General features: G+C 45.6%; 53 protein-coding genes, 6 tRNA genes, 1 pseudogene and 1 riboswitch (1 of these 61 running past the window's edge). Of the genes and pseudogenes, 15 read left to right on the top strand and 45 right to left on the bottom strand.

What is annotated here, in order from left to right; translation table 11 throughout:
- The 6 genes from BLS03_RS15440 to BLS03_RS15415 all read right to left on the bottom strand — a co-directional run.
- On the bottom strand, positions 1 to 105 hold the 5' end (the start) of the coding sequence (locus BLS03_RS15440; RefSeq protein ID WP_093275827.1) for an ABC transporter ATP-binding protein. It extends 1,611 nt beyond the left edge of the window; the window shows 105 of its 1,716 coding nt (coding positions 1-105); the start codon lies at positions 103 to 105; its stop codon lies beyond the left edge, outside the window.
- 1,317 nt (positions 106 to 1,422) lie between these two features.
- A tRNA-Pro gene (locus tag BLS03_RS15435) sits at positions 1,423 to 1,499 on the bottom strand.
- 51 nt (positions 1,500 to 1,550) lie between these two features.
- Positions 1,551 to 1,626, bottom strand: a tRNA-His gene (locus tag BLS03_RS15430).
- 61 nt (positions 1,627 to 1,687) lie between these two features.
- Positions 1,688 to 1,764 (bottom strand) — tRNA-Pro (locus BLS03_RS15425).
- A gap of 149 nt (positions 1,765 to 1,913) precedes the next feature.
- Positions 1,914 to 1,989 (bottom strand) — tRNA-His (locus tag BLS03_RS15420).
- Positions 1,990 to 2,025: 36 nt separating this feature from the next.
- Positions 2,026 to 2,102, bottom strand: a tRNA-Arg gene (locus tag BLS03_RS15415).
- Between the two features lie 299 nt (positions 2,103 to 2,401).
- On the opposite strand from BLS03_RS15415, the gene BLS03_RS15410 reads away from it, so the two are divergent.
- Positions 2,402 to 2,812, top strand: a complete 411-nt coding sequence (locus BLS03_RS15410; protein ID WP_093275825.1) for a c-type cytochrome — start codon at positions 2,402 to 2,404, stop codon at positions 2,810 to 2,812.
- 76 nt (positions 2,813 to 2,888) lie between these two features.
- Here BLS03_RS15410 and rep read toward each other — a convergent pair whose 3' ends face one another.
- Entirely contained in the window at positions 2,889 to 4,907 is a 2,019-nt protein-coding gene (gene rep, locus BLS03_RS15405; protein WP_093275822.1) for a DNA helicase Rep, read from the bottom strand.
- A gap of 159 nt (positions 4,908 to 5,066) precedes the next feature.
- On the opposite strand from rep, the gene BLS03_RS15400 reads away from it, so the two are divergent.
- The 4 genes from BLS03_RS15400 (at position 5,067) to ubiK (ending at position 10,307) form a co-directional block, all read left to right on the top strand.
- A complete protein-coding gene (locus tag BLS03_RS15400) occupies positions 5,067 to 5,645 on the top strand; it encodes a TetR/AcrR family transcriptional regulator (protein ID WP_093275931.1) in 579 nt (192 codons plus the stop codon).
- Between the two features lie 20 nt (positions 5,646 to 5,665).
- Positions 5,666 to 6,772: an efflux RND transporter periplasmic adaptor subunit gene (locus BLS03_RS15395; RefSeq protein WP_093275819.1), complete on the top strand. Its 1,107-nt coding sequence runs from the start codon at positions 5,666 to 5,668 to the stop codon at positions 6,770 to 6,772.
- A gap of 11 nt (positions 6,773 to 6,783) precedes the next feature.
- The gene (locus tag BLS03_RS15390; RefSeq protein WP_093275815.1) at positions 6,784 to 9,903 is read left to right on the top strand and encodes a multidrug efflux RND transporter permease subunit; all 3,120 of its coding nucleotides are present in this window, start codon (positions 6,784 to 6,786) and stop codon (positions 9,901 to 9,903) included.
- A 143-nt stretch (positions 9,904 to 10,046) separates the two neighbouring features.
- Positions 10,047 to 10,307 (top strand): ubiquinone biosynthesis accessory factor UbiK, encoded by a 261-nt coding sequence (gene ubiK, locus BLS03_RS15385; RefSeq protein WP_093275813.1) that lies wholly within the window; start codon positions 10,047 to 10,049, stop codon positions 10,305 to 10,307.
- A 162-nt stretch (positions 10,308 to 10,469) separates the two neighbouring features.
- Here the strand turns inward: ubiK and ilvC are convergent, their stop codons facing one another.
- On the bottom strand, positions 10,470 to 11,954 hold the full coding sequence (gene ilvC / locus BLS03_RS15380) for a ketol-acid reductoisomerase (RefSeq protein WP_093275807.1): 1,485 nt from the start codon (positions 11,952 to 11,954) through the stop codon (positions 10,470 to 10,472).
- Positions 11,955 to 12,092: 138 nt separating this feature from the next.
- On the opposite strand from ilvC, the gene ilvY reads away from it, so the two are divergent.
- Positions 12,093 to 12,986 (top strand): HTH-type transcriptional activator IlvY, encoded by an 894-nt coding sequence (gene ilvY / locus BLS03_RS15375; protein WP_093275802.1) that lies wholly within the window; start codon positions 12,093 to 12,095, stop codon positions 12,984 to 12,986.
- Between the two features lie 61 nt (positions 12,987 to 13,047).
- Here the strand turns inward: ilvY and hemN are convergent, their stop codons facing one another.
- From hemN to BLS03_RS15350, 5 genes are all read right to left on the bottom strand, one after another.
- The gene (gene hemN / locus BLS03_RS15370) at positions 13,048 to 14,436 is read right to left on the bottom strand and encodes an oxygen-independent coproporphyrinogen III oxidase (RefSeq protein WP_093275798.1); all 1,389 of its coding nucleotides are present in this window, start codon (positions 14,434 to 14,436) and stop codon (positions 13,048 to 13,050) included.
- 154 nt (positions 14,437 to 14,590) lie between these two features.
- On the bottom strand, positions 14,591 to 15,079 hold the full coding sequence (locus BLS03_RS15365) for a DUF2489 domain-containing protein (RefSeq protein ID WP_093275792.1): 489 nt from the start codon (positions 15,077 to 15,079) through the stop codon (positions 14,591 to 14,593).
- A 9-nt stretch (positions 15,080 to 15,088) separates the two neighbouring features.
- Positions 15,089 to 15,661 carry a Der GTPase-activating protein YihI gene (yihI, locus tag BLS03_RS15360; protein ID WP_093275787.1) on the bottom strand — a complete coding sequence of 191 codons (573 nt, stop codon included), beginning with the start codon at positions 15,659 to 15,661 and terminating at the stop codon, positions 15,089 to 15,091.
- Complete coding sequence (locus BLS03_RS15355) at positions 15,661 to 16,299, bottom strand: class I SAM-dependent methyltransferase (protein ID WP_093275783.1); 639 nt, start codon at positions 16,297 to 16,299, stop codon at positions 15,661 to 15,663. Before BLS03_RS15355 ends, yihI begins: the two co-directional genes overlap by 1 nt.
- Positions 16,300 to 17,031: 732 nt before the next feature.
- Complete coding sequence (locus BLS03_RS15350) at positions 17,032 to 17,649, bottom strand: c-type cytochrome (RefSeq protein ID WP_093275778.1); 618 nt, start codon at positions 17,647 to 17,649, stop codon at positions 17,032 to 17,034.
- A 151-nt stretch (positions 17,650 to 17,800) separates the two neighbouring features.
- On the opposite strand from BLS03_RS15350, the gene yihA reads away from it, so the two are divergent.
- Positions 17,801 to 18,475, top strand: a complete 675-nt coding sequence (gene yihA / locus BLS03_RS15345) for a ribosome biogenesis GTP-binding protein YihA/YsxC (RefSeq protein ID WP_093275774.1) — start codon at positions 17,801 to 17,803, stop codon at positions 18,473 to 18,475.
- A gap of 539 nt (positions 18,476 to 19,014) precedes the next feature.
- On the opposite strand, the gene spfP is transcribed toward yihA, so the two are convergent.
- The 4 genes from spfP to hemB form a co-directional block, all read right to left on the bottom strand.
- Positions 19,015 to 19,062, bottom strand: coding sequence for a small protein SpfP (gene spfP, locus BLS03_RS26275; protein ID WP_438356636.1), 48 nt, complete (start codon positions 19,060 to 19,062; stop codon positions 19,015 to 19,017).
- Between the two features lie 192 nt (positions 19,063 to 19,254).
- Positions 19,255 to 22,032 (bottom strand): DNA polymerase I, encoded by a 2,778-nt coding sequence (gene polA, locus BLS03_RS15340; protein WP_093275772.1) that lies wholly within the window; start codon positions 22,030 to 22,032, stop codon positions 19,255 to 19,257.
- Between the two features lie 625 nt (positions 22,033 to 22,657).
- On the bottom strand, positions 22,658 to 23,092 hold the full coding sequence (locus BLS03_RS15335) for a GNAT family N-acetyltransferase (RefSeq protein ID WP_176765610.1): 435 nt from the start codon (positions 23,090 to 23,092) through the stop codon (positions 22,658 to 22,660).
- 66 nt (positions 23,093 to 23,158) lie between these two features.
- Positions 23,159 to 24,211, bottom strand: coding sequence for a porphobilinogen synthase (gene hemB / locus BLS03_RS15330; RefSeq protein WP_093275765.1), 1,053 nt, complete (start codon positions 24,209 to 24,211; stop codon positions 23,159 to 23,161).
- A 172-nt stretch (positions 24,212 to 24,383) separates the two neighbouring features.
- Between hemB and BLS03_RS15325 the strand changes: the two genes are divergently transcribed.
- Positions 24,384 to 25,145, top strand: coding sequence for a TatD family hydrolase (locus BLS03_RS15325; protein WP_093275761.1), 762 nt, complete (start codon positions 24,384 to 24,386; stop codon positions 25,143 to 25,145).
- 88 nt (positions 25,146 to 25,233) lie between these two features.
- On the opposite strand, the gene tatC is transcribed toward BLS03_RS15325, so the two are convergent.
- The 7 genes from tatC to rmuC all read right to left on the bottom strand — a co-directional run bounded on the left by tatC (position 25,234) and on the right by rmuC (position 31,353).
- Complete coding sequence (gene tatC, locus BLS03_RS15320; RefSeq protein ID WP_093275757.1) at positions 25,234 to 25,989, bottom strand: twin-arginine translocase subunit TatC; 756 nt, start codon at positions 25,987 to 25,989, stop codon at positions 25,234 to 25,236.
- A gap of 62 nt (positions 25,990 to 26,051) precedes the next feature.
- Positions 26,052 to 26,438, bottom strand: coding sequence for a Sec-independent protein translocase protein TatB (gene tatB, locus BLS03_RS15315; RefSeq protein ID WP_093275754.1), 387 nt, complete (start codon positions 26,436 to 26,438; stop codon positions 26,052 to 26,054).
- A gap of 2 nt (positions 26,439 to 26,440) precedes the next feature.
- Positions 26,441 to 26,683 carry a Sec-independent protein translocase subunit TatA gene (gene tatA, locus BLS03_RS15310; RefSeq protein WP_093275751.1) on the bottom strand — a complete coding sequence of 81 codons (243 nt, stop codon included), beginning with the start codon at positions 26,681 to 26,683 and terminating at the stop codon, positions 26,441 to 26,443.
- Between the two features lie 45 nt (positions 26,684 to 26,728).
- Positions 26,729 to 28,366 (bottom strand): ubiquinone biosynthesis regulatory protein kinase UbiB, encoded by a 1,638-nt coding sequence (gene ubiB, locus BLS03_RS15305; RefSeq protein WP_093275748.1) that lies wholly within the window; start codon positions 28,364 to 28,366, stop codon positions 26,729 to 26,731.
- Entirely contained in the window at positions 28,363 to 28,968 is a 606-nt protein-coding gene (locus BLS03_RS15300) for a ubiquinone biosynthesis accessory factor UbiJ (protein ID WP_093275745.1), read from the bottom strand. Before BLS03_RS15300 ends, ubiB begins: the two co-directional genes overlap by 4 nt.
- 8 nt (positions 28,969 to 28,976) lie before the next feature.
- On the bottom strand, positions 28,977 to 29,759 hold the full coding sequence (gene ubiE / locus BLS03_RS15295; protein ID WP_093275742.1) for a bifunctional demethylmenaquinone methyltransferase/2-methoxy-6-polyprenyl-1,4-benzoquinol methylase UbiE: 783 nt from the start codon (positions 29,757 to 29,759) through the stop codon (positions 28,977 to 28,979).
- 61 nt (positions 29,760 to 29,820) lie between these two features.
- Positions 29,821 to 31,353: a DNA recombination protein RmuC gene (gene rmuC / locus BLS03_RS15290; RefSeq protein WP_093275740.1), complete on the bottom strand. Its 1,533-nt coding sequence runs from the start codon at positions 31,351 to 31,353 to the stop codon at positions 29,821 to 29,823.
- A 154-nt stretch (positions 31,354 to 31,507) separates the two neighbouring features.
- On the opposite strand from rmuC, the gene BLS03_RS15285 reads away from it, so the two are divergent.
- Positions 31,508 to 32,413, top strand: a complete 906-nt coding sequence (locus BLS03_RS15285) for a DMT family transporter (protein ID WP_093275737.1) — start codon at positions 31,508 to 31,510, stop codon at positions 32,411 to 32,413.
- 5 nt (positions 32,414 to 32,418) lie between these two features.
- Here the strand turns inward: BLS03_RS15285 and BLS03_RS15280 are convergent, their stop codons facing one another.
- From BLS03_RS15280 to BLS03_RS15265, 4 genes and pseudogenes are all read right to left on the bottom strand, one after another.
- The gene (locus BLS03_RS15280) at positions 32,419 to 33,243 is read right to left on the bottom strand and encodes an HDOD domain-containing protein (protein WP_093275734.1); all 825 of its coding nucleotides are present in this window, start codon (positions 33,241 to 33,243) and stop codon (positions 32,419 to 32,421) included.
- Positions 33,244 to 33,365: 122 nt separating this feature from the next.
- A pseudogene (locus tag BLS03_RS15275) lies at positions 33,366 to 33,626 on the bottom strand (hypothetical protein); the annotation flags it as partial.
- 67 nt (positions 33,627 to 33,693) lie between these two features.
- Positions 33,694 to 34,497 (bottom strand): DUF2931 family protein, encoded by an 804-nt coding sequence (locus tag BLS03_RS15270; RefSeq protein WP_093275733.1) that lies wholly within the window; start codon positions 34,495 to 34,497, stop codon positions 33,694 to 33,696.
- Positions 34,494 to 36,794, bottom strand: coding sequence for a DUF2235 domain-containing protein (locus BLS03_RS15265; RefSeq protein ID WP_093275731.1), 2,301 nt, complete (start codon positions 36,792 to 36,794; stop codon positions 34,494 to 34,496). Before BLS03_RS15265 ends, BLS03_RS15270 begins: the two co-directional genes overlap by 4 nt.
- A gap of 305 nt (positions 36,795 to 37,099) precedes the next feature.
- Here BLS03_RS15265 and BLS03_RS15260 point away from each other — a divergent pair, with 305 nt between their 5' ends.
- Complete coding sequence (locus tag BLS03_RS15260) at positions 37,100 to 37,672, top strand: hypothetical protein (RefSeq protein ID WP_093275729.1); 573 nt, start codon at positions 37,100 to 37,102, stop codon at positions 37,670 to 37,672.
- Positions 37,673 to 37,720: 48 nt separating this feature from the next.
- Here BLS03_RS15260 and BLS03_RS15255 read toward each other — a convergent pair whose 3' ends face one another.
- From BLS03_RS15255 to ftnA, 4 genes are all read right to left on the bottom strand, one after another.
- The gene (locus BLS03_RS15255) at positions 37,721 to 38,188 is read right to left on the bottom strand and encodes a DUF3237 domain-containing protein (protein ID WP_093275727.1); all 468 of its coding nucleotides are present in this window, start codon (positions 38,186 to 38,188) and stop codon (positions 37,721 to 37,723) included.
- A 134-nt stretch (positions 38,189 to 38,322) separates the two neighbouring features.
- Positions 38,323 to 39,513 carry a BaiN/RdsA family NAD(P)/FAD-dependent oxidoreductase gene (locus BLS03_RS15250; protein WP_093275724.1) on the bottom strand — a complete coding sequence of 397 codons (1,191 nt, stop codon included), beginning with the start codon at positions 39,511 to 39,513 and terminating at the stop codon, positions 38,323 to 38,325.
- Positions 39,514 to 39,624: 111 nt separating this feature from the next.
- Positions 39,625 to 39,948: a universal stress protein UspB gene (gene uspB / locus BLS03_RS15245; protein WP_093275722.1), complete on the bottom strand. Its 324-nt coding sequence runs from the start codon at positions 39,946 to 39,948 to the stop codon at positions 39,625 to 39,627.
- 70 nt (positions 39,949 to 40,018) lie between these two features.
- A complete protein-coding gene (gene ftnA, locus BLS03_RS15240; protein ID WP_093275719.1) occupies positions 40,019 to 40,546 on the bottom strand; it encodes a non-heme ferritin in 528 nt (175 codons plus the stop codon).
- Positions 40,547 to 40,703: 157 nt separating this feature from the next.
- Here ftnA and BLS03_RS15235 point away from each other — a divergent pair, with 157 nt between their 5' ends.
- Complete coding sequence (locus BLS03_RS15235; protein ID WP_093275716.1) at positions 40,704 to 41,129, top strand: universal stress protein; 426 nt, start codon at positions 40,704 to 40,706, stop codon at positions 41,127 to 41,129.
- Positions 41,130 to 41,195: 66 nt separating this feature from the next.
- On the top strand, positions 41,196 to 42,074 hold the full coding sequence (locus BLS03_RS15230; RefSeq protein ID WP_093275713.1) for a carboxylate/amino acid/amine transporter: 879 nt from the start codon (positions 41,196 to 41,198) through the stop codon (positions 42,072 to 42,074).
- A gap of 76 nt (positions 42,075 to 42,150) precedes the next feature.
- Here BLS03_RS15230 and BLS03_RS15225 read toward each other — a convergent pair whose 3' ends face one another.
- Both BLS03_RS15225 and BLS03_RS15220 read right to left on the bottom strand, forming a co-directional pair.
- On the bottom strand, positions 42,151 to 42,555 hold the full coding sequence (locus tag BLS03_RS15225) for a hypothetical protein (RefSeq protein ID WP_093275711.1): 405 nt from the start codon (positions 42,553 to 42,555) through the stop codon (positions 42,151 to 42,153).
- A gap of 103 nt (positions 42,556 to 42,658) precedes the next feature.
- Complete coding sequence (locus BLS03_RS15220) at positions 42,659 to 43,441, bottom strand: class I SAM-dependent methyltransferase (protein ID WP_093275708.1); 783 nt, start codon at positions 43,439 to 43,441, stop codon at positions 42,659 to 42,661.
- Positions 43,442 to 43,661: 220 nt separating this feature from the next.
- On the opposite strand from BLS03_RS15220, the gene asnC reads away from it, so the two are divergent.
- Complete coding sequence (gene asnC, locus BLS03_RS15215) at positions 43,662 to 44,126, top strand: transcriptional regulator AsnC (protein WP_093275706.1); 465 nt, start codon at positions 43,662 to 43,664, stop codon at positions 44,124 to 44,126.
- A 56-nt stretch (positions 44,127 to 44,182) separates the two neighbouring features.
- Here asnC and tsrA read toward each other — a convergent pair whose 3' ends face one another.
- Together tsrA and BLS03_RS15205 are read right to left on the bottom strand one after the other, a co-directional pair.
- Complete coding sequence (tsrA, locus tag BLS03_RS15210) at positions 44,183 to 44,467, bottom strand: H-NS-like global regulator TsrA (protein ID WP_093275704.1); 285 nt, start codon at positions 44,465 to 44,467, stop codon at positions 44,183 to 44,185.
- An 89-nt stretch (positions 44,468 to 44,556) separates the two neighbouring features.
- The gene (locus BLS03_RS15205) at positions 44,557 to 45,750 is read right to left on the bottom strand and encodes a multidrug effflux MFS transporter (RefSeq protein ID WP_483887706.1); all 1,194 of its coding nucleotides are present in this window, start codon (positions 45,748 to 45,750) and stop codon (positions 44,557 to 44,559) included.
- Positions 45,751 to 45,856: 106 nt separating this feature from the next.
- Here BLS03_RS15205 and BLS03_RS15200 point away from each other — a divergent pair, with 106 nt between their 5' ends.
- Both BLS03_RS15200 and BLS03_RS15195 read left to right on the top strand, forming a co-directional pair.
- Entirely contained in the window at positions 45,857 to 46,798 is a 942-nt protein-coding gene (locus BLS03_RS15200) for a LysR substrate-binding domain-containing protein (RefSeq protein WP_093275700.1), read from the top strand.
- 104 nt (positions 46,799 to 46,902) lie between these two features.
- Positions 46,903 to 48,684, top strand: a complete 1,782-nt coding sequence (locus BLS03_RS15195) for an aminopeptidase P family protein (RefSeq protein ID WP_093275697.1) — start codon at positions 46,903 to 46,905, stop codon at positions 48,682 to 48,684.
- A gap of 96 nt (positions 48,685 to 48,780) precedes the next feature.
- Here the strand turns inward: BLS03_RS15195 and thiH are convergent, their stop codons facing one another.
- The 9 genes from thiH to BLS03_RS15150 form a co-directional block, all read right to left on the bottom strand.
- Complete coding sequence (gene thiH, locus BLS03_RS15190; protein WP_093275695.1) at positions 48,781 to 49,893, bottom strand: 2-iminoacetate synthase ThiH; 1,113 nt, start codon at positions 49,891 to 49,893, stop codon at positions 48,781 to 48,783.
- A gap of 11 nt (positions 49,894 to 49,904) precedes the next feature.
- Positions 49,905 to 50,672, bottom strand: coding sequence for a thiazole synthase (locus BLS03_RS15185; RefSeq protein WP_093275927.1), 768 nt, complete (start codon positions 50,670 to 50,672; stop codon positions 49,905 to 49,907).
- 6 nt (positions 50,673 to 50,678) lie between these two features.
- Complete coding sequence (gene thiS, locus BLS03_RS15180; protein WP_093275692.1) at positions 50,679 to 50,900, bottom strand: sulfur carrier protein ThiS; 222 nt, start codon at positions 50,898 to 50,900, stop codon at positions 50,679 to 50,681.
- Complete coding sequence (locus BLS03_RS15175) at positions 50,897 to 51,730, bottom strand: HesA/MoeB/ThiF family protein (RefSeq protein ID WP_093275690.1); 834 nt, start codon at positions 51,728 to 51,730, stop codon at positions 50,897 to 50,899. The genes thiS and BLS03_RS15175 overlap by 4 nt, the downstream gene beginning before the upstream one ends.
- A complete protein-coding gene (gene thiE, locus BLS03_RS15170) occupies positions 51,720 to 52,967 on the bottom strand; it encodes a thiamine phosphate synthase (RefSeq protein WP_093275687.1) in 1,248 nt (415 codons plus the stop codon). The genes BLS03_RS15175 and thiE overlap by 11 nt, the downstream gene beginning before the upstream one ends.
- A 2-nt stretch (positions 52,968 to 52,969) precedes the next feature.
- A complete protein-coding gene (thiC, locus tag BLS03_RS15165) occupies positions 52,970 to 54,916 on the bottom strand; it encodes a phosphomethylpyrimidine synthase ThiC (protein ID WP_093275685.1) in 1,947 nt (648 codons plus the stop codon).
- Between the two features lie 113 nt (positions 54,917 to 55,029).
- Positions 55,030 to 55,129: riboswitch (TPP riboswitch) on the bottom strand.
- 48 nt (positions 55,130 to 55,177) lie between these two features.
- Positions 55,178 to 55,561 (bottom strand): fluoride efflux transporter CrcB, encoded by a 384-nt coding sequence (gene crcB, locus BLS03_RS15160; RefSeq protein WP_093275682.1) that lies wholly within the window; start codon positions 55,559 to 55,561, stop codon positions 55,178 to 55,180.
- Positions 55,562 to 55,678: 117 nt separating this feature from the next.
- Positions 55,679 to 57,061: a multicopper oxidase family protein gene (locus BLS03_RS15155; protein WP_093275680.1), complete on the bottom strand. Its 1,383-nt coding sequence runs from the start codon at positions 57,059 to 57,061 to the stop codon at positions 55,679 to 55,681.
- Positions 57,062 to 57,590: 529 nt separating this feature from the next.
- A tRNA-Trp gene (locus BLS03_RS15150) sits at positions 57,591 to 57,667 on the bottom strand.
- Positions 57,668 to 57,671 lie beyond the last annotated feature (4 nt).

Here is a 57,671-nt window from a genome sequence, read left to right as displayed (position 1 = left end):
GATTTCGCCACGTTCGATACTGAAAGAGAGCGATTTAACCGCGGCGTGAACGCCATGGCGTGATGGGTATTCAATGCGAAGGTTTTTGACTTCTAAAAGTGACATTACCAGACCTCTACAACTGCGGCACTTTTGCCCTGTCTGAAAGTTGAATCCATTCGTACCAGCATAAAACTCTGGCAATCTACTAGCCCATCAATCTGGCAAATATTTCACTAAAAAGCAACAAACAGAGTATAAAAAGTCGAGTTCAAGCAGATATAAAGCAGCATATTCGAATCACAATGCTCAAATAGTGAATAAAACATCACAAGCACCTTTTTATGGCATGTCGCACAATATCCATGTGCAAAAGCATCACAGCAACATAAGCTGAGTTTTTATTTTTCCTATTCAGAATAAAAACCCATAGAAAATTTAAATTCCAAAATTAACAACTATAAAACAAATGAGCAAATGTAAAGCAATTCATTGAAATTAAAAACCAAAAACAAAGCCAAATTCCAGCATAAAACTCTAAATTAATAAATTAAACTTATAGATTACAAAAGGTAGCGGTTTTTATTTGCTACGGTGGTAAATGCACCATAAAGCGAGGGATTAGTTCAAAATTAATGAATTAAAACTCAATATATCGACATATTTTTGCAATAAACAGCACGAAAATACCGTCTGTAATGTGCCAAAACAGCCGATTATTCGGCTTTGAGCATGATCTCTCCACTAAGGTTTACAGCAGATACTCGATGATCCTTTTACTTCATACTACATTGGAAATATACAAGTAACTAACTGTTTATAATATAGAAAAATAGTTCACAACCAGACCAACCTAGCCACCAAACACCGTGGCATAACCAAGTTCGCTAACCGCAAAAGCCATTTGCTGAATAAAAGAATCAATGGTTCAAAATACGTAATGAATGGCAAACCAATACTTGGGTAATCGATGGGCGATAAGGAAGGATTTGACGCGGGCGGCCAGCTGAGGCTTTCGTATAGTGGTCGGTGAAGAGGAATTTGACGCGGCTGGGCTTCCAGCCCCCGACCCACAGTCATCACTCGCCTAAAACCGATTCCCAAACGATAAGCATAAAAAAGCCCCGTCATTACTGACGCGGGCGGCGAGCTGAGGCTTTCGTATAGTGGTCGGTGAAAAGGGATTCGACGCGGCTGGGCTTCCAGCCCCCGACCCACAGTCATCACTAACCTGAAACCTATTCCCAAACGATAAGCATAAAAAAAGCCCCGTCATTACTGACGCGGCCGGCGAGCTGAGGCTTTCGTAGAGTGGTCGGTGAAGAGGGATTCGACGCGGCTGGGCTTCCGGCCCCCGACCCAAAGTCTTCACTCGCCTGAAACCGATTCCCAAACGATAAGCATAAAAAAAGCCCCGTCATTACTGACGAGGCTTTCGTATAGTGGTCGGTGAAGAGGGATTCGAACCCCCGACCCTCTGGTCCCAAACCAGATGCGCTACCAAGCTGCGCTATTCACCGACTTAATTTCGCTTTGTATTGCAAAGCAGGGAGTTAACACTACCTAAAGAATGGGGTGGCTAACGAGGCTTGAACTCGCGACAACCGGAATCACAATCCGGGACTCTACCAACTGAGCTATAGCCACCATAATTCATTACAACATTTAAGTTGTTATTCTTTCGTATTTTAACGGAAGAATCAAAAAGTGGTCGGTGAAGAGGGATTCGAACCCCCGACCCTCTGGTCCCAAACCAGATGCGCTACCAAGCTGCGCTATTCACCGAACTAAATCTTTTGACTGGAACATCGCTCAGAGGGTCACCCTCTGGTCCGCTTATTCCAAAATCGGGATGCGCCATCAAACCACGCTATTCACCGATTTAATTTCGCCTCGAACAAGTTCAAAGCAGGGAACCGAAGTTACCTAAATAATGGGGTGGCTAACGAGACTTGAACTCGCGACAACCGGAATCACAATCCGGGGCTCTACCGACTGAGCTATAGCCACCACTGTTTTCCTACCGATAAAGCCTTCCGGATGAATTGGCACGCCCGAAAGGATTCGAACCTTCGACCTTTGGCTCCGGAGGCCAACGCTCTATCCAACTGAGCTACGGGCGCATGCCCTATCGGCGGAGTGGAATAATACGTAGATCCCAATTCATCGTCTAGTACTTTTTCAACTTTTTTTTGTCGTTTGACGCCTTTTTGGGCAATTAACGCGTGTAAACAACCAATTTCTCATGTGACCTACCCCTTGTAGAGAATAACTTGTTGTTTATGAGCATAAGTTAACGGGATATAATCACCCATTATTTACATTGATTTAACAGTTGATCTAACTGCTGATCAGTTCCGATACTCTAATAATGAAGATAAGCCCCAACTTATCTATATCTATAGCAATGGAAGTGAGCTTAATGTCTATGTTTCGATCAATCTTGTACGTCGCTCTCGCGTCACTGAGTTTTTCTTCAGTGGCCGCCACGATCACCCAGCAGCAGTATGATGATATCGCTGAACGAATTAAACCAGTGGGTGATGTTTATTTGGCGGGTAGCGAACCTGTTGCCGCTAAAGCGCCGAGCGGCCCTCGCGATGGAGCAACAGTTTACGGTACTTTCTGTATTGCTTGTCACGGCTCTGGAGTCAGTGGCGCGCCAATCAAAGGCAATGCGGATAACTGGGCGCCGCGCATTGCTAAAGGCAAAGATGTCCTTAAAGATCACGCTATCAATGGCTTCAATGCCATGCCACCACGCGGCACCTGTATGGACTGCTCAGATGATGAAATCGTCGCGGCCATCGACCATATGATTGAAGGTTTGTAGTACCCGTTATAGCCATTCAGACAATAAAAAGCTGGCGTAGAGTCGCCAGCTTTTTTGTTTTTCGCAGCGCTAATGATTATTTCTTATTGAACATGGCGCGGATATTCGCAATATGCGCTTGGCCTTTAGCCATACGCTCTTCCTGCGTCACCGGTTTCTTGGTCTGTTCCCACTCCACATCATCAAAAGGCAATTCGTCCAAAAAACGACTTTGCGTTGGCTTGATAAGCTCGCCAAACTGGCGGCGCTCTTTACACATCGTAAAAGTGAGTTCCCGCTGGGCACGAGTAATCCCCACATACATCAAGCGGCGTTCTTCTTCGACATTATCTTCATCAATGCTGGTTTGGTGCGGCAAAATGCCCTCTTCCGCGCCCATCAGATATACGTAAGGAAATTCAAGACCTTTGGACGCGTGTAGCGTCATTAACTGCACTGCATCGGTATCATCGTCTTCTTCACCGCGCTCCATCATGTCACGCAGCGTGAGACGCTGAACCACCTCTTTGAGGGTCTTCTCTTCCTGGTCGTAGTTATCGCCTTCCAAGTCAGCGACGATCCATGAATACAAGTCCGAAACGTTCTTCATGCGCATTTCCGCCGCTTTCGGACTTGAAGAGGTTTCGTACAGCCAATCTTCATAATGGATATCACGCACTAACGAGCGCACCGCCGAAACGGTATCGCCTCGCTCAGCTTCATCACTCACTTTAACTAACCACTGAGTGAATCGGCGCAGGTTTTCTAACCCGCGTCCACCTAGCGTTTGCTCAAGACCCATTTCAAAACTTGCCTCAAATAGGCTTTTGCCACGCATATTGGCGTAACTGCCCAATTTTTCTAAGGTAACAGGGCCGATTTCACGGCGCGGCGTATTCACAATACGCAAAAATGCATTGTCGTCATCTGGATTCACCAGAATACGCAAATAGGCCATGATGTCTTTGATTTCGGCGCGGGCGAAAAACGATGTTCCACCCGACAACTTGTACGGCACACGGTTTTGCATCAAGGATTTTTCAATCAAGCGCGACTGATGGTTACCACGGTACAAAACCGCATAATCGCGATATTCGGTGCGATTTAAAAACTTATGTGCAATAAGTTCGCCGGTAATTCGCTCTGCTTCATGCTCTTCGTTTTTGGCGAGCAAAACTTTGAGTTTTTCACCGTCGGGAATTTCAGAAAACAGCGATTTTTCATACACGTGCGGGTTATTGGCAATCAAAATGTTGGCCGCACGTAGAATTCGGCTGGTTGAGCGGTAATTTTGCTCAAGCTTAATTAAACGCAGGCCAGGATAATCTTGGCCAAGCAAAATCAAGTTTTGCGGCTTGGCGCCACGCCAGGAATAGATAGACTGGTCGTCATCACCCACTACGGTCAGACGTTCGCGTTGCCCAACCAACAGCTTAACCAGTTCATACTGACTGGTGTTGGTATCTTGGTATTCATCCACCAGCAGATAGCGAATGCGATTTTGCCAACGCTCGCGTACCTCTTGGTTGGTCTTGAGCAGTTGCACTGGCATCAAAATCAAGTCGTCAAAGTCGAGCGCGTTGTATGCTCGCATCTGGTTTTGGTACATCTCAAAACAAAACGCGAACAATTGCTGCTGTTCGCCCTGAGCATACGCTTTGGCTTGCTCGGGGCTAAACATATCGTTTTTCCAGTTAGAAATGGTACTCAATAACTGACGCAATAGGTCTTTATCACCGTCCAGTTGCTTCTCGGTTAGCTCTTTGAGTAGCGCCATTTGGTCTTGATCGTCAAACAGTGAAAACCCCGCTTTCAAACCAAGCGCTTTATATTCACGTTTGATGATATTCAAACCTAGGGTGTGAAAGGTTGAGACCATCAAACCTTTGGATTCGGCTTTGCCAAGCGTCTGGCCGACACGCTCTTTCATCTCGCGCGCCGCTTTATTGGTAAATGTCACGGCTGCGATATTTCGCGCTTTATAGCCACATTGTTGTACCAGATAGGCGATCTTATTCGTGATCACGCGGGTTTTTCCTGAACCGGCACCAGCCAGTACTAGGCAAGGCCCGGATACATATTTTACCGCTTCGTCTTGGCTGGGGTTTAACTTCATTTCAGTCACAATCCTTTTATTCAGGCTGCTAATGATAATCCCCTCGCTACTCGATTCCAATCGCGAATCGAGATAAACATCACTTTTACTGCACAAGTGGATTGCAAAAATTTTGGACTAGGTTTATAAATGAATGAACATTCATTCATTTATATTTTTATGTCGAAACCGTTAAGCCCAGAAAAATACACTCAAATTATAGAAGCGGCCGAAAAACTGATTGCTGAAGTCGGATTTGGCGGTCTTTCTATGCAAAAAGTCGCCAATCGCGCTGGTATCGCGGCTGGCACTATCTATCGCTACTTTACGGACAAAGAGCATTTACTCCGGCAAGTTCGCAAACACGTCGCTCATCGTATTGCCGATGCAATACAGCATGGCCTTGACGCTGACATGTCAATTAAACAAAAGCACCGTACTATATGCCTCAACATTTGGAACCTGAATGAGTCCAATACCTCCGTCATTAGTAATCGTGCTCAATATGAATCACTTCCAACGCTTGGAGATAAGTCTATTCAATCGCTAGAAAAGCAATTGTTTAGCCAGGTTCATCAAATACTTGATCAGGGAAAGCAACAAGGGTTTATCAAACCGCTCGACAACGAGACCTTAATGCACCTTAGTTTTTCACCCATCGTGATGATGTTAACTAAGCAGCGCCAAGGCATTCTTTCAATACAAGACAGCATAGACGACATCATCAACGCAAGTTGGGATGCCATCATTACTCATTAAAATCTGGAGTTTGTGTCACGATGAAAAAGTGGACCTTTCTGATGTTACTTATCGCGGTGCTTCTGTTTGGCAGCGTGATTGGTTTCAATATGTTTAAGCAAAAGAAAATTGCCGAATACCTCGCCAATATGCCGGAGCAAAGTTTTCCGGTCACTGAGGTGACGGCGAAATCGGTCGACTGGGTACCGGTGATTGAAGCGATCGGTTTTATCGAACCGAACCAAGGGGTAATGATCGCCAACGAAACCAGCGGCGTGATTGATAAAATCTCATTTGAATCCGGAACCCAAGTCCGTAAAGGCCAGCCGTTAGTTGCTCTGGATACTTCAGTCGAGCGCGCCAACTTAAAGAGCTCACAAGCTCGCCTGCCGGCTGCCGAAGCGAAATTCAAACGCTATCAAGGTCTGTATAAGAAAGGTTCGCTGTCCAAAGAAGACTTTGACGATGCAGAAGCGAGCTTTTTGTCCCTTCAGGCTGATATTGAAAGCTTGAAAGCTGCGATTAGTCGCCGTGAAATCAATGCCCCATTTGCGGGTATGATCGGTATTCGTAATGTCTACCTTGGTCAATATCTGCAAGCCGGTACCGACATTGTTCGCCTTGAAGACACCAGCGTGATGCGCATTCGCTTTACCGTGCCACAGACCGAAATCTCGCGTATTCATATCGCCCAAGAAGTGGACATCAAAGTTGATGCCTACCCTAACCGTTCGTTTAAAGGCAGCATTTCTGCGATTGAACCCGCAGTCAATGCGCAAAGTGGTCTGATTCAAGTTCAAGCCAATATTCCAAACAGCGATGGCAAATTACGCAGTGGTATGTTTGCCCGCACCAACATTATTTTGCCGAAATTGACCGATCAAATCGTGCTGCCGCAAACATCGATTACCTTTACCCTTTACGGCGACAGCGTATACGTAATCACCAACAAAGATGGTGAAGAGCGTGTCGAACAGCGCGTTGTCAAAGTGGGTGAACGTAATAAAGATATCGTGCACGTACTGGATGGCGTAAAAGATGGTGACCGTGTGGTGACCACAGGTCAAGTTCGCTTGAGTAACGGCGTGAAAGTGCATGTGGTAGAAAGCGAGGCGACCGTGACGCCAGCTGAAACACCGATGCTGTAACTGGAGGCACTATGCGCTTTACAGATGTGTTTATCAAACGTCCGGTATTGGCGATTTCGATCAGCTTTTTGATCGCTCTGCTTGGCTTGCAAGCGGTGTTCAAAATGCAAGTGCGCGAATACCCGGATATGACCAATACCGAGATCACGGTGACCACCAGCTACTATGGTGCCAGCGCGGATCTGGTGCAAGGGTTCATCACTCAACCGCTTGAACAAGCCATTGCTCAAGCCGATAACATCGACTTCATGACCTCGCAGTCGGTGCTTGGTCGCTCAACCATTAAAGCGACCATGAAACTCAACACCGATCCAAACGGTGCGCTTGCCGATGTACTGGCAAAAACCAACTCGGTACGTTCGCAATTACCAAAAGAAGCGGACGATCCGACGGTGACGATGTCAACCGGTTCAACCACCGCGGTGATGTATATTGGCTTTACCAGTAACGAACTCGATTCGAGCCAAATTGGCGACTACATCGTACGTGTTATCAACCCGCAGATGTACGCGGTCAACGGCATTTCATCGATTGATGTCTACGGTGGTACCCAATACGCCCTGCGCGTATGGTTGGACCCAGCCAAAATGGCCGCGTTTAATCTTACCGCAACCGATGTGATGAGCGTGTTGAGTGCCAACAACTATCAATCGGCAACCGGTCAGGCTACTGGTGAATTCGTGCTCTACAACGGCAGTGCAGATACTCAAGTATCGACACCGGAAGAGCTACGTAATCTAGTCATCAAAACCGAAGATAGCGGCAACATTACGCGCCTAAGTGACATCGCCAAAGTTACGCTAGCGAAGAGCCATGATACTTACCGCGCCACCGCTAACGGCGCCGAAGCCGTGGTACTTGCGGTTAACGCTGCGCCAAGCGCCAACCCAATCAACATTGCTCACGATGTTCTAGAGCTATTGCCAGATTTACAACGCAATATGCCAAGCAACATTCACATGAACGTCATGTATGACTCAACAGTTGCGATCAACGAATCGATTCACGAAGTTATCAAGACGATTGTGGAAGCGGCATTGATCGTACTGGTGGTCATTACCCTATTCCTTGGCTCAATTCGCGCAGTGATCATTCCGATTGTGACCATTCCACTGTCCTTAATTGGTGTGGCGATGGTCATGCAAGCTATGGGCTTCTCTTGGAACTTAATGACCCTACTGGCAATGGTACTCGCCATCGGTCTGGTGGTGGACGATGCGATCGTTGTTTTGGAAAACGTCGACCGTCATATTAAAGAAGGCGAAACACCATTTCGCGCCGCAATCATAGGTACGCGAGAAATTGCCATTCCGGTTATTTCAATGACTCTGACCCTTGGCGCGGTGTACGCACCGATTGCCTTAATGGGCGGCGTCACCGGTTCACTATTTAAAGAATTCGCCCTGACTCTTGCTGGCGCGGTGTTTGTTTCTGGGATTATCGCCCTGACGCTATCTCCGATGATGTGTTCAAAAATGCTCAAGGAAACGTTAACGCCAAATCGTTTTGAAAAAGGCGTCCATAACTTTCTTGATCGTATGACCAACCGCTACGAGCGTATGCTCAATGCAGTCATGAAGCGTCGCCCGGTTATCGTCGCATTTGGCGTGATTGTGTTCGTCAGTTTACCTGTGATGTTCAAATTCATTCCAAGCGAACTGGCGCCAGCGGAAGATAAAGGCGTGGTGATGATGATGGGTACTGGCGCCTCCAACGCCAACCTTGATTATCTCGCCAACACCATGAACGACGTCAACACAATCCTCAGCCAGCAAGATGAAGTGAAATATGCGCAGGCATTTACCGGGGTTCCAAACTCAAACCAAGCATTTGGTATCGCCTCATTGGTGCCGTGGAGCCAACGTGAAGCCAGCCAAAAGGAGATCACCAAACGCGTCGGTAACTTAGTTAAAGATATCCCGGGCATGGCAATCACGGCATTCCAAATGCCTGAGCTTCCAGGTGCAGGTTCCGGCCTGCCGCTGCAATTTGTCATTACCACTCCAAATAACTTTGAAAGCTTATTTACTGTGGCGAGCGACATTTTGACTGAAGTGACTAAGAACCCGATTTTTGTCTACTCCAACCTCGATCTGAACTTTGACTCGGCGACGATGAAAATCAACATCGACAAAGACAAAGCCGGCGCTTATGGCGTGACTATGCAGGATATCGGCATTACCCTCAGCACCATGATGGCCGATGGCTACGTTAACCGAATTGACCTTAATGGCCGCTCATACGAAGTTATTCCGCAAGTGGAACGTAAGTGGCGCTTAAACCCTGAGTCGATGAATCAGTATTATGTGCGCTCAGCCAATGGCAACGCAGTGCCACTCGGTAGTTTAGTGCATATTGATGTCATCGCTGAGCCTCGCTCACTGCCACACTTTAACCAGCTCAACTCAGCGACCATAGGCGCGGTTCCAGCACCGGGCACCACCATGGGCACAGCGGTCGATTGGTTTGAGAATATTGCCGCCACCAAACTGCCAAAAGGTTACAACCATGATTACATGGGTGAATCACGCCAATTTGTCACTGAAGGCAGTGCGTTATATGCCACCTTTGGCTTAGCACTGGCGATCATCTTCTTGGTATTGGCGATTCAATTTGAGTCGCTACGCGATCCATTGGTAATTTTGGTTTCAGTACCTCTTGCGGTGTGCGGTGCGTTAATCTCGCTCGCTTGGGGCGCTGCCTCAATGAACATCTACTCGCAAGTGGGGTTGATTACCTTAATCGGTCTGATTACCAAGCACGGTATTTTGATCTGTGAGGTAGCCAAAGAAGAGCAGTTACAAAATAAACTCAGCCGAATTGAAGCGGTCACCGAAGCGGCGAAAGTTCGACTGCGCCCAATCTTGATGACCACCGCGGCAATGATTGCCGGCTTGATTCCATTGATGTATGCCACAGGCGCAGGTGCAGCGCAGCGCTTTAGTATTGGTGTGGTTATCGTATCGGGTCTGTCGATCGGTACACTGTTCACACTGTTTGTGTTACCGGTTATCTACAGCTATCTGGCAGAAAAACATCAGCCTCTGCCTGAGTTTATTGAAGACCAGGAGCGCGCAGCACGCACGCGAGCAGAACTTAGCGAGCACGGTGTGAATCCGCATCACGAATAACGCTCAATTCAAGTTAAGCACTCACTCTGAAAAGGCCCCATTGGGGCCTTTTGTCTATCTGTGCGCTTTTTTGCATCCTAAAGGGCGACTTTCTTTACTCAATTACATAGAATGTGGATAAATTTAAAGGAGTTTACGCCACTATGTTTGACCCAAAAAAACTCGAGCAAATTGCCAAACAAATCCATGACTCAATGCCACAACCGGTCAAAGACCTCGGCAGCGACGTTGACCAAAAAGTCCGTCAAGTCATTCAAGGCCAGCTCAACAAACTCGACGTCGTCAGCCGCGAAGAGTTTGACGTACAAACCCAGGTTCTGCTGCGCACTCGCCAAAAGCTGACCGAGATGGAAAAGAAACTGGCAGATATCGAAGCCAAGCTTGGTGATAAAGCGGCTGAATAAGCCAGTTCTCGCGAAGACGGCACTAAAAATAACGCCCAAAGAAAAAGCCTTACTGATGCAGTAAGGCTTTTTTAATGTTGTGTTTAAGTATTTATTTTTTGACCTCTGAGAGGTTCTTATTTGCTCGGCTGGCGCTCACATTTAGATGAGCGCCGCTGCGCATTAGCCACCAACTGCGATGTGTTTCATGTCAGTCATGTAGCCGCGTAGTTCTTCACCAATGTATTCCACTGGGTGGTTACGAATGGTTTCGTTCACTTCGATAAGACGCGCGTTATCAACTTGGTTTGAGCTCTCGCCTAGACCTTTACCAATAACGTCTGTGCTAACGGCAGGCATGAACTTCTCACGCAGTAGCGGTGTTGCTACGTTAGCAAATAGGTAGTTACCATATTCAGCCGTATCTGAGATAACCACGTTCATTTCGTATAGACGCTTACGCGCAACAGTGTTGGCGATAAGTGGTAATTCGTGTAGTGATTCGTAGTAAGCTGACTCATCGATGATGCCTGATGCAGTCATAGCTTCAAACGCAAGCTCAACCCCAGCGCGAACCATAGCAATCATCAAAATACCGTTATCAAAGTACTCTTGTTCAGAAATTTCAACGCTGCTTTCAGGGTAGTTTTCAAACGCAGTTTGACCTGTTTCTTCACGCCATTTGAATAGGTTAACGTCATCGTTCGCCCAGTCAGCCATCATGGTGCTTGAGAATTCACCTTCAATGATGTCGTCCATGTGCTTGTTGTACAGTGGGCGCATCAGATCTTTTAGCTCTTCAGACAGTTCAAATGCTTTGATTTTCGCTGGGTTTGATAGGCGATCCATCATGTGCGTGATGCCACCAAACTTCAGAGCTTCAGTGATGGTTTCCCAACCGTATTGCAGCAATTTACCTGCGTAGCCAGCATCAATACCTTCAGCAACCATCTTCTCGTAACAAACGATAGAACCGGCTTGTAGCATGCCACAAAGGATAGTTTGCTCGCCCATCAAGTCTGATTTAACTTCAGCAACGAATGAAGACTCTAGACAGCCAGCACGGTGACCACCTGTTGCCGCCGCCCATGCTTTAGCGATATCCCAACCTTCGCCTTTTGGATCGTTTTCTGGGTGAACCGCGATTAGAGTTGGAACCCCGAAACCACGTTTGTATTCTTCACGAACTTCGGTACCTGGACATTTCGGCGCAACCATCACAACAGTGATGTCTTTACGCACTTGCATACCTTCTTCAACGATATTGAAGCCGTGTGAGTAACCTAGCGCGGCGCCTTCTTTCATTAGAGGCATAACCGTTGCAACCACGTTGCTGTGTTGTTTGTCAGGAGTCAGGTTCATCACTAGGTCAGCTTGAGGAATCAGCTCTTCATAACTACCTACCACAAAGCCGTTATCTTTCGCATTCTTAAACGATTGACGTTGCTCGTCGATCGCTGCTTGACGCAATGCGTAAGACACATCAAGACCTGAGTCACGCATGTTTAGACCTTGGTTTAGACCTTGAGCACCACAGCCAACGATGACCACTTTTTTGCCTTTGAGGTAATCAGCTTCGGTCGCAAATTCACTGCGATCCATAAAGCGGCAGCGGCCAAGTTGGTCAAGCTTCTCGCGAAGATTTAGCGTATTGAAATAGTTAGCCATGGTAGGGCTCTCCTTTGTAATTCGTCCGTTAAGGTCGGCTTGCTCGCCGAATGAAGTCATACTAAAACAAGCAGCTAGTTGCTTAAAGTGATATATTCACAATTAGTTTTTGCAAAAAATGCAACGTAAGGAAATGTGATGAATATAAAAAGCCTGCAGATGTTTGTTCACCTTTGCGATAGTAACAACTTCAGTAAAACCGCTTCTGCGATGCACATCAGCCCTTCAGCATTAAGTCGCCAAATCCAAAAGTTGGAACAAGACTGCGGCCAAGTGTTGTTTCTGCGTGACAACCGCAGCGTCGAATTGACCCCTGCAGGCCAAAAACTTCTGCCGGTGGCGCTAAAAATTCTCACCGAGTGGCAGCAATACCATTCAGAAGCCCAAAACCGTAGCGATGATTTAAAAGGTGAAATTCGTATTTTCTGTTCGGTGACCGCCAGTTACAGCCACCTCCCCCAGTTATTGTCGACCTTTCGCTTGCAGCATCCGTTTATTGAATTCAAGCTCTCGACTGGCGACCCGGCGCGCGCCATCGAGCGAATTCTTAGCGACCAAGCCGACATCGCGATTTCGGCTTATCCGGATCAACTGCCATCTCGAGTCGCATTTGAAACCATCAGCGAAATTCCGCTTTCAGTGATTGCTCCGGTCGGTGGCAACAGTTTTGCTGAACCACTAAATTTGGAAAATCCAGATTGGAAAACCCTGCCGTTTATCATTCCGCAGCACGGTACAGCACGCGACCGAGCCAATAGCTGGTTTAAAACGATGAAAATCAAAAAGCCGAATATTTATGCTCAGGTTTCCGGCCATGAAGCAATCATCAGCATGGTGGCTTTGGGGTGTGGTATTGGCATCGCTCCGGATGTGGTGATCAATAACAGCCCAGTACGCGATAAAATTCAGCGCCTTAAAGTTGCGCCGATCGAACCATTTAAACTTGGGGTGTGCTGCAAACGTTCACAGTTAGATAACCCTTTGGTCAGTGCGCTGTGGAAAGTAGCAGAAACCAAATACATCACGCCTTAAACCGCGATCAAAAAAGCCGCTCAACGAAGCGGCTTTTGGATTGTCAATCGCGTTTGATGTCTTAGATAACGCGCGAGAACTGTTGCTGACGCGCTTTTTTACGCAAGTATTTGTCAAAGCACATACAGATATTGCGAATCAGCAGGCGACCTTTTAAAGTGACGCGAATGCTTTTCGCATCAACTTCGACCAACCCATCAGCGATGAAGTTTTTCAATAGCGCTAAATCTTCAGCAAAATAGCGATCAAAGCTGATATTAAATTGCTGCTCAATTTTGCTTTTATCTAAGGTGAAATTACAGATCAGCTGTTTAATCACTTCACGGCGTAGCAAATCATCACTATCCAACACCAGCCCTTTCCACAGCGCGTGGCGCTGCTCATTGACTTGTTGGTAGTAAAGCTTGAGCTCTTTTTGATTTTGGCCGTACGCATCGCCGACCATGGAGATCGCCGACACACCAAAACCGACTAAATCGCAGCTGCCATGGGTAGTGTAACCTTGGAAATTGCGATGCAGTACCCCTTCACGCTGCGCCACAGCTAGCTCATCTTCTGGTAACGCAAAATGGTCCATACCGATAAACTGATAACCGGCGCCGGTTAACGTTTCAATCGTATGCTGAAGAATCGCCATTTTTTCATCCGCACTTGGCAGATCTTGCTCTTTTATTTTGCGCTGCGCGGCGAACAATTGCGGCATATGCGCGTAATTAAACACTGATAAACGACCCGGCTGCATTTTCAGCACTTGCTGCAAGGTTTGTGCAAAGCTTGCTTTGGTTTGTTTTGGCAGGCCGTAAATCAAATCCAGGTTGGTGGAGCGAAAACCCAGTTGCTTGGCCTTTTCCACCAAAGCAATGATAAAGCTTTCGTCTTGGTCACGGTTGACCAACTTTTGCACTTCTTTATTGAAGTCTTGTACGCCGATGCTAAGGCGGTTAAACCCTTCGCTGCGTAAGTGCTCCAGCACTTCAAGCGTGATTTCTCTTGGATCAACCTCGATACTGATTTCGCAGTCCGGAGCAAATTCAAATTCGGCGCGAGCCACCGCCATAATGCGGCTGATTTGAGCATTCGATAGGAAAGTTGGCGTACCGCCACCAAAATGCAATTGATGTACAGGACGGCCTTGCAATAACGATGCGCGAGTCCGAATTTCGAGCTCCAACACATCCAAATACTCATCGGCTTTATGCGAGTGACGCGTGACGACCTTATTACAGCCACAGTAATAGCAAAGCTTGTGACAGAACGGAATGTGAATGTACAGCGACAGCGGCCTTTCCGGATACTGGGTACACGCCATATCAAGATCAGAAATGGTAAACACTTCATGAAATTCTAAAGCCGTTGGATATGAGGTATATCGTGGCCCTGAATAATTGTATTTATCCAGAACCGCTTGATCCCATTCCACTTGTTGGCTGACGGCGACTTGCTGCGACATGATGCTTTTCCGTAGTGACTAAAGGCCAAATAAGGTGACAGATTATTTTGCCACACCAATTGAAACTTCGGCTGCTGGCAAATTCGGTTTTATCAATAAAAATTCAGAATTGATAAGCGGATCACTCCTTGACTAAAAGAAGTGATCGCTGTGTCTAAATCAACTGAATGTTGATTTGATTGTTTAAAGGTTGGACACGCTGCTGCAGCGCTTTCAGCTCATCAATAATCGCATCATTCAAACGGGTTTCCGCTTTGTGACGCATTAAATTGTGTTGCATACGCTCTTTTTTCACCATGTTTTGGCGCTCTTCACCGCGAGGCATATCTTTCACGATATGGTACAGCTCAGAGGTTGCTGGAAACTCTTGGTCAAAATCGACTCGGTCTTCACCTTGCACATAGTCCATGATGTTGTAGACACGAATGCTAATCTCAGACAAGTCACATTGACCTTGAATCCCCGCCAAACACAAAGTGTTAACGCTATCAAAAATGTTGGCATTACGTTTTTGAATCGCCAGCGTTTGATGCTGTTGCTGCAACTGCTTTTGCTTTTTGAGCTGAAGCAGAAGGTAACCCGCGTATGAGGCTAATCCGAGAATAATGATTCCACCTGCAATGGCTAATAAGGTTACATTCATCGTGCTGCTCTATCCTTTAAAATCGTTTAGATCGAGATCTTCGAACTGCGAAAGTAGTTCGTCTTCAGACGCGGCTTTTTTCTTCGCCTTAGTTTTTGGAACGCTGATTTCTTCAGCTTCTAGCTCGTCTTCTTGCTGATCATCATCTTCTTCGTAAATGCCCAACTGTTTCATCAGTTTTTCAATACGATCCAGTTTTTCATCAACCAGTTTTTGCAAGCCAGCGCCCAAGCTTTCACCGTTATCTAAACGCTCTAGCAGAACATTCAACTGCGCATCATTTTCCAACATTTCCAGCTCTTTTTCTGCTGAAAGCATACGCTGTTGTTTGGTTTGCTTTTTAGGCGCATCGACCACAAGCTCGATTTTCTTCTTACTGCCTAAACGCGGGTCGCGCTGCTGAGTTTTCTGGCGAGTGACTTCTTGCTTACTTTCAGAGTTACGGCTACCGGTTTTTAAACCTTTACGCTTTTTCAGCTTCTTACGTTCACGGCCTTCAACATCATCGTTTTTGCGGTTGTGTTTACGCGCAAAAACCAAATCACCATTGATACCGGTTTTGGTTTTCTTTTCTCTAGACATTACTGGGGTTTCCTCAGCAAAATTACATCGTTGCCTATAAATTCAAGTTCGAGCTTATCTCGCTCTGCCAGATACTGAAAGGTTGCGCGACTAAAAAACACCACGTGCGTCGGGTCGTTTTTGTAGTGCCAGCTCGCAAACGCATCTACGTCGATAACCATTTTGGTCATCAGACCAATCCAGCCACCGGGCCTAACTAAATTTAACCATTGCTGCCAAATCTGAGCGGGATCGTACAGATGTTCGATCACTTCAGTGGCGGTCATAAAATCGTACTGTCTCTGCAATACCTGAGTATCAGGAAAATAGTAGAGATCGTATAACGATACGTCGTGTCCCTGCTCCTGCAACATCAATGACAATGTTGGGCCTGGGCCACAACCGAAATCTAACCCTTGCGAATGCGGCGTAATGCGTTGATTTAATGGCGTTGCAACACGCGCCAAAAATCGACGATAGCCGGTATCATTTGGGTCGTTCTCATGCAGATCATAGTGCGCTTTTTCATCGCTGGCGACTAAGCGTTGGTTGGGATCAACAAACACTAATTCACACCGATCACACTGCCAATATGCTCGCTGTTTATCTTCAAAATACGGATAGCTGTTAGCGCTATGACATAAAGGACAATGTTGCATGACGAGATCCTCTCTTAAGGATGCGCAACATACCAGAAATGAGAGGCAGAGTGGAGTCCTATTGAGCGATTTCTCGCCAGTTTAGAAAAAAATGCTTTGATGCCGAATGGCGAAACGCAGAAAATAAAAAAAGCGATAGGGTTACTATCGCTTTTCGTGCCAATAATTGGCGAAAACTGGTCACTAAAAGTGCGCCAACATTCCTTTTGTTTTTGGTGCTTTCCTTGCGAAAAATCGTTTTCCATCATCCTGATGAATTTTGGCTTTCCGTCTTACTTTCCTGTGTAACAGGGCTTGTCCTTAAACCTGATCCTTTACTCTGTCCAAACCATCAGACAAATTGACCATCCGTGTCCAGTAAACATCCTGCTTACTGAATCCAACTTAAGAACATCTTAAGTTATTCCTTGGTAGCCTTCGTGGCTAAATCCTTGTTTCAGCGTCCTGCTGATGGGATTACTTTAGCGCTTTGCTTATTTGACACAATTGGTGAATTTAAAAAATTTAGTACAAAAAACCACCACCATTGTAACCAATTGAAAATATTTATAATTTATTTAAATGGCGAGAGAAATTTATTTCAACAATGGCAGATCTCTTACAAAGTCATCAGCAAGTAGCGCGTAGTGTGAAAAAAACCACCGTGACAGCCATCACATTGTAATTCATAGCAAAACGCCCCAGCAGTTGCTGAGGCGTTGATAAAATCAATCGACACTATCGATGTCAGTGTTAATGAAGCCCACCCACATACTGAGACAGAATTTCAATATCGTTATCGGTGAGTTTTTTTGCAACATCACGCATCATGGCGTTCATGTCATTACTGCGTGTATCGTCGCGAAATTTCTCAAGTTGGGATTTAATGTATTCAGCATGTTGACCGGAAATTTTTGGAAAACCGGATAGTTCGGTACCATTACCACGCGGACCATGACAGGCGATACACGCAGTCAAACCACGCTCGGCGTCACCTGCGGTGTACAAGGCTTTACCTTGCGCAACGATAGCTTCGGGAGTGTTGTTATTTGAGATCGGCAACGATGCGAAATAAGCTGATAAATCAGCCATATCTTGGTCTGATAATGGCATCGCCATTGCACTCATCACGGGGTCGAAACGACCTTGCTTACCGCTCGTCGTCATACCGAGTTTTAAGTCTTGTAACTGCTTTTCTAAATATTTAGCATGTTGCCCGGCAAGTTTGGGATAGGTGGGCATGATTCCGTTACCATCAGCTCCGTGGCAGGCAACGCAGGTTTGGGATTTTGCTTTACCAGCTTCAATGCTGCCCTGGGCCCACACTGAACAGCTGGCTAAAAGACTCACAATTAGCGCTAATTTATTCATGACATTCCATTTATAATTATCAAGCTTCCAGTACCCCTTGGGGGCACGACTCATGGTACAATAGACGACCTTATGCCGAGCACGGTTATTTTACACACTTTCACAAAGAAGTAATCAATCGACTACACAAAGTCGAGATGGAGTTAACACAGTGAACGCAAAAATTAATTACCAGAACACCCATTTCATCACCAGTGCACCTGACATTCGTCATCTGCCTGAAGATGAAGGCATTGAGATTGCGTTTGCTGGACGTTCCAATGCTGGCAAATCAAGTTCGCTAAATACCTTAACTAACCAAAGAAGTTTAGCAAAAACCAGTAAAACGCCAGGTCGTACTCAATTGATTAACTTATTTAAAGTCACCGATGGCTGCCATATCGTCGATTTACCGGGATATGGATTTGCTCAGGTACCAATTGAAATGAAGAAGAAGTGGCAGAAGTCGCTGGGTGAATACTTGCAAAAACGCGAGTGCCTAAGAGGCCTTGTGGTGTTAATGGATATTCGCCATCCAATGAAAGACCTCGATCAGCAGCTTATCTACTGGGCCGTTGATAGCGGTATTCCGGTACAAGTTCTGCTGACCAAAGCAGACAAACTCAAAAGCGGTGCTCGTAAAGCTCAACTACTCAAAATTCGTGAATCCGCACTCGCATTTGGCGGCGATGTTAAAGTCGATGCGTTTTCAAGCTTGAAAGGCCTTGGCGTAGATGTTCTGCGACGTAAACTTGATGAGTGGTTCGCCCCAGCTTTTGCAATCGATGCTACTGAAGATGACCTCACCGATGAATCTAGTGATGAGCAAGATCAGCAACAAGCTTAACAGAGAATAAACAGCAAAAAGCCCGCGTATATATCGCGGGCTTTTTTTGTCTTCGAACTTGAATCACCAACCATATTCTTGCCTGGCTAAGCCGAAAAATAAAAACCCCATCACGAGGATGGGGAAAACACGGGAGAGAAGTTTATGGAGGTTGTTATCATTATGTTGAAAGCTTTTGCCACCCTGCCCGGTTTTGCAAATTTCGTTGTTCCAACGTGCTACATAGCTCTCATAAAATGTTATTAACCAATTAATTTATAAAATCTTATTCGGCACAAAAGCCCACTAAACGCATGAAGCTCATTTACTTAGATGAAATAATCACACGATGAATGAATTAAAATTACGAAATAGTTGCGAGTTACAATTCGCTAACGGAAATGAAATGAGAAATAGCAAAAACTGAGAGATGTGCGACAAATGGCAGTGTAGAGATAAACATCAAAGATTAAGATATTTATAACACACTAATAAATAACGATAATTTTCTTTGGCACAATAAAAAACGCCCCAGCCAAAAACTGGCTGGGGCGGCTGAATCAGCCTAATCCAATAACGTGAAACAAAAGGTCTGAAAGATAGAACATCTTACCTCTGTACCCTACAACGAATAATGTACAACAAATGGTCAGAAATAGGAAATGTTTTTGTAGTTTTTTTTCATGAATTTTTTCTTAAACAACACAAAGACCTTGTTCACATTAGCTTTTTTCGGCGAAAAAAAAGCCAGCGTTTGTGCGCTGGCTCATGCTTTCTTAACGATTTTGATTAAAAAATGTCTAGTGGGCCTGTTCCCAGTTATCCCCGTGTCCTGCTTCAGCCACAAGTGGCACAGCAAGTTCAGCTGCAGATTCCATCAATTCTTGTACTTTACTTTCAATTTCGTCTAACGCTGACTCTTGGACTTCAAACACCAATTCATCGTGTACTTGCATCAATAGTTTCACGCGGCCATCGCCGTGATCCTGAATCCAACGGTCCACCAATAGCATCGCCTTCTTGATGATATCTGCAGCCGTGCCTTGCATTGGCGCGTTGATCGCCGCACGCTCAGCCGCTTTGCGGCGCATACCGTTGCGTGATTTGATTTCAGGTAAGTGCAGACGGCGACCAAAGATGGTCTCAACATAGCCCTGCTCGGCGGCAGCACTGCGAGTGTCTTCCATATATTGCATCACACCAGGATAACGCTCGAAGTAAGTATCCATATACTGCTGCGCTTCGCCACGCGGGATTCCAAGTTGCTTGGCCAATCCAAATGCACTCATGCCGTAAATTAAGCCAAAGTTTACCGCTTTGGCTCGGCGACGCTGTTCGCTGGTCACTTGATCGATGGTCGTACCAAGAATCTCTGCCGCCGTTGCTGCGTGAATGTCTTTACCTTGTTGGAACGCTTCAAGTAACGCTTTATCACCCGACAAATGCGCCATAATGCGCAATTCAATTTGCGAGTAGTCCACCGCCATGATTTTGTAACCCGTCGGCGCAATAAATGCCTGACGAATACGGCGTCCTTCTTCATTACGAATTGGAATGTTCTGCAAGTTTGGATCGGTCGACGATAAACGCCCAGTCGCGGTAACGGCTTGATGGTATGAAGTATGAACGCGTCCGGTTTGTGGATTGATCATTTTAGGCAGCTTGTCAGTGTAAGTTGATTTCAACTTCGCCAAGCCACGATATTCCAAGATCAATTTCGGCAGCGGATAATCTAATGCCAACTCCTGCAAAACTTCTTCGTTGGTCGAAGGCGTTCCCGACGGCGTCTTTTTAACCACTGGCAAGGCCATTTTTTCAAACAAAATGGTTTGCAGTTGTTTTGGTGAGCTGAGGTTAAATTCTTCACCCGCAACTTCGTAGGCTTTCTGTTCTAACTCATCAAGGCGAGCCGCAATCTCCTGTGATTGCGCACCAAGCATCATGTCGTCAATCAGCACGCCCGTACGTTCAATACGTGAAATCACGGGGATCAGTGGCACTTCAATTTGCTCGTAAATCGCTTTCAGTTTGGCGTCACTTTCGATATTCGCCATCAAGCGATGGTGTAAACGCAGCGTCACGTCGGCATCTTCCGCAGCATATGGCGCGGCTTCATCCAGTGCGATTTGGTTAAACGTCAGCTGGTTTTTACCTTTACCCGCCACTTGTTCAAACGAAATGCAGCTGTGCTGTAGAAAACGCAGTGCCAAGCTGTCCATATCATGTTTGCCGCCAACGCTGTTGTAAACGTAAGAAGCGAGCATAGTATCGTGCTTAATACCTTTCATTTCGATTCCGTAACGCGCAAGCACGCTGGCATCGTATTTAAGGTTTTGGCCTACTTTGGCTTGATTATCATCTTCTAAAATCGGTTTGAGCTGCTCTAATACCCAATCGCGGTCAAGTTGCTCGGGCGCATCCAAGTAATCATGCGCAACAGGCACGTATGCCGCTTTACCTTCTTCGGTAGCAAACGACACACCAATCAAATTCGCTACCATGTAGTTGAGGCTATCAGTTTCAGTATCGAACGCGAACACTTCACTCGCTTTGAGCGCATCCAACCAACGGCCAAAACTTTCTTGATCCAAAATCGTTTCATATTGACTGCGATCGATGTTAACCGCAGAGCTATCAACATCAGATGACGAAACACTGATGCCCGCTTTTTCTGCCGATTCAATCACCGGGCTATTGCCTTCCAGCAATTCATTTAACCAAGATTTAAACGACAGCTGGCTGTATAGCTCGACCAACTTGTCTTTATTGGGTTCGCATTTGGTTAAAGACTGCGGCGTTTCCTCAAGCTCGACATCCAGTTTGATGGTCGCTAACTCATAAGAAAGATAGGCTTCTTCACGGTTATCTTCGAGCTTCTTCGCCATGGTTTTCGAACCACGGAAACCAAGCGCCGCAATATCGTCTAGACGCTGATACAGCTCGTCCAAACCACCAATACCTTGAAGCAAAGCGGTCGCGGTTTTATCCCCAACGCCAGGCACGCCCGGAATGTTATCCACTTTATCGCCCATTAGCGCGAGGTAATCGATGATAAGCTCTGGCGGAATACCAAACTTTTCAATCACGCCTTCTCTGTCCATCACCACGTTGGTCATGGTGTTAATCAAAGTCACGTGCTCATCAACTAGTTGGGCCATGTCTTTATCACCGGTACTGATAAGCACTGGCATGCCCGCTTGTGAGGCTTGTGATGCCAAGGTGCCAATCACATCATCGGCTTCGACACCAGGTACACAGATAAGTGGCAAGCCCATCGCGCGAATCACATCATGTAACGGCTCAATTTGGCAGCGCAGGTCATCGGGCATCGGTGGACGATTCGCTTTGTACTCAGCGTACATCTCATCGCGGAATGTCTTACCCTTCGCATCAAAAACCACAGCGATACGCTCGGAAGAGAACTGACGCATCATACTGCGCAGCATGTTCACCACGCCATAAACCGCGTTAGTCGGAATTTCACCATTGCTCATGGTGCCTGGGTAAGCGTGGAAAGCGCGATAAAGATAAGAAGAACCATCAATAAGAATAAGAGGATTATCCGGAATATTGGCCATAGTCGTAGCTACCAAAACAAAATGCTTAAAAAGATGGGCTTAGCATGCCATGACTGCTGCCATGAATCCATTTTAAGTCTCTGAATTGAGTAAATGATTGCGAAGTGAAGTAAAACGTCTCGTTCGTGAACTGTGGATAACTCTGTTTATATTATTTATCCACTGCAAAAATACGTGTTGCGCAACAGAGAAAATATCGTTTTAACTAACTGAAAATAAAGGATTAAATATTCGATCGATCCTAAAACTCACGATCAAAGATTGATCCTTAGCTGTGGAAAAGACTATTGATGCCCTTTTACTCATCTCACAAACGAGAGTTTAGAATGGCCTAAACGAAAAAAAGCGACACCCGAAGATGTCGCCTAGCATAAAGGGGTCAAAGCGATTCTGATGAATACGTCCGCCTCGCCAAAAAGCTATAAATTACACTGGAAGCAATGTGAGCAATGTCGTGTCAAAAAGAATTGGGGTCGCCCTACATTCGTCGCATTCACCCGAGGAGAGAGTAATGTCCGTGACGTCTGTTGAACTGCTCTAATTCCCTAAGACGAGAGTAATAATAATTATTCTCATTTAGTTGGTCAACATCTAAATGAGAAAAAATATCATTTATTTTGATCTGCTAGGCAAAAAGCGCTTTTCTAAAATAGATTCTAGACTCGAGGGTATTAGGTTTTTCTTCATATTTTTCAATCAGATAACCATTTCTAATTAGTAATCTCAACATCGCCGGAAATTGGTTACGCGACTTAACCGTAATCGTTTGAAAATTATGATCTCGAGCCCATTTTTCTTGTGCTTCAAGCAGAGCTTGCGCCACACCTTTTCCCCTTGCCTCAGAGCTCACACCACCAAACCAGCTATAAAAGGTATCGCCGTCGATTTGATAACCGATTTTAAATCCAAGCAGTTCACCGCCCTGCTCCGCGATTTGGATATAGTGTGTTTTGCCAGCCAAGCGAGCACTCAATGACGCTTCAGTTTCTTTACTCACAAATTCGTCGATCTTAGTCACGATCGACACCACTTCAGCCAAACTGCCTTGTCGAATGATCACAATTAACACTCCAATTTAGCCATAAAAAAGGCCGACCGAAGTCAGCCTATCCACTCACATAGCGATTTATTCACTTGGTGTTGATTTCAGATTGTTCGCAACTTTTGCGCCGTCCTGCGCGAGCCACTCTGCAACTTGCTTACTGAAGTAAGTCAAGATGCCATCGGCGCCAGCACGTTTAAAGCACAGCAGTGATTCCATCACGACTTCTTTCTCATTCAACCAACCATTAGCAAACGCCGCTTTATGCATCGCATATTCACCGGAAACTTGGTAAGCAAATGTCGGCACTTGCAGCTCAGATTTCACTCGGCGCACAACGTCTAAGTAAGGCATGCCCGGTTTTACCATCACCATATCAGCGCCTTCAGCGACATCCATTGCCACTTCATGCAAGGCTTCATCACTGTTGGCAGGATCCATTTGGTAGTTTTTCTTGTTGCCACCTTTGAGGTTACTTGATGAACCGACCGCATCACGAAATGGGCCATAGTAGCTCGACGCATACTTAGCAGAATACGCCATGATCTGAGTGTTAATAAAACCGGCCTCTTCTAGCGCTTGGCGAATTTTACCAATTCGTCCATCCATCATATCTGACGGGGCAACCACATCAGCACCTGCAGCAGCGTGAGACAGCGCCTGTTTGATCAAAACTTCGGTGGTTTCATCATTTAGCACATACCCTTCATCGTCGATGATGCCATCTTGGCCGTGGGTGGTGTAAGGATCGAGAGCAACATCAGTGATCACGCCCATTTCTGGCACATGCTCTTTGAGCGCTTTTACGGCGCGCTGCACCAAACCTTCTGGGCTAAACGCCTCACTGGCACACAGACTTTTTGCATCTTGAGTCACAACGGGAAACAGAGCGATGGCAGGAACACCTAAACTGGCAAGGTATTGCGCTTCCTCAAGCATCAAATCAATCGACAAACGCTCAATACCAGGCATAGAGTCAATCGCTTCGCGGCGATCTTTGCCCATCAAAATAAACATTGGATAAATGAGGTCACTTGCAGATAACTGGTTTTCTGCAGTTAATCGGCGACTGAAATCATGTTTACGAACTCGGCGCATACGGCGCTCGGGAAATTGCCCTTGGATAGAAACAGACACTCTGCTCTCCTTTTCACTCGTGACAGACTGTGGAAATGATATCATTTTCACTTCTCTACACCATATCTGATACGTCAAAACCACGAAATCTTTGCTGCCACCCTAGGGATTGGATGCACCGAATAGCGATTTATGTTTAGATAGCGGCAACGTTAGCCAAAGGATATTTACCATGATCGATACCCATGCCCACATCTACGCCAGCGAGTTTGATCACGACCGCGTTCAAGTCGTTGAACGCGCTTTAGCACAAGGCATTGATCGTATTCTACTGCCTAATATCGACTTAGAGTCTATTCAGCCAATGCTGGATACCGAAGCAGCTTACCCTAATGTTTGTCGCTCAATGATGGGCTTGCACCCTTGCTATGTTAACGCTGATGTCGACAGCACGTTAGCCACCATACACAGCTGGTTTGAACGCCATGACTTTATCGCCGTGGGTGAAATTGGTATCGACTTATACTGGGATAAAACGTTTCGCGCCGAACAAGAGCGTGCGTTTGTCACTCAACTCAATTGGGCGAAAGAACTCGAACTGCCCGTGGTTATCCATACTCGCGATTCGATTGAAGAAACCTTAAGCCTGCTCAAGCAGGAGCAAAATGGCGCGTTGCGCGGCGTATTCCACTGCTTTGGTGGTAGTGTCGAAGAAGCTCAAGCGATCAACGATCTCGGTTTCCACTTGGGCCTTGGCGGTGTATCGACGTTTAAAAATGGCGGTATGGATAAAGTGATTCCACACTTGAATATGGACTACGTGATTCTCGAAACTGACTGCCCGTATTTGGCGCCAGTACCGCACCGCGGTAAGCGTAACGAACCAGCCTATACTCAGCTTGTCGCCAAGCGTATAGCTGAACTGCGTGAGCTTGATATCAATGCCGTCGATGAACTAACGACTCACAACGCCAAGCAACTATTTGGCCTGTAATAAACGCGGTTTAAATCCCAAGGCAATAGTTTAGAACTGACAATAAAAAAGGTTGGCCAATGCCAACCTTTTTTATTTCTTTCGCCGATTACTCTTGCTCTTGTTGCTCATCGTCCCGTTCTTCATCGCGAGTATAGAAGCGAGCAAAGAACAAACCAATTTCAAACAGAATACACATCGGAATCGCAAGCAGCGTTTGTGAAATCATATCGGGCGGCGTGAGTAACATCCCGACCACAAATGCGCCCACAACGATATACGGACGCTTGGCTCTCAAACTTTCAACGTCGGTAGCACCCGTCCAGCACAATAAAATAATCGCCACAGGCACTTCAAACGCAATACCAAACGCTAAGAACAGCGCCAATACAAAATCCAGATAGCTGGCGATATCAGTAGCAAACTCGACACCGCCGAGTGAAATGGTGGTGAAAAAGCCAAACACCAGCGGAAAAACCACGTAGTAAGCAAACGCAACACCGCAGTAAAACAGCAGCGAGCTTGAGAACATCAGCGGCATCACTAAACGACGTTCATGTTTATACAAACCTGGCGCCACAAATGCCCATACTTGATAAAGGATGTAAGGCACGGCAACAAACACCGAGGCAATTAACGTCAATTTCAGCGGAGTAAAGAACGGTGATGCAACATCGGTCGCGATCATCGTCGCACCTGCCGGCAATTTGTCGACCAACGGCTTGGAAACAAATTCGTAAATATTGTTGGAGAAATACACCAATCCAACAAACACCACTATTACCGCAAGAATAGCGCGCAATAAGCGGTTTCTTAGCTCAAGTAAATGGCTAATCAAAGGTTGTGTCTGCTCTACCGAAGACATAGCAAGCCTCATCTACAAAGACAAAAAGAGCAGCACGCAAAGTGCTACTCTCGTATGGAAGGTTACTCGGCTTTTTTATCTGCCGATGTGGACTCGTGGTCTGAAGCGGTTGCTTGCGAATCTGCTTGAACGTCACCTTGCGGCTGAGCTTGGTCTTGCGCATAAGGACGTTGAACGTCTTGGGCAGCTTTTTTTAGCTCATCGACGGAAGACTTAAGCTCTGGATCAAGATTGTCCATGCCCATTTTTTCCGCTTTACGCAAGTTTTCTTGCAGCTCTTGAATTTTCAACTCATGTGAAATTTCATCTTTCACATTGTTGGCCATACTTTTCGCCGCGCCAATAAATTTAGAGACGCTGCGTATTGCATGAGGCAACCGCTCTGGTCCTAAAACCACCAGCCCCACCACAGAGATCAATACCAGTTCCCAAAAACCGATATCAAACACTGTTATACCTGCTCTTTATCTTTTTCTTTTGTGCTATCGGCAGAAGCTGATTGGCTTTGCTCGATGTTCTTTTGCTCAAAATCTGCGTCTTTCTTGTCGGCTGGCGTTTCATCATTCATGGCTTTTTTGAAGCCTTTCACTGCACTGCCTAGGTCGCCACCAATGTTGCGAAGTTTCTTGGTACCGAATAACAGTACAACGATGACAGCAACAATCAGAAGTTGCCAAATACTAATACCACCCATTTCAATTTTCCTCGGGTCTTATTTCTACAATTCAAAACTTATCGTTTAACGACGATAAGCTCGCCAACTCAGTAACCAACATACCGCACCTATCGCTACAGCGCCATATGCCAATCGTTGATCGGCGCTAGTTAACAAAATAGTTGAACACACTATTAAAGTTGCACCAACGCCAAACAGAAACCGCCCCGTCGCTTGCTGACGTTTGCTGTCTCGATAACCTTGGTAAAGCGCGTCAATACGCTGATTCATTACTTTACCCTGTTTTAAGCTATCGTAGAGTAGTTCTGGCAATTCCGGTAATTTTTCTGCCCAAAACGGTGCGCGATCTTTGACTGCATTAATCACCGCTTGCGGGCCCACTTGATTCATCATCCATTTTTCAAGAAACGGTTTGGCCGTTTCCCATAAATCCAACTGCGGATATAACTGACGCCCTAAGCCTTCTACATACAGAAGTGTTTTCTGTAGTAGCACTAATTGTGGCTGCACTTCCATATTAAAGCGACGCGCGGTATTAAATAAGTTTAATAGCACATGGCCAAAGGAAATCTCACATAGCGGCTTAGCAAAAATCGGTTCACAGACAATTCGAATCGCAAATTCAAATTCATCAATGTTGGTTTCACGTGGAACCCATCCTGACTCAACGTGTAATTCTGCCACACGACGGTAATCACGATTGAAAAAGGCAAGAAAGTTTTCCGCTAAATAACGTTTATCTTCGCTATTTAAAGTGCCAACAATGCCGCAATCCAAACCAATCCACTGCGGATTGTCAGGATGTTCAGGATTGACGAACACATTTCCTGGGTGCATGTCAGCATGGAAGAAACTATCGCGAAACACTTGAGTGAAGAACACGCTCACGCCCCGCTCTGCCAATAACTTCATGTTAGTGCCATTGGCGTTTAGGCTATCGAGGTCCGAAACCTGAATGCCGTATATTCGCTCAGAAACCATGACAGTTTCATTACTAAACTCGGTAATGATTTCAGGAACATAAAGCTCCTCGCTGGCTTCGAAATTGCGTCGTAGCTGAATGGCATTTGCGGCTTCGCGACGTAAATCGAGCTCATCGAGCAAGGTTTTTTCGTATTCGCGAACCACTTCGACTGGCTTGAGGCGCCGCGCTTCCGGGAGCGTCTTAGCAACAATCCGCGCCATGCGATACATGAGTTTAAGATCAGCATCAATGACCGGGCGAATATCAGGGCGAATCACTTTCAATACGATTTCACGCCCTGATGATTTCAGCTTGGCGGTATGAACTTGCGCGATCGATGCTGAAGCCAAAGGCGTAATATCAAAATCATCAAACCAAGTATCTAAACTGCCGCCCAGCGCTTTTTCCATTTGCTCGCGCGCCAGTTGTCCATCAAAAGGCGCAACTTTATCCTGCAATAGCGCAAGTTGGTCGGCAATGTGCACAGGAAACAGGTCGCGGCGAGTCGACATCATTTGACCGAACTTGATCCACACTGGACCAAGTTCTTGCAAGGCAAGGCGTAAGCGCTCGCCAAGCGGTTTGTCAGCATGACGATTCTTTAGCCAAAATAGAGATTTACGAGCCAATAATGGCGCTTTGGTTAACTGATGTTGTTGAGGAACAAGTTCATCAAGACCGTATTCAAGTTGAACTTTGATAATTCGATACAGACGTTTTAGCTCAGCTAGCGTCATAGCGTCTCCAGTAATTGATTGAAACGCTCTTCAATACGTGCCGCATGGCTTTTTAGCTCATCCACTTGGTCACAAAAATGTGCCACTTCCAGAGCCGAAGGAGCAAGTTGCCACTCTTCTGTGACAATTTGCCCGAGGTGATCTTGCTGCTTCGCTGCACACTGTTTTACTTGGCTAAACATCTGTTTGGCACCACTCACCACAGTGTGAGCAACCACATCTCCAGTCACACGCGACAACCACTCTTCGAGATCAGGTTTGCAGTCGGTCATCAGCTGAGCAAATTTCTGCGCCAACTGAATATCACCGTCTAAGACCACTTTATCTTGCTTGATCAGCTTAGTGATATTGGCTTGCTCGCGTAGCTGCGGCAATACCGACAAATTGAGTGACAGATAGCAGTTAGGCTCGCCTTCGTACTGCGCCAGTACATCAATTTGTTGGCTGAAAATAAACGTTAGCGTCTTGTTCAACTCTTTAAGATGAACTTGAATCACTTGCCCTTTCATACGCGCTAAACGGCGCACTAATTCTGGGTCATCTTTGATTAGCGTATTGAGCGAGACTTCAATTCCCGCTGTCATCAAGGCGTCTAATGGCATAGTTTTCCCTAGAATTTATAGCCGCGGTGCAGCGCCACAATACCACCTGTCAGATTGTAATAACTGGTGTTATCAAAACCGGCTTCGTCCATCATGCCTTTGAGGGTTTCTTGATCAGGGTGCATGCGAATCGATTCCGCTAGGTAACGATAGCTTTCCGAATCGTTAGCAACCAATTGGCCCATTTTCGGTAACAGATGGAATGAGTAGGCATCGTAAATTTTAGAAAGCGGCTCAAAAATTGGCTTAGAAAACTCTAATACCAATAGGCGACCGCCGGGTTTCAATACACGAAACATCGAACGCAGCGCAGCATCTTTATCGGTGACATTACGCAGACAGAAACTGATGGTAATAATATCGAAGTAGTCGTCAGGAAATGGCAGTTCTTCAGCGTTGGCTTGCACGTAATGCACGTTACCGACAATACCGCTATCACGCAGTTTATCGCGACCAACATTAAGCATTGAATTGTTAATGTCGGCGAGAACAACATGGCCCGCGTCGCCAACAATACGTGAGAATTTAGCGGTTAGATCGCCAGTACCACCACCTAAATCAAGAACTTTCTGCCCTGGGCGTGCGCCACTGCAATCAATCGTAAAGCGCTTCCAAAGTCTGTGAATACCGCCTGACATCAAGTCATTCATGATGTCGTATTTGGCCGCGACTGAGTGGAACACTTCGGCGACTTTCGCCACTTTCTCTTCTTTTGCTACCGTTGAAAACCCGAAATGGGTGGTAGTTGAGTTATCTTGATCTGCTTGTGATTGCACGCTTGTATCCGTCATTATGGTTCCTCTTAGGCAGCGCAAAACGAACGATTGATAGAAATCTTTATGCTGCGGGCAATTAGTTTACTTTATCCTCTGCGTGATGTCTTTCTACTAAAGAATCATTTTCAGTCAAAGGTGAATTTTGTGCCAACTCAGTCAGATTGGCAGAAATCGGGCGTTTTACTTCCACACCAAGTTGCTTAAAACTCTCGGCTTGGCGAATCGCATTGCCTCTCCCCGTGGCTAACTTATTCATTGCGCCTTGGTAACTTTGATTGGCTCTGTCTAACGCACCGCCCAAGTTTTCCATATCCTCAACAAACAACCTCAGTTTGTCGTACAGCTTACTCGCCCGTTCAGCGATGAGTTTGGCGTTTTGGCTTTGACGCTCATTACGCCATAAATTATCAATGGTACGCAGTGCTACCAACAAAGTCGTGGGGCTAACCAAAATAATATTGCTGTCCATCGCATCTTTAACCAAGCTCGGGTCAGCTTGAATCGCGACCTGAAACGCCGGCTCAACCGGAATGAACATCAGAACATAATCTAGGCTTTGAATGCCTTTTAACTGATGGTAATCCTTGAGACTTAAGCCTTTGATGTGCGCGCGCAGCGCAACCAGATGATCGCCTAAAGCGCGATCACGCTCGGTATCGGTTTCGGCGTTGAAGTAACGCTCGTATGCCACCAGCGCCATTTTTGAATCGATGACGACTTGTTTGTCTTGAGGTAAGTGAACGATCACATCCGGTTGGTAACGCTTTCCGGCTTCGTTTTGCAAACTCACTTGCGTCTGATATTCATGACCTTCACGAAGCCCTGATTCCGCCAGCACTCGCGCAAGTACCACTTCACCCCAGTTACCTTGCTGCTTGTTGTCACCTTTAAGCGCTTGAGTCAGATTCACCGCTTCATTGGTCATTTGTTCGTTCAAGCGTTGCAAGTTTTTCAGCTCGTGCACCAGTGTGTGGCGCTCTTTAGCTTCCTGATTGAAGTTATCGTTAACTTGCTTTTTAAACCCTTCAAGTTGCTCTTTTAGCGGCCCAAGTAATCCTTCGAGACTTTGGCGGTTTTGCTGATCGACTTTGGCGGTTTTCACTTCAAACAGTTGATTAGCTAGATGTTCGAACTGCTGCTTCAGCCGTTCCTCGGCTTGCTCAAGCAACTTGAGTTTTTCTTGATTGGCTTTACTTTCTTCTTGATGGCGCGCTTCTTGTTCGCGGCGTTCGGCTTGCAACTGAGATTTCTGCTCGCGCAGTGAATTCACTTCGTCTGCATATTGCTGACGCTCTTGCTTGACCGCTTCGAAGTACCGCAATTTCTCAAGTACCGCCATAAGCTTACCGTGAGATTGTTTCAGCTCATACGCAGCTTTATCACGCTCAGAATCGAGCTCGTCTAACTCCTGTTGCGACTGACTGAGCTCCTTTTGCAACTGCTGGGTTTGGCTATCGAACAATTGCTGCTGGGCCTGTAACTGTTGTTCAAGCAATTGCAGCTGAAAACGCATCTTCTGCTTAATCCACCATCCCACGCCTAAACCACCCAAAGCCAAACCGCCAACAGCGCTAAGTAATAGGTTTTGATGTTCAATAATCCACTGCATAATCTGAGAGTTACCTTAAATAAAACCGTCAAGTTAAATGGTATTTCGATACTGGATAAATGTCCAGTTTGTCGCTCATAGATCCCAGAGTAGACTGGCGTGATGATTAAAGCACGTAATGTGCCCGCTTCTATTATCCACGAAAGGAATCACAATGAATGAGCGTCGAGCGCTAGGCTTTGGCATAGCTGCGGTTTTGTTATGGTCAACAGTTGCGACCGCATTTAAGCTCACTTTGGCAGAGTTTACGCCTATCCAAATGCTTACTGTTGCCAGCTTAGTTTCAGCGTTAGTGCTACTGTTGATTTGCGCACTGCAAGGAAATCTTGCGGCCATCTCGGCAACCTTCACCGCCAACCCCAAATATTATCTGTTGCTAGGGTTAATCAATCCGCTCGCCTATTACATGATTCTGTTTAAAGCCTATGACCTGCTACCAGCGTCACAGGCGCAAGCGATCAATTACAGTTGGGCTATCACGCTAACCTTAATGGCGGCCTTTTTCCTAGGGCAAAAAATTCGTAAACAGGATTGGATTGCCTGCGTATTAAGTTATTTGGGAGTGGTGGTTATCGCCACCAAAGGCCAAGTGCTTGAAATGCGCTTTGATAGCCCGCTTGGCGTCGGTTTGGCTTTGCTCTCAACCTTGTTGTGGGCAGGATATTGGATTCTCAACACCAAAAACAAAGCCGATCCAATTGTAGGAGTATTACTCGGATTTCTGGTTGCGCTGCCTTTTGCCATCGCGTTGAGTTGGTGGGAAGGCGCGCCTTGGCAAACCATTAGCTTCAAAGGTTGGGCTAGCGTGGTTTACGTCGGGCTATTTGAAATGGGTGTGACCTTTGTACTTTGGTTATCGGCGTTAAAGCTAACGTCTAACACCGCACGGATCAGCAATCTGATTTTTGCTTCGCCGTTTATTTCATTGATTCTGCTTTCGACCATTATTGGTGAAAAGATTCATCCGACGACTTTAATTGGTCTGATTTTGATTATCGGCGGTTTAGTCATTCAGCAGCTCAAATTGAACAAACGCCAAGTCGAAGTGCAAAAAAGTTAGCTGGCTTAAAAAAGCTGGTACGCCAGTTCGCTACCTTGGCCACGCACATTATCAATCACCGCCACCATATCGTCTGGAATATGCAGCGCTTTGGCGGCGGGATGATTATCCAAATACGCTTGTTTTTGTTCCTCACCAAGCATCGAATCCCAGTGATGATGAATATCGCGCGCAAGATACAGCACACATGCGATACGTTTCGACTCGACCGCGCGCCCGGGGTGATTAACATTGGCAATGGCATCAACCATCTCACTGGGAAATTTCCAACTTTCTGCCAGCACCGCGCCAAGCTGCTGAGCATCGGTATTTAGCACTGCATGTTGCGCTTTAATCGTGCTTTCGCCCTCTTCCACACGGCGCATAATCTCCTGCGCTTTGTCTGGCACCAGAGAATGAATCATGAGTTCACCGATGTTATGCAACACTCCGGTAGTAAACACTTCATTGCCATCGAGTTGACTTCGCTTGGCTAACGCACTGGCAATTGTGGCGATTTCAAAGGTATCAGCCCAGTAATCTTTAATATTGAGTGTATCGAGCTTGGGAAACGTGGTGGCGAGAATGGAAGAAGAGACAAGGGTACGAATCGCACCGGCGCCGACTCGAATGATGGCATCGTTAATATTGGAGACTCCTTTCACACCGCCAAACTGAGCTGAGTTGGCCATTCGCAAAACTCGCGCGGAAATGACTTGGTCCATGGACATTTTTCTCGCCAGTTCGCTGAAGTTGATCGTATCGCGATTGACCATTTCGAGCAGTTCTTGCATGACGCTTTCGATTCGAGGCAATTCGTTAATTCGAGAAATCAACATTTCGTGGCTCATCCAACTCGCTCCTTATCCTTATTCCTCCATTTAATATAGGACAGAAATATCGCCGCGGAGCGAGTTGAATAGCACTTTTATACGATGAAAAATTTCAGTAGCTTAACCACAAATGATTTGGCTCAGCCCTTAAAATCAGCAGCTTGAGATACAATATTGCTCAGCAAAGCCGCCGCATTACGTAGCACATTCTCATTGAAATCAAACTTATCGTTGTGATGCCCCGCTGCAAGCTCAGTACCAAAGATCATGTAGGATGCTTGCCCGCCATGCGGCTTCACGCGCTCCATAAAATAGGTTGCATCTTCAGAGCCTGAAGCGCCAGGCAACTGGGCATGAACCTGTTTAAAACACTCCAACTGCTTGGCTTTACCAACCAAGAACTGAACCCAACTCGGTTAACCAACTGATGTTTCACATGAAACATTGTACGATATCTATACAGAGCGATTAAGGCTGAGAGCTCGCAGCTTTTGGCTGATGTGCTTTGGCCTTCATTCGTTCTAGATAAGCGTCCATGGCTTTTTGTCGGTCATAAGTGAAGGTTCGATTCAGTTTATCCCATGGGATTGGGTCTAACGTTACCCCTTCAGCTTGTGCTCGCTGCTGAATATCTTCTTGGTAGCTTTCAATATATACATCCGCACCAAAACCATTGATATCTTTATCTTGTTCCGTAGCCGGAGTGAGTTCTTCTATAAAGGTGAATCTATCACATCCCCCTTGCCAGACCTTGGCTTGACCATTGGGTAATAAGCCAAAATAGAGAGTATTTTCGTAACAGGCAACGTTCGGGCTATATGGACGAGCTGTTTGCACCAATGCTCGCTGCTTAACCGAATCAGGAATATCAAATTTAGTGGCAAAAAAACGTTGGTTATAAAGCGATACCCAGTAAATATAAATACTATCGGGAAGTTTTTTTACTTCGCCTATTTGGTGAATCCGGGCTAAATCCGTCAGCAGTGGTAAACCAAAACCATCATAGTCCGGTATCATGTTCCTTATGCCTGTCAGTTTGGTTGCCCCAAAAAAACCTAAAAATGTATGCATTAAGACCGTTCGGTCCTCTTTTTCATAAACACCATAAGACTCAGACACTTTTACTGGATAAAAGCTGGGGCTAATGATAGCAATGCTCCATTCATAATAGTCTTGCGGGTACTCAGGGGCATGACTAAAGGCGAACGACTGTTGACAGTAACAAGTGGTCGCGATTGCAACGCAGATACGCCATAACTTATACATCTTCATTTGTTGTCCCTGCTTGTCCTTGTTTTTAAGCCTGTTTCAGTATCTTGCCTAATTGGCTTACGACAGTTAAACGCCGCTCGATAAAACTGAGGTTTCCCTTCATCATTCGGCCTCATACCAATCGAATCAAACGCTGAGTGATGAATAAGATTATTACGCATGAGTTGCTTTAAAAATGTCAATGAAGCCAACTCTGAATAGACTTTGCCTTGCTTAGCTAAACTTAGAACTCGTTCTGCAAATGCACCAAAGTCCATATTTCCTATAACATCTTGAACAGAGAAATAAGATACGTCTTTATCGGTCCAAACATTGTCTGACTCATTAGTAAATACAACACCATAATATTGCGCTAAACCAAACATTAAACGCAGATAAAGTCGAGATAAGTCACCTTCAACAATTCGGCGCAACCTTAACTCGGCAATCATTTCTATCTGCCGCCCAATTCGCCGCTCTTTAATTACCGTAACATAGTTCCTTTCTGGCTCGAAGACTGGCCAACCATTGGCCTTTTCTCTCAACCTTCGCTGGTTTAAACGTTTAATCAGAAACTTAGTGGTCATAGACTTTTGGAATATGGAGTCCTCATTGATGATTTGAGATGCGCGCGCAATGAGCTTATTTTCCAGTAATGGCAGCAAATATCCCTCATTATTAAATACGGTGCGTGAATGGTAACCACCACCTAAATCCGAGTGAGCGCCAGGTACTGTGTATTCATGAAACTTTCGACCACTTCCAGTATTGAGCTTGTTTAACGAAAAATCGTAACGATATTCAGTCGTCGAGTTAGCGACGATATGTACGACATTGTCGACAAAAGTATCATCAATCCATAACCGCACATCACCGTTATTGGTGTTGTGCGTTGAAAGATCGATCTCATCGTTTGCAACGCCAGCAACCACTGATGCAACAGTATCAAAAATACCAACAAAGCCCGCGCGCCAATAGTCACGCTGCCAGTTGAATCCAGTTGCGATAAGGAGAGTATTGCGATCCAACGACGCTTTGAGAGCCTTCGCTAACGCGCTCGATTCTCCATCACTAATGATATTAACCAAATGACGGCCAGCCGCCGCCCCGCGACTAAAACCAAACACATCGAAAACCACCTCGCCAATACCATCGAGAAAAGGTAATGCTGCACTCTGGAGATAGTTTAAAGAGGAGTTCAACCGCTTATGAATTTGCTCAATCGCGTGGTCGACTTTCGCAATAATCCCATAGGGACCAACACCTAAACCCAGTCCTAACAGGTTATCTGCACCACCGACTTCTTGTTCTGAATTATCAGTACCAATTCCAGTTATATATAATTTTGTTCTGAGTTCGTTGGTGTTATACAAGCAGTCGGTGTCATTCTGATAATCCTTATAGAGTTGATATAACTTTTCTATGTTGGTTAATTCATTGGCCGCACTATCTTGATAAGCTTTTACCGGAGGTAAAAAACACTCCTCAGGCAAATCTTTAATTAACACCTCACTTGGCGAGATATTTTTCTGTCGAGCAACTTGCTGGCAGGCAAGCTGATACTTTTGCTGCCAAACGTTACTGTAGCTATCTAACTGCCTCTTTCCCCAACGCGCTTTGTAACTATTATTCGCGGTGCCATCGAAAAACACGCCAATATGTAAGCTAATATAATTAAAACCTTGAATACGAATAAGATAACTATTACCCGTTTCAAGAACGATATCATCAGCTTGTCCTGCGTGATGCCTTTGCGCTAGCGATTGGTTTGGGGTTAATTCGACAAAGTCCCCAGCAGTGGCAGTCAATAACTTTACTTGTGAGGCGCGTTTTCCAAGCTGATTTTCATCTAGCCACGCTTGAACGGGATCGTCAGCGCTTAAGTTAGGTTTGCGTTTTTCTACACATTCAAACCAACTTTGATTTTCAAAGCTTAATGCGATCTGCCCTGCCGCAAGTCCTTGAACATAAATTGGACTTCTTGCAGCCCGTACCGGGTAAACTTTTCCGTTGGCATCCGTTAACTTGCCAACCACGGAATCGAGCGGCTGATTAAATTCATCGACGATTCGAATCTCAATCCATTGGATTGGTTCGCTTGTCACCGAATCTATAGGCTCAGTTTGCCCTTGCCAAAATAGACTGTGCTCTGGTGGTGAGCCCGCTTGATCGTCTGATGCTTGATTCGGCTTCTCGGTTAAATCAAGCAAATGCCCTTTCGCATCGTATTCACTGACGGCTTGCTCGTAAGTGTAAGGGCTGGTTCGCCAATGCATCGAATGCTTCGGCGGAAATGGATGGCTCATACGTTCACTCATAGATCTTTAATCATTAAGTTGCATAAGCAAAACTTAGACCAAATAAAATATTCATATATTTCAAACAATTAAAAATCAGCCTGTTTGAAAATAACCATTTATTAGTAGATTCACTAAAAAATTGGCAAGTTTGCTAATTTTTTGTTCGACATATCAGAACGCACAAACCATCTACCGGCTTTGATTTCTATCGCTAACGTGTTTCCTTAAGTGTTCCTTAATTTTTGTTGGTTAATCTAAGCTAATTGAGCCGAACCGCTCCAAAGGATTGGCTTTTCATTTGTGGATTAAGGAACAAACTGACCATGCAGACAATAAAACATGCCTTCAAGCAATTGTTTGATGCAATACCCACACTCGAACGCACCTTACATGCGTTGGTGATTGTTTGGGTGGCATTACAAATTATTTCATCGTCCTATATGCACATTCATCATCTGCAAGATTGGCAAAACGCGAATCTGATAAGCCAAGTGCACGTGTATGGTGGTCTAATGCTCGGGGTGATTTCAGTGTTGTTTACAATTAAAACGATCGCTCGACGAGGCTTTGCAGATCTGTTTCCTTGGCTGAAAGGAGATTTTTCCGTCATCATAGTAGACTTAAAAACATTAATGACATTTCGTCTACCCATTGCCAAGCCTCGCGGCCTAGCCGCCGCGATTGAGGGGTTAGGTTTAAGCGCCTTACTTATCGCAGTCGCGACTGGCGCAATGTGGTTTATCAGCGTGCAGAGTCACACTGAAATTTCGGGATTACTAGGCCTGCATAAATCCAGCGTTGGGCTGATTGAAACCTACTTTTATGGTCACGGCTTGTTTGCCATTCTTCATCTGCTACAAATCATACGCTGTAGCCCACATGGCATTAAACAATAATCGGCCACGGGAGCCGATGGCTCCCGTGATAAAAAATAAAAGGAATGGTTAGTTAACTTGGTAAAAATCAAGCATCACACCATCTTGAGTTCGCCGCCCAGAGCACACAAAAATGCTTTCCGTTAACCAACTCAGTTCAGGAGTATCAACCTCAAAACTTGGCACCGCTTTAAAGTAGATATCCTGTGGTTCTAACTCGCTGAAGAAGCTCATATCATCGCTGAATAACATCGCTCGGTAAGCCTCAGGAACCGTTCTAATACCGTTATTTTCAATATATACAGTGCCGTTGGATAACTTGAGAGCATAGCGAGCAGATAAGCGACAAATCCCATTTGGATCAATAATTTGGCTATCTATCCCACCAGGTAAAACCTCTCCTTCAATCGATCCACAAACACTGCCGCTTTGAATCGGAATAAGTTGGCGTTTACCTGTCGTTGGACTATTTGACACCACAATTGGTGAGGCAACTTGAATATCAACGGAGAAACTCAATGTCAATCTAGGTTCCATAAACCACCTTTATGCATTAGAAAATTCAAACAGTTTCTCAAATCATTCGCACAAGAACAAGATTTATAAATTAAGCAGCCGTTGGCTTATAATGTTTGCCACGACAACAAAGTTAATGTGTCGTGGCAATAACGCTAAACCCACTGACCAGCAGCAAAACCTGAGCTCCAGCACCATTGGAAGTTGTAACCACCGAGCCATCCGGTCACGTCCATCACCTCTCCCACAAAATACAAACCTGGAACCTGTTTGCACTCCATCGTCTTTGAAGATAATGAATCGGTATCGACACCGCCCAAAGTAACTTCCGCGGTTCGGTAACCTTCAGTGCCATTTGGCGCAACATTCCACTGCTCAAGATGCTGGGCGATGGCGCTAAGCTGTTTGTCATTAAACTGTTTAAGTGGCTTATCGATAAGCTCTTTGCGCTCGATAAGAACTTCGACTAAGCGCTTCGGCAGTACTTTCGCAAGGGTGTTCTTTAAACTCTGATTAGGGTGTTTTTCCCTTGAACGAGTCAGTAATTCGCTCACATCCGCTTCTGGAACCAAATTGATGGTAACGGCTTGCCCGGCTCGCCAGAACGAGGAAATTTGCAGCACTGCGGGGCCTGACAATCCGCGATGAGTAAAGAGTAATGCCTCTTTAAACACGGTGCCATTTTGAGCGGTAATTTCACTCGGGATCGCAATACCTGAAAGCTCTGCGAAATCTTCTTTATCTTGTTTGTGCAGAGTAAAAGGTACTAAGCCGGCACTGGTTGGTAGTACTGGCAAACCAAATTGTTCAGCGACTTTATAACCAAACGGCGTAGCGCCAAGTTTTGGCATAGAAAGACCACCGGTTGCAATGACCAATGAAGAACACTCAATTGATTGAAAATTACCCTGTAATACAAAGCCTTGCTCTGTTTTTTCAATCGACACAATTTGTTGTTGATAACGCAGTTCAACATTATTAGTGAGTGCGCACTCACTTAGTAACATGCTGACGATGTCCTTAGCTGAATCGAGGCAAAACAGTTGGCCGTGGTCGCGCTCTTCAAATTCAATACCATACTTACTGACCAATGAGATGAAATCCCAGTTGGTATATTGCGATAAAGCTGATTTTACGAAGTGTGGGTTTTGACATAAGTAGTTATTCGCTGAAACATCGTAGTTAGTGAAGTTGCAACGCCCGCCACCTGAAATCAAAATTTTCCGACCCGGTTTTTTGGCGTGATCAACCACCAGCACTCGCCTGCCTCGCTTTCCTGCCTCGGCAGCGCACATTAAACCAGCGGCGCCAGCACCGATGATGATTACATCAAATTTTTCACTCATGACTACTCATCCACGCCAATAAGAAATGCCAATAAAAAAGGATGTGCATCAGCACATCCTTAGCAAATTACGCGCATTTTAACGGCAAATGGAACACTTGCCAACGGGTGGTTATAAAACCAAAGACGCCAGCAAGGTTACTCCTAAAAGTGAAATAGAAAGGATGAATAACTCTCTAACCCGATCACACTTACCAGTAAACACCGGATCATGGTGATGGTGATACTCTTTGCTTTTTAAATAATGATATAAGCGAACCTGCTTGGTCACATTGCCATGGGTTGTAAAGAAGCCTCCACCATCAACTTGCTGATACAGCAAAGGGTGTGCTTCTCGCATGATATAAATTAACGAGCGTAGAGCTGTGAAATATCTGACCATATTCACAACCGTTACGACCATTAGCGCAAATAAAATCGTATCTCCACTGATCATCTTCTCCTCCCTACATCGTTCTATCAATGCTCAAGAGAAACCGACAACCTACGCGTATTTCTCGCTGATATTATTCAGCAGGAGCATCCATGACAGACGATGAGCTTTCTTTTGCCATCGTTGCTAGATCCTTGTCGATAAAGAACAGCGCTTTGCCATCTTCGCCGACCAGTTCTAGCTTGTCTAAAATCCCTTTAAACAACTTCTCTTCTTCGTGCTGCTCCGCAACGTACCACTGCAAGAAGTTGAAGGTTGAGTAATCCTGAGTTGTGAAAGCGACATGAGCGAGCTTATTGATCTTTTCGGTAATCATTTGCTCATGTTGGAAAGTTTCTCTGAACACTTCACCTAAACTTTGGTATTCATGCTTTGGCGCTTCAATCGCACCGAGAATTGGCATCGCACCGGTTTCACTTACGTAAGTAAATAAGCGCTGCATATGCTCCATCTCTTCTGCTGCGTGAACACGTAAAAATTCGGCGGCGCCTTCAAAACCTTTATCTTCACACCAAGCACTCATCTGTAAGTATAGATTGGATGAAAAAAATTCGAGATTAATTTGATCATTGAGCTGATCTACCATGGCTTGTGCAAGCATTTTGTCACTCCTAAAAATACGCTATGTGCTTGTTGTTACTGTAACAGAGTTTCACTCTAACACTTTGCACAAGGAATGTGGATCTGGGATCATGGCGGCAAATTTCCTTGTAGGTCAGTGCTAATCTGTAACGATTCACCTACAAGGAGATAGCACTATGAGTTATCAACACATATTAGTCGCCATTGATCTTTCAGAAGATAGCAAAACCCTCATCGATAAAGCTGTGGCACTCGCCAAAGCCGTTAAGGCGGACGTGTCGTTTATTCATATCGATGTCAATTACGCAGAGCTTTATACCGGGTTGGTGGATATCAATTTGGCAGAAACACAATCGCAGTCGATTGAAACGTCTCAAGAGCAGCTACAGAAACTAGCCAAATACGCCCAATACCCGATCAAACATACTCTGGTTTCAAGCGGTGACTTAGGAAATGAGCTGTGCGATAGCATTGAAGAGTTCAACGTCGACTTAGTGGTGTGTGGTCACCATCAAGATTTCTGGAGTAAGTTGTTATCGTCAACACGCCAATTAATGAATCGAACTCCCGTTGATCTACTGGTCGTGCCGATTAAAGACTGACCCAAATTTGAAACTCAGGTAGACTGCCATTACAAATAGATATTAATAAAATTTAACTTATTCATTATGGCGTATTTATCTGCAGTAACCCTTCTATGGGCATTTTCATTCAGCTTGATCGGCGTATACCTTGCTGGTCAAGTTGATTCCTGGTTCTCGGTACTGATGCGAGTCGCTCTGGCAAGTATCGTGTTCCTTCCCTTCTTAAAATTCCGCGGCGTGAGTAAAGCACTGATCGGCAAACTCATGGTTGTTGGCGGCTTGCAACTTGGATTGATGTATTGTTTCTACTATCAGTCATTTTTGCTGTTGTCCGTACCAGAAGTGCTGCTGTTCACCGTGTTTACCCCGATTTACGTCACCTTGGTTTATGACCTCCTTAAAGGCCGCTTTTCCGCCTGGTATCTGGTGACGGCTGTTATTGCGGTAATCGGCGCAGCAGTGATTAAATTTGCAGGTATTAACCAAGACTTCCTCGTGGGTTTCTTGGTCGTCCAAGGCGCCAACATCTGCTTTGCCATTGGCCAAGTCGGATACAAATACATTATGGAAAACGAGCAAATCGACCTGCCACAACATTCCATTTTTGGCTATTTCTATCTCGGTGCGCTATGTGTCGCTTTGGTCGCTTTTGCTCTACTTGGCAACATTGAAAAGCTACCAACCACCGGCACTCAATGGGGTATCTTGATTTATCTTGGTTTGATCGCGTCTGGATTGGGTTATTTTGCGTGGAACAAAGGCGCGACTGCCGTAAATGCCGGTGCACTGGCGGTGATGAATAATGCGCTGGTTCCAGCTGGGCTTATCGTGAATATCGTCATTTGGAATCGCGATGTAGATATCCCCCGCTTAGTCGCCGGCGGCGCAATTATTCTGTTGTCTCTATGGATCAACGAAACTTGGGTTAAAAACAAAGTTGAACGTCAGTTTAAGCACTCGTAAGCTTTGAACTCACCTAAAAAAGCCCGCGATATCAATCGCGGGCTTTTTTTATATTCAATACTGACTGCTCGCAACATTAGTGCATGGCGAGATTTGCCTGATCTAACTGCGGAGCGTAGCGATTCAAACGCTTATCGACCTTAGCGAGCTTTGCTTCAAGTTTACGGTGTTTTTTGAGTAACTTACGTTGGGCTTTGAGCATTTTCTTAAGCTTCTTGTCGCGCTTTTTGACCTGCTTCAACGCCTTTTTAGTAACATTTTTCTCAACGCTAACCTGCGACTTCGGCGCCAATGACACCATGTCGACAATCGGCTTACGCGCTTGTTCAGGGATTAAGCATGGCTTACACAAGGATGATTTGTCATTGGCACTGCGCGCGCAAGAACTGCAAACAAACTTTGGCTGAGCGACTAATTGATGGATCTGTCCTAACCCGGCACGAATATCGCGGTGGTTCATTTTGCACAGACGTTTACTCATACATCACCAAACTAGAAATAATAACTATTCTTAGTTAGGTATATCCCAGCCATCCCCCAGACGCAAGTACAAAATACGCTTAAACCCCTGACCTCTTTACCCCTTAACCGTTCATCGCCTGATTAACATAAACGTCAAAGCGGTTCTTTTTGGTTTCAATTGCCATACTCGGTTTGTGTTCGTCCAACCAATTAGCATAGTCTGGGCGTTTAACGACTACCCTTTTGGTGGCCAATTTCAAAGCAGGTTGCAGCAATTGATCGGCATCTAAATCAGCGCCAACCAGAGATTGAAACACCCGCATCTCTTTTTTTACCAACGCCGATTTCTTTTTGTTTTCCGGGTGTGGATACATTGGATCAAGATACACAACATCAGGACGCGTAAAGGCAGAATCATCCGCAAGGCTGGCTAAGGCATCATGGCTCGATGCGTGCAACAGCGACATTCGCTCGCTAACCCACAGACCGATTTCACTATCCTGCTTAGCTCGTTCAAGCCCGTCATCTAACAGCGCTGCGACTACCGGATTGCGCTCCACCATTTGTACTTTGCAGCCTAAAGACGCAAGCACAAAGGCATCACGACCAAGACCTGCGGTTCCATCAAGCACATTCGGCAAAGCCCCTTTGTTGAGCCCAACAGCTTTGGCGATCGCTTGTCCTTTACCACCACCAAATTTACGGCGATGCGCCACCGAGCCACCAACTAAGTCAACATAAATGGCGCCCAGCTTAGGTTCATCAAGCTTACGCAGTTCTAAGCGTGTATGTGTCTGCACCAATGCAAAAAGCGAATCCTGGCTATGGCTAAGCCCCCAACGGCTAGTACGTTTGGCAAATTCTTCGGCCAGTTCAGAACATTCACATATGAGTTGTAACTGCAAAAAGGTGCACTCCCTAAAAACAAAAAAGCATTCAATGATGATTGGCAAAGTGTACCGGATTTCAAAGCTCAAAGCCTAACGATTCTCAACTAACTAAGATAACGACTATGGGTTCTGTTTATTGTGCGCCCAAGCTAGACAAGCGTATTCGAATGTGATGAATTAAGCCCAGATGTCAGGCTCAGTGTTGAAGCGCTAGAGCGTAAATAAATGGAAATTCATGCAAGCTCCAAGTACCAAACTCGATGATTTAGACCGCGCCATTTTAAAAACTCTGATGGATGATGCGCGTAAGCCTTATGCTGAAATGGCTAAGCAATTTAACGTTAGCCCAGCGACGATTCATGTTCGTATCGAAAAAATGCGTGCGGCGGATGTGATTCAAGGAACCGAAGTAATCGTGGATACCAAAAAGTTGGGTTACGACGTGTGTTGCTTTATTGGTATCAATCTTAACGCCGCGCGTGATTATCATTCGGCACTCGAAAAACTCAATGCCTTGGAAGAAGTGGTCGAAGCCTACTACACCACCGGCGCGTATAACATTTTTGTGAAGTTGATGTGCCGTTCAATTGAAGAGTTGCAGTACGTACTGATCGACAAACTGCAAGCCATCGATGAAGTTCAGTCGACGGAAACGCTTATCTCGCTGCAAAACCCAATTAACCGCAACGTTAATCCTTAAATAAAAAAACGACTCCCAGATTTCTCTGCGAGCCGTCTTCTTTTAACACTTAAAGTTTATCGTTGAGCGAGATAAGCTTTAAGCTCATCAGCAGAAATCCCCTGCTCAGCAATTTGCTTCGCCATGATTTCTACTTGTTCATCTTTGCGTGCTTCGATGACTTGCTGGAATTGGAACACGATGTCACGAAGCATATGTAGTGGAACATGTTTCGCTGCACTGCGGATGCGCTCACCACTTTGATTGCCCAGTTCATTAAGCAATTTGCTAAACATAATCTTTTCTGGAGACTCTTCTAATTGTTCCAGAACACGAGCCATCTCGTAAGTTGTCATTGACATTATTGTTACGTATCCACTGAAAGGCGTTACAAAATTTTAGGGGTCAAATATACATCGTTTTCATCAGGGGTAAAAGCGCTTGGAAAATTTCACACTTCAATTTTATGCCAGCCTCGTCCCACTGATGACAACAGTATAATAATAGCAGGTGTTAAAATAAGCATATGGATTGAGATCATGAATGTCGGTTCTAACCCTAAACGCTGAACTAAGCTAACCACCAACCCTGCTCCACTCATTTGAAATAAGCCAAGCAATGCCGCGGCGGTGCCTGCCTTATCACCAAATGGCGCGAGAGCTTTACCCGCTGCAGCACCTAAAATCCAAGCAAAACTAAGTGATGAAACAAAAATTGGTAGCATAAACATCATCGGCGTTAACTGACTCGAAACCACCAGCATCAATACACCAGCAATCACCATACACAGCAAACCGACCACTAAAGTTTTATGTACACCAAATTTATCCATAAATTTCGGCGCAGTTAAGCAAGCGATAATATTAACCACCGCATTAATGCCAAACCATGCTGCGAATTCATTCATGCTGACACCCATTTGCTGCATTAGCACAATAGGCGCTGATGTGACGTAGGCTAAAATCACCGCCATCGATAGCATACAAAGGCTAGCGTGAAACAAGAACATCGGATTTTTCAGCACTGACCAATAGCGGTTGGCGTGAAAGACTTTACCGCTCTGTGGGCTTGGATTGGTTTCTTTCATTCCTATCCAAAGCGCACCACCAACCACTAAGGCATATAACGCCATAAAGCTGAAATTAGCTCGCCAATCGAAGGTTTGCGTTAACCAGCTACCCAAAATCGGCGCTAGTGCCGGAATAAAGCATATTGCGCCATTAAGATAACTGATCATTTTGCCACTTTTTTCAGGGCCAAATGTATCGCGAACTGTTGCAAAAGCAGCTACCGATGTTGCGCATGCACCTATGCCTTGAAGCAAGCGCGCCAATAACATCCATTCAATCGTTTGAGCGCCCCACGCCAACAAGGCGCTGATCAAATAGATGACGATACCTACCAATGCAACAGTTCGACGACCGTATTTGTCTGCAAGGGGCCCCGCCACCAACTGGCCAATACCCATTGCAAACAGAAATAGAGAAATAGTGTCCTGGGCTAACGTGTGTTCCACGTGAAACGACTCTGCGATTTGCGGTAAAGCAGGAAGATAAATATCTATCGCAAGCGGACTAAACAGAACCAACAAAATAAGTAACATAAACTGGCGTTTTTCGGCGCCATAAGCAGGAGTTGATTTCACAAAAACCATCGACGTAGCATTGAAACAGGTCTCATTCTATGCGAGCTTTCGTTATGACCATAAATGATATGTGCTCATTTATGATATTCCATATGAGAATGTTGCTATGCCTATCGAAAAACTCTCGCGAATAGACTTAAATCTCTTGGTATGTTTAAAAGTCCTCATTGAAGAACTCAATGTCACGCGTGCCGCTCAACGTTTATACCTGAGTCAATCTGCGGTGAGCAAGTCTTTGGCTAAACTAAGAACGCAATTTGATGATCCGTTATTCACACGCCACTCTTATGGTCTTAAACCAACCCCAAGAGCCTTGTACCTAAAACCCAAGCTCGACGTTTTAATCCATCACCTTGAACATATCTCCGAACCTGAGGTCTTTGATCCTCAAACCAGTGATTACCGATTTGAAATCGCTTCGGTCGAGAGTGTTTACCCTTTGATTATGCCTCACTTCCTCGAAGATATTTTTCGCTTGGCGCCAAATGTGACGCTTAGTACTCACGTGTGGAGCGACCAAACCTTTAAGCAAATTCAATCTGGGCAGCTGGATTTTGGATTAACGGGTAAGGATATTGAAAGCAGTGAATCCCAACATACGATGATCACACCGGATGACATCTGTGAAATGGAAATCTATCGCGATACCCATATGTGTATGATGCGCGCTGGACACCACGCACTAACTCAAGAATGGAACTTAGAAACGTTTTTGAAACTTCGCCACGTCCAAGTTCGCTGCGATGGCAGCGAACGTTGGTTACTTGACTACCGGCTAGCGGATATGGGTAGAAAGCGCAATATCGCGATTACTGTGCCTGATTTTAATAGCGCTGCAAGCTTGTGTAATCACACCGATTTTATATTCACTGCCCCGCGTCATTTTGTGCAATTAACCGCGAAGCAGTTAGGTATGGAGATTCGACCTCTGCCACTTGAATGTCCGCCAATGGCGTATACCTTATTTTGGCACCGCGACCGAGCAAAAGATCCAGCCCTACACTGGCTTAAGAATATGATTGAGGACAAAACCAAACCGCTCAGATAATTTGCAGGGTTCAAGCAAAAGGAGTAGCTTATCCCTCCATGTCGGCCCGGGGTACGACATCCTAATCATTCCATTAAGGACGAATAACAATTAAGGAATCACAGATGCACGATATTATTGCACAGCGCGTTAACGCGATTCGCCAATGGCTCGAAACGCAACAACTAGACGCTGTTATGGTGCCGCATGAAGATGAATTTCTTGGCGAGTACGTACCTGCTCATAATGAACGTTTACATTGGTTGACTGGTTTTACCGGCTCTGCGGGTGTCGCTGTCATCAGCCGAGACAAAGCCGCTATTTTTGTCGATGGTCGTTATACCGTACAAGTAACTAAAGAAGTGCCCAACGAGTTATTTGAATACCGTCATCTCGTCAACGAGCCTGCCCTGGACTGGGTAAAAACCAATGTAACCAAACACGGCAAAATTGCTATCGATCCACGCATGCACAGCGGCGCGTGGCTAAATTTGGCACAAAGTAAGTTAGCCGCTAGCCACCAGCTAGAGATCCTAACTAGCAATCCAGTTGATGAATTGTGGAGTGATCGCCCCGCAGCTGTGGTTTCAGAAATGCGCCTGATGGATCTCGATAGCGTTGGTCAAAGTAGCGCGAGTAAGCGAGAAGAAATCGCAACGCTACTTAGCCAAGATGATGTGGATAGCGCGGTACTCACCTCGCTAGATTCGATCGCTTGGCTACTGAATATTCGTGGTCTTGATGTCTCACGCCTACCTGTATTGCTATCCCACGCCATCATTCACAACACCGGTGACGTAGAGTTCTTTATTGAATTAAATCGCGTCGTCGATGGCTTCAAACAACACGTTGGTGAAGGTGTTTCTGTCTATGCGCCAAGTGAGTTGCAAGCACGCCTTGAAACATTAAGTGCAAAACGAGTTCTACTTGATCCAAACACCAGTAACGCTTGGTTCAGTCTAACACTACAAAATGCCGGCGCTGAGATCATTGCCCAAGCCGATCCTTGCCTACTACCTAAAGCAGCGAAAAACGCGGTTGAAGTTGCGGGCATGAAAGCGTGTCACGTTCGTGATGGCGCAGCAATGGTTAAATTCCTGCACTGGTTGGACGAACAAGTTGCAGCGGGTCATTTTCATGACGAAGCCGTTATTTCTGACACACTACAAGCGTTTCGCGAGCAAGATCCAACCTTAATGGATTTGAGTTTTGACACTATCTCAGCAACGGGCAGCAATGCCGCGATGTGTCACTACAACCACGAGAACCAACCAGCTCCGGGCCAGTTACCTAATAACTCGTTATACTTGGTTGACTCAGGCGGTCAGTACCTTGACGGTACAACAGATATCACTCGCACCATTGCGATTGGCCAACCAAGCCCAGAAATGATTCATCAGTTCACGTTAGTGCTAAAAGGTCATATCGCATTAGCTCGCGCCCGTTTTCCGCAAGGTACAACGGGTCCACAGCTGGACGCTCTTGCTCGTCAATTCTTATGGGCTGAAGGCTTTGACTATGACCATGGCACTGGCCATGGCGTCGGCCATTTCCTTAGCGTTCATGAAGGTCCACAAAGTATTTCAAAACGTCAGAATGCCGTTGCTTTGCTACCCGGTATGGTGCTTTCTAACGAACCTGGATATTACCGCGCTGGCGGATTTGGTATTCGCATTGAGAACTTAGAGCTGGTCGTTGAACTTCCAAGCCAAGGCGATTTGCCAACGCTGGCATTTGAATCACTCACTCGTTGCCCGATTGATAAACGTAATATCGATGTCAACATGCTCACACGCCCTGAACTTGCTTGGTTGAATGACTACCATCAGAAAGTTTGGCAAGCGGTAAGTCCGCTCGTTGACGGCGATGTGAAAGCTTGGCTTGAGCAAGCAACATCGCCGCTTTGACATAGCTGATAAATTGATTCTGACACTGTTAAAACCAAAGGCCTCCTCGCGGTGGCCTTTTTTATTTAAGTGAGCAATATGTTTCACGTGAAACATTCAACCGGAATACCCTCTTTGCCAATCTTGCCAAACCGGAGCAAAACCTTGTCTGCGAAGCAGAGCTTCTATTTCACTTGGGGTACGCTCGTCACTGATAGCAAACTGCTCCAACTCAACATCGGCTAGCGCATAACCGCCAGGTTGAGTTTTTGAACCTGCCGATATTGAAGTAATGCCTAATGGCAAAAGATTATCACGAAATGTTGCAGACTCGCGCGTTGATAAAGACAGCTCAACGTGTGAGTTCAGCAAACGAAAAGCGCAGACCAACTGCACAAGCTGCTTATCACTCATCAAAGATTTGGGTTGAATTCCTCCTGCACAAGGCCGAAGGCGCGGAAACGAAATTGAATATCGACTCCGCCAATAACGAGTTTCTAAATAACTCAAATGAGCGGCAGTGTAGAAACAATCCACGCGCCAATCATCAAGTCCAATCAAAGCACCTATTCCTATCTTATCGATATCAGCTTGCGCTAAACGATCGGGAGTGAGCAGTCGAAACTCAAAGTCAGTTTTGTTGCCACGCAAATGATGCTGAGCATACGTGTGTGAGTTGTAGGTTTCTTGGTAAACCATCACCGCATCCAAACCCAATAGACGAAGTTCTTGATACTCATGTGTCTCCAGTGGTTGAACTTCCATTGCCACATAATTGAAGTGTTGCTTAACCAAAGGTAATACGCGACGAAAATAATCGATTCCCACTTTGGTCTGATGCTCACCGGTAACCAATAACACGCTATCAAATTTCATGCGCTTAATCGCTGCGATTTCCTGTTCGATTTCAAACTCACCCAATGTACGGCGCTTAAGTCGGTTATCGATACTAAAACCACAATAGGTACATGAGTTCGAACACAAGTTGGAAAGATAAAGCGGAATGTACAAAGCCATGGTAAAGCCAAAACGTTGCCTGGTCAGTTGATACGACATCTGCGCCATCTGCTTAATATAGGGTTCTGCAGCGGGAGAAATTAACGCCTTGAAATCTTCTAAGTCACGCGAAGATGTCGCTAAAGCACGCTCAACGTCAGCGGAGGTTTTCGCGTAAATAGACAGTTTAATATCGTCCCATTCTAAACCGCGATAAATATCCATAAATGACATAGTTACCTTCCCTATAGATCGTCAAGGAATTCAGTCAATGGACTAGACGCCATAGCGGATTGCGTGGTCAACGCTATTCCAGATTCATAAGCCACCCTTCCCGCTTCAACCGCCAAACGAAATGCTCGAGCGATACTGGCTGGATGTTTCGCTGTTGCGATAGCCGTATTTACCAGTACCGCATCAGCACCCATCTCCATCGCCAGAGCGGCATCCGATGGCGCACCAATTCCCGCATCTACCACCACAGGTACATTAGCCTGTTCGATAATAACGCGTAGAAACTCGCGAGCAACCAAACCTTGATTACTACCAATGGGTGCGGCCAATGGCATAACCGCCGCACAGCCAACTTGCTCTAGACGCTTGCACAACACCGGGTCGGCATGACAATAAGGCAACACTACAAAACCCGACTTCACGAGTTGCTCTGCAGCTAACAAAGTCTCGATTGGGTCAGCGAAAAGGTATTTGGGGTCGGGATGAATTTCCAATTTAATCCAGTTGGTACCAAGTGCTTCGCGTGCTAATTCGGCGGCAAAAATCGCATCTTTTGCGTTCTTAGCACCAGAGGTATTCGGCAGCAATTTAATTCCCGATTCCATAAGAGGCGCCAGAATGTCATCAGATTGGCTTATCAAGTCAACGCGCTTCAACGCCATGGTTGCCATTTGAGATCCACTTGCTTGAAGGGCTTGAATCATTACCTTTGAAGAACTGAACTTGCCAGTTCCAGTAAACAACCGCGACTCAAATTTCTGTCCAGCAATCGTTAACATATCCATTTACCCTCCCGCCACGACTTGAAATAACGACAGTGCATCATCTTGATGAACCAGGTGTGCTGACCATTCGCTTCGCGGCACAATAATATTATTGACCGCCGCAACATAGCCTTGATTTAAGTGTGGAGCAATTCGCTCAATTACCCGCTCGACAGAATCACCCACAGCTACATCCAATGGTTGTCCGTTGAATAAAATAGTAACTTTGGTGTTTGGATTCATGACTCGCACCTCGAACGTAAGGCGGTATTCTGAGCAGAATTTGCCCCTGTTTCTACGAGCATTTGAGGTTGGCAAACCGAGCAGTTCGAATCGTGTTTTAACTCAAACTGACTCCAACGCAGTGCTGTGCCATCAAAACAATGCAGAACTCCGCACTCTGTTAAGAACGCATTACAAGCAAGATATTGAATCGCCGCTAAGGCTTGATAATTTCCCAAACACCCCACCACCGGGCCAATAATTCCAAGTTGCTGACAACCGGACACAGTTGGTGAATGATCACCTGAATCAGGAACCAAACAATTAACGCAACCATAATTTCTGCTCGATGGATGAGAAAAATCAAAGATGGCAAACTGCCCTTGCCAACCGGTCGCAGAGGCAAAAATTAGCGGCTTAGCGTATCGATAACAAACTCGGTTAAGCTGCTGACGAGTGGCGAAGTTATCACTACAGTCCAAAATAACATCTGCCAAACACACCTCAAGTTCAAGTTGCTTGTCGTCCATTCTTCGGTGTACACAACGGATTTGGCAATTCTGATTGAGTGAATGTAGTTGCTGATGGAGTGCCTCTGTTTTTGCGTACCCAACGTCTGATTGGCGATAGCTAACCTGACGCTGCAGATTACTCATCTCAACCCGATCATTATCAACCAATACCAATTTGCCAATACCCGCCGCAGCCAAATACAAACATGCAACGCTGCCTAAACCGCCCAAACCGATAACCAATACATGGGCATTTTTCAGATTAATCTGTCCCTGTTCTCCAATCTCAGCTAAGCCAATTTGACGTTGGTAACGGACAAACTCCTGATCACTCAGCATCGCAATACTCCTTTTGCAAAACGATATCTTTATCCATGATTTGCTCGAATTGGCTGACTATAGAAGAGCAATTCTTGGCTTGTGTCATTGCCCTTACCACGGCAATACTGTTTACGCCGCAGCGTAGAACCTCAGCCGCGTTATCCAAATCAATACCACCAATGGCGACCGTTGGAACGAAACGCTCAGGGGTATTCAAGGACGACATCATCGAATAGACTAGTTGTTGATAGAGGCCAAGGCGAACTAAGCCTTGTGGTTTTGAGGGCATTTGTTTGGTTGAGGTTGGAAAGATATGCCCAAGCGCAATGTAGCTTGGTGATATTTGAATGCTTCGTAGCAACTCAAAATAACCATGAGTGGATACCCCTAACCTAATACCGGCCTGCTGAATCTGTTCTAAGTCTGTGGTATTGAGGTCGTCTTGCCCCAGGTGAACGCCGTAAGCATGATGCTTAATAGCCAGTTGCCAATAGTCATTGATAAACACCTGAACCAAGTATTGATTACCCAGTCGAACCGCTTCGATAATCTGAGCTTCGAGGTCAGATTGATGTTGATTCTTGATACGTAACTGAACCGTTTTCACCCCAAGTTTCAGGCAACGCTCAAGCCAATCGACACTATCAACCACTGGGTAAAGTCTAAACTTCTCTGCGTCAATCAGAAGGAAGTCACTGTGATTACAATTTGGTAGCCAGCCTGTGAGTTTGCGATCCTTTACTTCGACTTTAGGAAAGTCATCGATATGAATAGGCCATGTTTCACGTGAAACATTATCCATGCCGCGAGCAATAACAATTGCATCCTCGAGTAAAAAGTCCAATGCGAGTAACGTAATCAACCAACAGAAATGAGCTTGTGAATCGGCTAATGAAGTAAGATTAAATATCGCGTTACACGACTGCGGTAACGACCATGTATCGTAAAACTTCTCGTTGTCGAAGAGATTGATAGCGACTGATGTCTTGATGCGCTTGTCTATGTCATTAGCGTTATCGTGACGATAGCGAATAAACAAGTCGATAGCTTGATGATTATGATTCCCGCCAACGTACTCAAACAGATCGGTGGTAATAGATAACACATCATCTCGATTTTTAACCACAAACCAAGGCTGACGAGAAACACTAAGACGGACGTTGTCGATATCAAATCCATAACGATTGGCGAGTAGCAAACAACGCTGTACTCGCTCCGTTAAATGCACCAAGTGCTCGGGAAAGTAGATATTCAAAGCTATTCCTCCGCACAATCATTTAACGCAGACGCTGGGTGATATAACTCAGAACCTGACTGCAAAAATTGCTTCGATTTTTGACGCATACCTTCGAGCGGGTCATCGAGCAATTGCACTGAGATATTCGCATCTGATGTGAACTGCTGCTTGTCGCGTGCGTACTCTCTCACCTCCTGTGAGATTTTCATTGAACAAAATTTAGGGCCGCACATAGAGCAAAAATGGGCAACTTTTCCGGATTCTTGCGGTAGTGTTTGATCGTGAAATTCGCGTGCAGTGTCAGGGTCAAGCGACAAATTAAACTGATCTCGCCAGCGAAATTCAAAGCGTGCTTTTGATAATGCATTATCGCGAACTTGCGCACCTGGGTGGCCTTTCGCCAAATCGGCAGCATGAGCAGCGAGCTTATAAGTAATCAATCCGGTTTTAACGTCCTGCTTATCCGGCAAGCCAAGATGTTCTTTTGGGGTCACGTAACACAGCATTGCGCAGCCGTACCAGCCAATCAGAGCAGCACCAATTCCTGAAGTGATATGGTCATAGCCCGGTGCAATATCGGTTGTAAGAGGGCCCAAGGTGTAAAATGGCGCTTGGTGACAGTGTTCTAACTGCTGGTCCATATTCTCCTTAATCATATGCATAGGAATATGACCGGGGCCTTCGATAATGACTTGAACATCGTATTCCCAAGCGATCTTAGTCAACTCGCCTAAGGTTCGTAACTCAGCAAACTGAGCTTCATCATTAGCGTCCGCTATTGAGCCCGGGCGTAATCCATCACCAAGCGATAGTGCGACGTCGTATTGAGCACAAATCTGACAAATTTCACGAAAATGAGTATAGAGAAAGCTCTCTTGATGATGTGCTAAACACCATTTTGCAATGATAGAACCACCGCGAGAGACGATGCCAGTAACACGCTTGGCCGTCATCGGAATATAACGCAGCAACACTCCGCTGTGGATGGTGAAGTAATCGACACCTTGTTCGGCCTGTTCGATCAAAGTATCGCGCATCACCTCCCAATTAAGATTCTCAGCGATACCATTTACTTTCTCTAATGCTTGATACATAGGGACCGTGCCAATCGGCACAGGACTATTGCGCAAAATCCATTCTCGCGTTTCATGAATATTGCGCCCAGTGGAGAGATCCATAACCGTGTCTCCACCCCACTTGGTTGCCCAAATCAGCTTTTCGACCTCTTCTTCTATCGAAGAAGAAACGGAAGAATTACCGATATTAGCATTCACTTTAACGAGAAAATTGCGCCCAATAATCATCGGCTCACTTTCTGGATGATTGATATTGGAAGGAATAATCGCTCGCCCTTGGGCGACTTCTTGACGCACAAATTCAGCGGTTATTTGCTTAGGTAGATGCGCACCAAAGCTAACGCCTGGATGCTGCTGATTAAGCACTTCATCGCTATATTGAGCTCGTCCCATATTCTCGCGAATAGCAATAAACTCCATTTCAGGAGTAATGATTCCTTGCCTCGCGTAATGCAGTTGAGTGACACACTTACCCGGTTTCGCCTTTCTCACTACCGGTAGATTGCCATAGCGTAGCTCGTCTAACGTATCATCTGCTAGGCGCTGTTGAGCATAATGGGAACTCACTTGGGCAAGTGTCTGGCTGTCATTACGAGCTTCTATCCAAGTTTGGCGCAACTTGGGCAAGCCTTGATACAGATTGATACTGTGATTAGGGTCGGTATAAACACCGGAAGTGTCGTAAACACGGATAGGTAGATTGGGCTCAAAGCGAGGTTCTTGCTTAGTGCCACCGACTAAAGTATCGGACAAAGCGATTTCTCGCATTGGCACTTGGATATCCTCACTACTTCCCTGCAAATAAACTTTTTTAGAATTTGGGTAAGTTTGGACGCTTAAATTATCAATAAATTGCTTGGCATTTAGCCTAGATTGCTTTCGACTCGACATAGCATTTTTCCTATTTTGGGGATGAAATGCTTGACGGATAGATGCAACAAGAGTGAATAGATGCAAAATGCATCTTGATCTAAGGAAAGGAGAATCAGGATGTATTCCTAATGCTAATCTCTTCTCTTGTTCCCTTCGCTGGTACTAACCAGATCAGGTTCAACGGATCCCGAATAAACGGTCTCAGCCTTTTTGGCACTCCGACAAGTAAAATCGATTATAAGCAGATGTTTTGGCGAAACCAAGTCGTTAACGAAAAAACTACCCTTTAGTTAACATTTGAAACCCTACCCAAGCAGCAGAGATACTTAAAACGACGTTAAGTACGACGTTAAGACCCATTTTTAACAGTGCGCCTTGCTGCATCAAAATAACGTTATCCATTGAGAAAGTAGAAAATGTTGTTAGCGCACCAAGAAAGCCTAAGCCGATAACTTGGCGCCAAGGTTCAACCGCAAGCAACTCCTTCTGAAACATTGCCATTAGAAGTCCCATAATGAACGAACCAACGATATTCACAGTCAAGGTTCCGTAGGGAAAACCACGCCCGAGCAAAAGAATACAAAGTTCAGAGATCAAATAACGCGAACACGCACCTACCGCCCCACCTAAAGCTATGAAGCCCAAAATTGAAAATTGTCCCATGAAAATTCCTTACAACGAGTCGTTGATCTAATTTTGATTAAAATATGTGCTAACTTACCTTTAAAATAATCAGGGTAAATCCTTTAAAAAATGAAACAAATTGAAAAGTTACAGGAGTCACGCAACCTGGATATATCCCATCAATCCGGTCTTAAGATGCTCGATCACATGACAATGGTACATCCAGCGACCTGGGTTGTCGGCAACAAACGCAACTTTAGCACTGCCATTTTTACCCAGTAATACGGTATCGGTATGGAAAGGATTCTCGAGAGGTTTGCCATCTAATTCCAAAACTGTGAAGGTATGACCGTGCAGATGGATTGGGTGATGATATTGAGTGACGTTCTTCAAGTTAAAAATGTAGCTCTGGCCCAATCGCAATTTAGCCAACGGCTCAGGTATATTATCCGCACTCATTCCCTCCCAAGCTCGCTTGTTCATCAACCAGAATGAAGGCTGCGCTTTACCTGATTTATCCGCTGGTGTTACAGCTCCCTGCCACTCAAAAACAAAATCGATTTGCTCAGCATTTGCAATGTCTGGTGCGGGAATCGGGTTAAGCGGTAGCTGAGGTAAAGAGCGAGAACTCGCAAAATTTGATGGCTGAGATTGATATTCACAAAGGGGAAACGGGAATTTACCTTTCATATAACGAACATAAACGCTCTCCCCGGCTTTAGGTGCGACAAAACTGATATCAAGCCTCATACCTGGGCCTATTTTATGCTCAGCCAGCTTATAGGGGCTTTTAACAGGATTGCCATCAATGGCAATGACCCAAGCTTCGACACCTTCGATACGAATAGGATAAGTCAGCGTGTTATCAACGTTGGCGATACGTAAGCGCGTCGTACCATTAGCATGGATCGAATATGTTGGATTATGTTGTCCATTGACCGTCCCCCACTCTCCGGGAGTACCCATTCGCGCGCTTAAACGAGGGATCATGAGATCTTTCCACGCTCCATGGTGATCTAAATGCCAATGTTTGATCGCGATCTCTTTTTCCTGATCGAATTTTACCGGATCGGATTCTTCAACAACGATCAAGCCAACTAACCCTTTACCAAGTTGGACGACGCTATTCATATGCGGATGGTACCAAAATGTACCCGCATCTGGTGGAGTGAACTCATAAACGAAAGTTTGACCCGGTTGAATCGGTGGCTGACTTAAAAAAGGCACTCCATCCATTTCAATTGGAATTCTTAATCCATGCCAGTGAATCGTCGTTGGCTCTGATAACCTATTGGTAAATCGTATTGTGACCTTCTCGCCTTGCCGACAGCGTATCGTTGGCGCCGGTATAAGCCCATTGAAGCCAAGTACTTGAGAAGTATACCCAGGCACCAATTCTGCCGTTGCAGGCTGCGCTGTAAGGTCATAAACAAGCTGCCCATCTGACTTACGACTTCGCTGCATTGTACAAGCTGGTAGCGCAGATAACGCCGCAAGAGCAAAAGATGTTTGTATAAATTGGCGACGAGAATAGTTCATCCTTTAACAATCCAATGGCAATAAGTGTAGGAATTGTAACCAAAGCTCAAGAATAATTCTCAATTTTGTTTTAACGATAGAAGACAGCAAGCCTATGAGGGTTACATCGAAGAACTTATAATCCTCAAATAGGATAAATGTCTGAGGCTTTGTAAATATGGCAGGGGTGTGGGTCGGTACGCCGACGATTCGACCGAGCTGACGCTCCAGTTGCCAACACGCGCCGATTTTTGATATTGGCGGAATCCGCTACTCTACCAATTATAACTACGACACAAATACCCAAGTTACAGACGTAAAAAAACCCAGTATTTAGACGGGGACGCCTAGTCTGAGGCTTCTTATATATGGCAATGATGGACTGGATCGGCGCACCGAAGATTCGATGGGACTTGCCTACAAGCTCCCAACACGCGACGACTTTTGGTATTAGCGGAATCCGCTGCTCTGATAATTGGAACTGCATCCACAAATACCCAAGCTATAGATGTAAAAAAGCCCCAGCATTACTGCTGAGGCTTCTTAAATATGGCAGGGGTGGAGAGATTCGAACTCCCAACACGCGGATTTGGAATCCGCTGCTCTGCCAATTGGAGCTACACCCCTGTAG

This window comes from Vibrio xiamenensis (assembly GCF_900100015.1).
Classification (GTDB): domain Bacteria; phylum Pseudomonadota; class Gammaproteobacteria; order Enterobacterales; family Vibrionaceae; genus Vibrio; species Vibrio xiamenensis.
This window is presented reverse-complemented; position numbering and strand designations above follow the sequence as displayed.

Coding starts and splice junctions, on each gene's coding strand:
- BLS03_RS15390 (WP_093275815.1), top strand. CDS start 6,784: ATGCGCTTTACAGATGTGTTTATCAAACGTCCGGTATTGGCGATTTCG.
- BLS03_RS15255 (WP_093275727.1), bottom strand. CDS start 38,188: ATGGAACCTAGATTGACATTGAGTTTCTCCGTTGATATTCAAGTTGCC.
- ubiB (WP_093275748.1), bottom strand. CDS start 28,366: ATGACGCTAGCTGAGCTAAAACGTCTGTATCGAATTATCAAAGTTCAA.
- BLS03_RS15300 (WP_093275745.1), bottom strand. CDS start 28,968: ATGCCATTAGACGCCTTGATGACAGCGGGAATTGAAGTCTCGCTCAAT.
- rep (WP_093275822.1), bottom strand. CDS start 4,907: ATGAAGTTAAACCCCAGCCAAGACGAAGCGGTAAAATATGTATCCGGG.
- BLS03_RS15225 (WP_093275711.1), bottom strand. CDS start 42,555: ATGAGTAAACGTCTGTGCAAAATGAACCACCGCGATATTCGTGCCGGG.
- BLS03_RS15155 (WP_093275680.1), bottom strand. CDS start 57,061: ATGAACTATTCTCGTCGCCAATTTATACAAACATCTTTTGCTCTTGCG.
- BLS03_RS15395 (WP_093275819.1), top strand. CDS start 5,666: ATGAAAAAGTGGACCTTTCTGATGTTACTTATCGCGGTGCTTCTGTTT.
- BLS03_RS15270 (WP_093275733.1), bottom strand. CDS start 34,497: ATGAAGATGTATAAGTTATGGCGTATCTGCGTTGCAATCGCGACCACT.
- BLS03_RS15250 (WP_093275724.1), bottom strand. CDS start 39,513: ATGAGTGAAAAATTTGATGTAATCATCATCGGTGCTGGCGCCGCTGGT.
- uspB (WP_093275722.1), bottom strand. CDS start 39,948: ATGATCAGTGGAGATACGATTTTATTTGCGCTAATGGTCGTAACGGTT.
- ilvC (WP_093275807.1), bottom strand. CDS start 11,954: ATGGCTAACTATTTCAATACGCTAAATCTTCGCGAGAAGCTTGACCAA.
- polA (WP_093275772.1), bottom strand. CDS start 22,032: ATGGCCAATATTCCGGATAATCCTCTTATTCTTATTGATGGTTCTTCT.
- BLS03_RS15235 (WP_093275716.1), top strand. CDS start 40,704: ATGAGTTATCAACACATATTAGTCGCCATTGATCTTTCAGAAGATAGC.
- ubiK (WP_093275813.1), top strand. CDS start 10,047: ATGTTTGACCCAAAAAAACTCGAGCAAATTGCCAAACAAATCCATGAC.
- tsrA (WP_093275704.1), bottom strand. CDS start 44,467: ATGTCAATGACAACTTACGAGATGGCTCGTGTTCTGGAACAATTAGAA.
- thiS (WP_093275692.1), bottom strand. CDS start 50,900: ATGAATCCAAACACCAAAGTTACTATTTTATTCAACGGACAACCATTG.
- thiH (WP_093275695.1), bottom strand. CDS start 49,893: ATGTCATTTATGGATATTTATCGCGGTTTAGAATGGGACGATATTAAA.
- tatC (WP_093275757.1), bottom strand. CDS start 25,989: ATGTCTTCGGTAGAGCAGACACAACCTTTGATTAGCCATTTACTTGAG.
- ilvY (WP_093275802.1), top strand. CDS start 12,093: ATGAATATAAAAAGCCTGCAGATGTTTGTTCACCTTTGCGATAGTAAC.
- BLS03_RS15410 (WP_093275825.1), top strand. CDS start 2,402: ATGTCTATGTTTCGATCAATCTTGTACGTCGCTCTCGCGTCACTGAGT.
- BLS03_RS15285 (WP_093275737.1), top strand. CDS start 31,508: ATGAATGAGCGTCGAGCGCTAGGCTTTGGCATAGCTGCGGTTTTGTTA.
- BLS03_RS15365 (WP_093275792.1), bottom strand. CDS start 15,079: ATGAATGTAACCTTATTAGCCATTGCAGGTGGAATCATTATTCTCGGA.
- BLS03_RS15265 (WP_093275731.1), bottom strand. CDS start 36,794: ATGAGTGAACGTATGAGCCATCCATTTCCGCCGAAGCATTCGATGCAT.
- BLS03_RS15260 (WP_093275729.1), top strand. CDS start 37,100: ATGCAGACAATAAAACATGCCTTCAAGCAATTGTTTGATGCAATACCC.
- BLS03_RS15175 (WP_093275690.1), bottom strand. CDS start 51,730: ATGCTGAGTGATCAGGAGTTTGTCCGTTACCAACGTCAAATTGGCTTA.
- BLS03_RS15230 (WP_093275713.1), top strand. CDS start 41,196: ATGGCGTATTTATCTGCAGTAACCCTTCTATGGGCATTTTCATTCAGC.
- ftnA (WP_093275719.1), bottom strand. CDS start 40,546: ATGCTTGCACAAGCCATGGTAGATCAGCTCAATGATCAAATTAATCTC.
- asnC (WP_093275706.1), top strand. CDS start 43,662: ATGCAAGCTCCAAGTACCAAACTCGATGATTTAGACCGCGCCATTTTA.
- BLS03_RS15355 (WP_093275783.1), bottom strand. CDS start 16,299: ATGCAACATTGTCCTTTATGTCATAGCGCTAACAGCTATCCGTATTTT.
- BLS03_RS15400 (WP_093275931.1), top strand. CDS start 5,067: ATGTCGAAACCGTTAAGCCCAGAAAAATACACTCAAATTATAGAAGCG.
- crcB (WP_093275682.1), bottom strand. CDS start 55,561: ATGGGACAATTTTCAATTTTGGGCTTCATAGCTTTAGGTGGGGCGGTA.
- BLS03_RS15280 (WP_093275734.1), bottom strand. CDS start 33,243: ATGAGCCACGAAATGTTGATTTCTCGAATTAACGAATTGCCTCGAATC.
- ubiE (WP_093275742.1), bottom strand. CDS start 29,759: ATGACGGATACAAGCGTGCAATCACAAGCAGATCAAGATAACTCAACT.
- BLS03_RS15350 (WP_093275778.1), bottom strand. CDS start 17,649: ATGAATAAATTAGCGCTAATTGTGAGTCTTTTAGCCAGCTGTTCAGTG.
- BLS03_RS15195 (WP_093275697.1), top strand. CDS start 46,903: ATGCACGATATTATTGCACAGCGCGTTAACGCGATTCGCCAATGGCTC.
- hemN (WP_093275798.1), bottom strand. CDS start 14,436: ATGTCGCAGCAAGTCGCCGTCAGCCAACAAGTGGAATGGGATCAAGCG.
- yihI (WP_093275787.1), bottom strand. CDS start 15,661: ATGTCTAGAGAAAAGAAAACCAAAACCGGTATCAATGGTGATTTGGTT.
- BLS03_RS15325 (WP_093275761.1), top strand. CDS start 24,384: ATGATCGATACCCATGCCCACATCTACGCCAGCGAGTTTGATCACGAC.
- BLS03_RS15200 (WP_093275700.1), top strand. CDS start 45,857: ATGCCTATCGAAAAACTCTCGCGAATAGACTTAAATCTCTTGGTATGT.
- thiC (WP_093275685.1), bottom strand. CDS start 54,916: ATGTCGAGTCGAAAGCAATCTAGGCTAAATGCCAAGCAATTTATTGAT.
- rmuC (WP_093275740.1), bottom strand. CDS start 31,353: ATGCAGTGGATTATTGAACATCAAAACCTATTACTTAGCGCTGTTGGC.
- BLS03_RS15185 (WP_093275927.1), bottom strand. CDS start 50,672: ATGTTAACGATTGCTGGACAGAAATTTGAGTCGCGGTTGTTTACTGGA.
- tatA (WP_093275751.1), bottom strand. CDS start 26,683: ATGGGTGGTATTAGTATTTGGCAACTTCTGATTGTTGCTGTCATCGTT.